Raw genomic sequence first — 57671 nt, forward strand, 5'->3', positions numbered from 1 at the left:
TTAATGAGGATGATATTCCTAAAAATATGACCTGGCTTCTGGATCACTTTCCTATCACTAAACCAAAAGGAAAAGACCTTTCCGAATTCGATGCATTTATACTTGTGGATGGTAACGCCCTTCACCGTTTTGGGAATGCAGCTGAGTCGACTCTCAAAACTGACAAACCTATATACATGATCGACCATCATCCTGATCCGGATGATATATTTGAGGAACCGATCTCGGTGGTTGGGGCCTCTTCCACTTGTGAATTGATCTATCATTTATTCGCTGAACATGATGCGGATCAGATCGATGAGCGATCAGCCAAAGCTATGTACCTTGGCATAGTAACGGATACCGGATCATTTCAATTTGACAGCGTAAAACCGGCCACCATGTATGCTGCAGCTGACCTGCTGGAACGCGGAAAATTCACCCCTAACATGATCGCAGAACGGATCTATTCCTCACGTCCACTTCGGCAATTGAAATTATTGAGTCGGGCCCTGGATACCATCACCTTACATGAGAATGGAAAGTTCGCCTCTATAACGATCACCCAGCAAATGTTTAATGAGACAGATACCACCAGCGAGGATACCGAAGGATTTGTTCAATATCCCCTGAGTGTGGAAGGTGTACAGGCCTGCGTACTTTTCCGGGAAGATGATGAAGGACGAGTAAAACTGAGCCTCAGATCTCAGAGTGATGATATTGATGTAAATAAATGGGCCAGAAATTTTAATGGTGGCGGGCACCAAAAAGCTGCCGGGGCTTATTATGAAGGTTCCCTGAATGATGCTATTGGTGACGTCATTGCTGTTGGTGCTGAACAATTGTAAGTACCACTGTATATTATGTGCACTGAATTACATTTTCCTGATCAATGTAAATACTGACAGATGGATAAAGAATATACCCTTTTGATCATTGATGATGACCCGGCCATGCATATCATGCTGAAAAGCTTGCTTGGCTCTGATTATAATATCATCAATGCAAATACAGCACAGGAAGGAATCAATAAGCTGGCAGAAGAAAAGATCCATTTTATTTTGACAGACATTCACATGCCGGGCATGAGCGGACTTGAATTTCTTGAGGCCCTGATGGCCGATGCAGAGCGGCAACGCATACCGGTCTTGATCATGACCAGCCTGCCTACTGTTGATAAGGAACAGAAAGCGCTTGGACTTGGCGCTGCTGATTTCATAGATAAATCACTCTTTAACTCAGATCGTGATGCATTGCTCAACCGTATCCGGGTTAAACTTGTGGCAAATGTGGATATCCCCGAATTACCTGAAAAACTTGAGCTTGATAAGAAAGAGATCGCTAAAAGCGTGCTATTTGAGGTTTCTTCAGGTGATTTTGTAACCACCTCACAAAAGCTTTGTAAGATCATCTTCAATAAACTGGAAGCTGATCATCTCTCTTTCTGGACCATCAATGAAGACAATGTTCAGATGCTACTCGCTAATGGCATTCAGCTTCCAAGGAAGTATGGGCCTAAGGATCTGAAAGAAGAACCGACTTTCAAGCTTGTTATGGAACAGAAGCGCCCCTATCTGGTCAATAATGTATTCAATTCGGATAAAGGTATTCTTCCTGAACTTTCCGAAGAAGAAGGATTACCGGCAGAAATGGGCATTCCTTTGTTTGCACTGACAGAAAAGGACCTTATTAAACATAAAATGAAGATCCCCCCTAAAACACCCCTGTTCGGTTATGTGGTTATAAAGCGCAAAAAAGTATTTACCTCACATGAATACAAGCTAACCAGTCTCATGATGATGCAACTTGGCACCACACTGTGGCGGCTATACAACGATCTTTAGGGTTTTATCACCTTTATGGCAATTCAAATAGGTTTTTCTCGTTTGTAATATCCTGATCTTATTCTTAAAAACTGATTTAACTGACATCCATGATCAAACATAGCATTTTCATTTTATGCCTTTTGGTTTTTAACTCTTGTTCAAATAGTGAACCTGCAGAAATTGATAAACCGGTTCCGGTTGAAACCAATGACCCAGTTGCTATTGAGCAACCTGCCAAAGTTCCGGCTGAATCTGATGAAGGCACACCCCAAATAGCAGTTGATGACTCGCGACGTAATGCCATTACCAATGCTGTCCAGAAAGCAGGCCCGGCAATTGTCAGTATCACAGTCACTGAGCTTCAGCGCGGGTATACCCGGGAATTCGACTCTTTCTTTTTCCGCTATTTTGATGTCCCTATTCAACGTGAAGTACAGAGTGTTGGGTCCGGTTTTATCATCAGTGAAGATGGGTTGATCGTCACCAACGAGCACGTAGCCAGCAAGAATTCAAAAACGATCATGGTGGCCCTTTCTGATGGCAACAGCTATGAGGCTGAATTACTGGGATCTGATGAACTAGCTGATCTCTCTTTGCTAAAGATCAAAGATGATAGCAGAACCTACCCCTATGTTAAATTCGCAGATTCGGATAACATCATGGTAGGCGAGTGGAGTATTGCCATGGGTAACCCATTCGGGCTTTTTGCCGACGGCCAGCCTTCTGTTACCGTGGGTGTAGTAAGTGCTAAAGAACGTGATTTCAGACCTGACCCTCAGGATCCTCGCGTATATGTTGAAATGATACAAACTGACGCTGCCATTAACCGCGGTAACTCAGGTGGCCCACTGATCAACAGTAACGGGGAAGTAATGGGAGTGAATACTTTTATTTTTACGGGTGGCACCAGCAGTGGTTTTGTAGGCCTTGGTTTTGCTATCCCAAGCAATCGTGTTCAAAAAATAATCTCTCAATTGAGAGAGTCCGGAAGCGTATCACTGGATTATGACCCGGGCATGAAGTTTGTTCCTGTTACACGACAGCTCATTATGCAGTATCCGGGGATTCCCAGGGTATTGGGATTATTTATCACCGAAGTGAATAAAAGCGGTCCGGCTTATGAAAGTGGGGTTATGCCCGGAGATGTGATCGTTCAGATCGGTGATGAACGGGTTACCAGTGAAATGCACGCCTGGGCCCTCATGCGAGAATATGAGGAAGGTGAACAAATGGAATTACACCTTATCCGCGATAACAAACAGTATAAAACTGAAATGACCCTAAGAAAAAGAGTACAGGGCCGATAACTTTGTACCGCCCTGTAATGGGGTTATAGCATTAATTATGGCTTATCCCACTTTTCGAAAAAGACTCCTCTTGTTCGACCATTGGAGGCTTCAAAGCCGGTGATATTACCGCTTTCATCCCGAACAAACTTTACCTCAGCAATGGGGAATCCCGAGCTGAATTTATCTTTGGTCGTTGCCTGCAGTGGCATCTTTTCCTCGATCAGGAAGGTTTTCATAGACAGGGTGCTGTCTTCCATTACTACATCGTAGATGGTATCAATTTCTTCACTGAAGTAACGTCCTTCATAGGATCTCAGCTCTTCAGGAGTAGGTTCAAATTTGATCTTTTTCGCAATATGATTTCCATTCTGATGAAGTGTCAAAGAATCAGCTGTTCCATCTTCGTTCCTGTGAAATGTAATGGATGCGTTTACCCCAACCAGGCTAAAGGTTGAGTCACTGGTGGCTGTGATATTGACCTCCGGCTGATTCGTGGCTTGAGTATATAATCTGTCCCCATCTCTTTCAAAGGTCAATACAAAGCCCGGCATAATACTTAATTCGTACCGGCCCGTCAGTAGCTCAAATTCTTCCGGATCGTATTCAAAGGCAGTCATCTCTCCCTCAGCTGCTTCTTCCCCTTCATTTTCTTCTTCTAAGTAGGTTGAAAAATAAATGTCTGCAACCTTATTAGCTATGTTACCGTCAAAACTTGAGAAATTGCTTTGTGTCACTACCGCTCCGTTGATCTCCGGAAAAATCATCAGCATAGAGCGGTGAGCGACATCGGCTCCCCCATGTTGAATACGCTGCAGGCCTTTATAATCTTCTACAAATAACCCCAGACCATAACCGGTTTCTGCTCCATTATTCAGTTTGAACGAGGTGGACATTTCTTTAACCATCTCTTTAGTGCCCACAGTCGGCTCCAACAGATTATCGATCCATTTTTTGAGGTCACCCATCGTTGAATGAATTCCACCTGCCCCGGCACCGCCACCCAGGTCGGTCACTTCCTGAAATCCACCGTCTTCTGAATAGGTATACCCCAGAGAGCGGTTCTCAACAATTTGATATGGATCTTTTCTCACCACGGTATGATCCATACCGATCGGTTCAAACACATTCTTTTTCATCCAGGTTGGAAAATCAATTTCTGTCACTCGTTCGATCACTTCCGTCATAAGCACGTAACCGGTGTTATTGTAATTGAACTCAGCGCCCGGTTCATTTTGCAGTTCAGGCTGATTTTGAACCAACTCTATGACCTTCTCCTGCGATAAATTCTGGCTCATGTTTTGCCCTGTCATGGCCATCAGGTTCAGAAATTCACGGTATCCACTGGTATGATTTACCAAATGCCGTAACGTCACTGCGTGCTCAAATTCAGGCAGTTCCGGAATGTATTCCCTTACATCATCATCCAGTGATAACTTTCCCTGTTTCTCCAGCAGCAGCAATCCGAAGGTTAAAAACTGCTTTGACGTTGACCCGATATTATGGACCGTTTCTTCACCCATTTTCTCATCATAGGCCAGGTTAGCCATACCATATGATCGTTGTAACAAAATCTCTCCATCCTGCAGCACCATCACTGCGGCACCCGGAACCTCACCGGAATACTCTGACATCATTTGGTCTACCTTTCCATCCGGAGTATCCGCAACCGGTTCAATCACGGGAACCAGAATTGAATAATCACCCTCACCTTCTTCAAATGGCGTGATATGAATCACATAAGATCCTTCTTTTTCTGTAGTAAACCGAAATGACTCTTTTCCTCGTGCCGGGCTGTCAAACTGCCCGATCAATTTTCCATCCGGACCCGTGATCTTTATGACCACATCCACAGTTTTCTGATCAGCGTGACCAAACACAAACATATCTTTATCTAACGCAAGCGTATAATTATGCTCACTGCCTTTTGTCAAAGTTCTATTCAGCTCTTCCCCCTGACTCAACAAAGTAGTATCCTGAGCCACTGCATGCATTGAAAGAATAAATACACCAATTAGTATCGATAAGCATCGTTTCATAACCCTATCCTATTATTATTAATAATGAAGCAAGCATTTGGCTTCCTCTGTTGCCTGCCCTAAGAAATTAATTACCCGGTTTTATTCGATCTCTATCAATTTATGTTTCACGATATGCCAATACTTTGATACAACAATTGTAATAACCACTTATCGAAAACCTAAATCTTTAGTACATTAAAGCTACTCACTCACAAACAATTTTTCACAACTTAAATATGCCGCAAGAAATCGACGACCTCTCCTACCCTAAAGATCAGATCAAAGTACTATTATTAGAAGGCATTCACCCCAAAGCTCTTGAAAACTTCAATCAGAATGGATTTCACAATGTTGAAACGCACGATGTTGCCTTTAGTGAAGAGGAGCTTCTTGAAAAGATCGAAGATGTACAGCTGATAGGCATACGCTCCAAGACTCATATCACCGAAAAGGTGATCAATAAAGCCTCAAAACTCAAAGCAATTGGATGCTTTTGCATAGGCACTAACCAGGTTGACCTCAAAGCTGCGACTCTCGACGGCATCACGGTATTTAATTCTCCGTATTCAAACACGCGATCGGTGGCAGAGCTTGTGATCGCTGAATCTATCATGTTGATGCGCCGGATCCCGCTCCGCGATAAAAAGGCTCACGAAGGTGTTTGGCTTAAGGATGCGAATGAAAGTTATGAGGTTCGCGGTAAAAAGATAGGTATCATTGGGTATGGGCATATTGGCTCTCAGGTCTCTGTATTGGCAGAGAATATGGGAATGGATGTATTCTACTACGACATTGAGCCCAAACTACCCATGGGTAACGCTACCCGGGTTGACTCCCTGAAAGAACTGCTTTCAATTTCCGATATTGTAACCTTACATGTTCCTGCCACTCCCGATACCTACATGATGATCGGTGAAAAGGAATTGGCTGAAATGAAGGAAAAAAGCATTCTTTTGAACCTGGCACGAGGATCCGTTGTTGATATCCATGCTCTGAAAGAAGCGATCGGATCCGGTCATATTGCAGGAGCAGGTATCGACGTTTATCCGGAGGAGCCGGAATCGAAAGGAGAAAAATTTACCTCTGAGCTGCAAAATTTACCAAACGTTATCCTGACACCTCATATTGGAGGATCAACCCTGGAAGCTCAATATAATATTGGTCTCGATGTCTCCACCAAACTCATCAAACTGATCGATAATGGTACCACGGTAGATTCACACACGGTTCCACCACTCAACCTGCCGGTTCAGAAAGATGCTCACCGTATTTTACATATCCATGAGAATAAACCGGGGGTGCTTTCTGAGATAAATAGCTGCCTCTCTGATATGGACATCAATATTCTAGGGCAGTACCTGAAGACCAATGAATATATCGGCTATGTGGTCCTGGATATCGATAAGGATTACAACGATGAAGTTCTCAACGAGCTTAATAATGTGAAGCATACTATTAAGACACGGATCTTGTATTGATATTTGTTCATTCTGCCCGTTTGGCTGTCTTAACAAGCTTCTTAAAGATATTGCGCTGGCGGGCTATCTGAATCAGATACTCGGGATGCCACTGCACCCCGATCACAAAAGGATACTCCGAATGCTCAATAGCCTGCCTGACTTCCGTATTCATTTCACGTGCCACGATCTCTAGTCCCTCACCCGGCTTATCGATCGCCTGATTGTGCAAGGCATTTACATTACAAACATCCGTTTTCAGGATCTCACAAAGTTTGCTGTCATCTTTGATCAATACTCGCTTTTTGGGAAAGATAGATGATACCTGTGATTTCTCTCCGTAAAAGCCCCGAATATCCTGGTGCAAGGTCCCATTGAAATGCACATTCATCAGCTGCATACCCCGGCAAATACCCAATACCGGAAGCTCTCTTTCAATAGCCTGACCAAGTAGCTTGAATTCCAGATCATCCCGCTTTGGGTCGATGGGAGAACGTTTGGTGTGTTGAAAATAACGAGCCAGCCAATATACCGGAAAGAATATGATAGAAAGTAACCATTCAAATATGGTTCTTTTATTGCGCACCAATACCGCTCTTTCTATACGCTGTTGCCCATATTTCATAGGTTCTACGTCAGCTCCACCGCCCAGAATGAGCCCATCCAGATCCTCTATCACCTTTGGTTTTTCCGGGGTGATCCGAAGGGGCTTTCCTCCGGCTAACCTGATCGATATGGCTGTAAATAACCAGGCTCCTGCCGCCCCTTCATCCGGCCCTGTAACTCCAATAACCGGTCTTTTACGCAACATTCTGCACCCACCTATCCATCAGCTTAACCCATTTCTTTTTCATACTGAAAACAGACTTATCATCCATGTTTAAAAATGCTCTGGAATATTGATCAAGAGCCTGTTCATCATCAGCCATCTTTTCCACCAATACCCATCTGTTCCACTCAGCCCCCAATGACCAGGACTCATCACCTAAAGAACAATTGGGAAGTCGGAAATGGAAGGTTGGTCGCGCAGAGGTAAGCTCTTCCTTCATCAAACCCGAAGTAAACTCTTTTTCCACAAACATGAATACAGGCAGCATGTCCAAAGGGCGATTTCTTGAATTTTTGAATGTAAAATAATCCCTTATCAACTCTTTGATCTCGGGCTGATAGTCCTCACGAAGAATAAACCGGATATAATCCATTTCATATTCATTGATATAAGGCGTTAATTTTCTTGAAATATTTACATCAGCATCTTTGCGGATCCAGGCATCCAGCATCACGTACGCCTTAAGGTGCCGCAGAAAACTGCCTGCACTTAACTCCGGCACCTCAGGATTCAAATGCAGGCCAAAAGCGTAGAAAAACGAATCTCCTGTTCCCTTTGCCTTCCAATCCCGCAATCGGTCTACCAGATCATTTAACCTGCTTAAGTTGGATAGTTTGATCGGTGGTGTAATGATCTCAAATGGTACTACAGTTGAAGCCATATCCCGCAGAGCTTCTTCAAGCTTATCCTTGTTTTTCAGTTTATCGACGTTCAGCCCCACCGTTTTCAGGACCTTCTCATATTTTTTATTTAAAAACAGACTGGCATCCAATTCCAGTGAAAACTCACCAAATTCAGTGTTATTAACTTTGTATTCATAGCCACTTATCTGCTCAACCTGTCCTCCGTATAACTCAGTGATCATCTCCGCGGCATCTTTCATTTCCACACCGGTGAATTCAAACTCGAATCCTACCGAGCGTTCTTCACCGTCTTGATTCAATCTTTTAGGAGGTATATTAAAATTCACATTCATATCCATTGATGTCCAACACCTTAAACAGATAGCCGGTCAGTTTCAATCCAAAAATTTTGGGTACCATTTACCTTAAATGTTCCGTGATATTCCTTATTTTAACTTTTCATCAGCAGAGCCGCACAATCAATAATACATGACCTACCTTTCCACTGAAAATCTTTCCAAGACTTTTGGGATCAAACCATTATTTGAAGATCTGACCTTCGGCATTTCTCAGGGTGATAAAACAGCACTCATCGCTCCAAACGGAACCGGAAAATCCACCTTATTGAAGATCCTGGCCGGAGAGATGGAACCTGATTCAGGAAAGGTCATGACCCAAAAGGGCATTCAGGTCGGTTACCTGGCACAGGAACCTGACCTTGATGAAAATATGACCATCAATGAGTTCATAGCCCATGGCGATTCTGATAAGATCAAAGTAGTACAAAGGTACGAAAAGGCTGTCCATGCTCAGGCTGAAAACTTCAATGCCCAAACACAAAAACAGTTCGAAAAAGCCTCTGCTGCCATGGATGCAGCTGAAGCATGGGATGTGGAACAGCAAATGGAGCAAATACTCAGTGCTTTGAACATCCACGACCTGGATCAATCGATCAGTTCACTGTCGGGTGGGGAGCGAAAGCGAGTGGCCCTGGCTTTTGTACTTCTGGATGAACCAGACCTGCTGATCCTCGATGAGCCCACCAACCACCTGGATGTGGAGATGATCGAGTGGCTGGAGCAGTATCTGGCCAAGAGTAAAATGACCTTATTGATGGTGACTCACGATCGGTATTTCCTGGACCGTGTTTGTAATCATATCCTGGAACTGGACTATGGCAAGCTCTATCATCACAAAGGAAATTACGAATATTATCTCGAGAAGAAGGCTGAACGGGAGGAGATCGAAGCAACCGAGATCGCCAAGGCCGGGAAGCTGATGAAAAAAGAATTGGAGTGGATGCGCCGCGGGCCAAAAGCCCGTACCACTAAATCCAAATCTCGCATCAAGGCCTTTTATGAGACGAAGGATAAGGCCAATTCAGCCCGTGAGGAAACAGAGATGCAGCTGGATGTGAATATGAGCCGCATGGGTGGGAAGGTATTGGAAGTGGAACATCTTTCAAAAGCCTTTGACGATACCGTGATCCTGGATGATTTCAGTTATCAGTTCCTGCAAGGCGAACGCATCGGTATCCTTGGAAAGAATGGAGTTGGTAAGAGTACTTTCCTGAAAATTCTGATGGGTGAGATGAAGCCCGATTCAGGCACCATTGATACCGGGGAGACCATCATATTTGGTCACTACCAGCAAAAGGGCCTTCCGATCGATGAGAGCAAACGGGTGATCGAGGTGATCAAGGAAGTAGCAGAGGTCATTGAACTGGCTAACGGAGATAAGATCACCGCCTCGCAGTTTCTGGAGCACTTCATGTTTCCCGGTAAGATGCAGTACACACCGGTCGAAAAACTCAGTGGCGGTGAAAAGCGCCGGCTCATGCTGATGATGGTGCTTATCAAAAACCCCAACTTCCTGATCCTTGATGAGCCGACTAATGATCTGGATCTGCTTACCCTGAACAAACTGGAAGACTTCCTTCAGAATTTCGGAGGCTGCCTCATTATTGTCTCTCACGATCGTTTTTTCATGGATAAACTGGTTGACCACTACTTTGTATTTGAGGGCCAAGGCGTGGTCAGGGATTTTCATGGTACTTATGATGAATACCGTGATGAGATCTTAAGTCGCATTTCCGATGATGATAAAAAAACAACTGACACCAAGGCTTCATCCTCTAAGGGTAAAGAACAAACAAAGGTATCAGATTCGGCCCAAAAACTTACTTACAACGAACGGCGTGAATTCAATAAACTTGAAAAAGAGATCGCCAAATTAGAGGAACAAAAAACAAAGCTCGAGAAAAAGATGGCAAACAGTAGCCTTGAATATGGCGAACTGAATGAATTGTCTAAAGAATTTGAAGCTCTTAAGGAAGAACTCGAGGAAAAAGAATTGATCTGGCTGGAAATGGCAGAGCGTGCCTAGTTCTGAGTTCTGAGTTCTGAGTTCTGAAACATAATCCTTCAGCAAACACTAAAACCTATTCAAATCCGTATCTTCCATACACTTTAAAAATTTTATATACACATCATGGATATTCAAAGTAATCGTGGACTTACCATTATCGGGGCCGCCATTTTTCTTGGCCTGGTTGCCTTCGGTTTTATTCTTGGCAATGCGGCCATCACCTTTAAGGAATATGAACGAACAGTAACCGTAAAAGGACTGGCAGAGGAAGAGCATCTCGCTGACATCGTGATCTGGCCCATTCAATTTACGGAAGCCAGTAATCAGCTGGAAGATATTTACGAACAGCTTGAAAGCAGCGGCGAAAAAGTCAGAAAATTTCTGACAGAACGCGGAGTAAGTGAGAATGAGATCTCGATCTCTACTCCCTTGGTCACTGATAAATCTGCACAGCGATGGGGCGGTCAGCAGGATGCACAATTTCGTTTTGTCGCGGATCAAACCGTCACTATTTACTCAGAAGATGTTGAAAAGATCCGTGAGGTTATGAGCCAGCTGGCCGACCTTGGCAAACAGGGTATTACTCTTTCAGGAGATGAATATCAGGTGCGGCCGGAGTACATCTTCAACAGCCTTAATGATATCAAACCACAAATGATCGAAGCGGCCACAAAAGAAGCACGAGCTGTGGCTGAAAAATTTGCAGAAGATTCAAATAGCCAGCTGGGCAAGATCAAAACTGCCTATCAAGGGCAGTTCAGTATTTCACCAAGAGATAACAACAATCCACATATCAAGAATGTGAGAGTGGTTTCTACGGTGGTCTATTATTTATCGGACTGATGTGATGTTAAAAGCTATTTCACTCAGAACATCACATTGTGAACTCAGGTAAATCACGTTATCTTAACCATAAATCAAGTCTTTAAAATTCAGTTTTTATGCCAACGGTAAAACTCCTGAAAATTGCACACGGTCGCAGTGGCGACAAAGGAAATGGTAGTAACGTCGGGATCATTGCTCGTCATCCTGAGATATATTCTTTTCTTGAAAAAAACCTAACCGCTGACCGTGTTAAGGAGCATATGAAACATGTATGCAAAGGTGAAGTTGAACGATATGAGATGCCGAACATCGGCGCTTTAAACTTCATTTTGAATGAAAGCCTTGGCGGTGGCGGAACCGTTTCGCTTAAACTGGATGCCCAGGGAAAAACTCATGCATCCCAGGTCCTGAGAATGGATGTGGATGTACCTGAAGAATTACTTAAGCTGGTTGAGAACTAATTTTCCTCACCTTCCCATTGCAACCAGTAGCTTTTATTTGAATTTTCAAATAGAATAAACAGTTCTGTTATTTTATAATAGTTCACTGATTTTAAACAACTTCAATAAAAGCTGTACCAACCTTGTTTTACAAGCTGCTTACGCTTAACTGGCGTATCTTTATTTCAAATCTGAACCGGTTTCAGCTCATGCTGACCATCGGTTATATCCTGTTTCTCGGGATCATGCTTGTGAACCTCATCGGTACTGCTATTGTCGTGGTTCTTATGGATAGTCGGCCCTGGATGCAGGTTGAACTTCCCTGGCTCACCCCTGATATCTACAAATTCATTCTGCTTGTGTTTGGGAATGCCTACTGGCTGATGCATTTTTCATTTACCAATATGAGGCTCCTCAATATTGAAGAAAACCGAAAACTACTGGGTTTTGGATTTCCCCTTAAACGATTGGCCAAATACCTGACCCTCATTGGGTTCTGCCATCCCGTGAACATCATCTATAATTTTACCTGGGTGATCTTTTTGATGATGCAGGTCGATTTTGCCTATCAGGTTCCGGTTGGACTGGCAGCCATAGCCCTCAATTATGTACTCATTTATTCGGTTAAACACCGGTTCATCCGTGTGGTTGAAAAGAGATTCATTGCTGTAGTTGTTGGTTTTCTATTCCTGGTGTTTGGTCTATTTCAGCTCGTATCCTTATTTGCATCCAATTCAAGCCGGATATTTGCCGAGTTCATTCCTCAGGTTGAAACCGTGAATCATTTTCTTTCGTGGTTGCCAGGTGGCATCCTCATTCAGACCGTTACGGTAGAATACGGGTGGCTGAATGCCGGTATTATCTTTCTATTTGCAACTCTCTTGGTTGGCTTAACGGTCATCGATCACTTCAATAAGACCAAAGAGGGATTACTGAATCCCGGGCTTAAAAAGGCTGAGGAGGAAAGCAGTAAATTATGGGTATTCCTTAGAAAAGTATTGGGCAGAAATGCCGGTAAATATTATTTCTATGTCATGAAGCATCCCTACAACCGGCTGCAGGTGCTTACGCTAACTGTTATTCCGCTCGTCTATGTTCCCCTGTTAATGAATGTTGAATTCGAGATAGCCAAGACCATTTTAATTCCAACCATACTTGCCGGCATTCCGGTGGCCCTCTTAGCCATGGGAATGGCCAATATGTATGGGTACGAGAACCGGGAATTCCTGCTTCACCTTCAGTTTCCCATTGATCTTGAAAAACAACTTAAAGAGCGTTTTCTCGGCGTTATCGTGCTGCCTTTATTGGTTTTTTACCTGATCACCATCTTTGAACTGCTTGTCATTCCCGAGATCGGTTCACCCCTTCAAATTTTTGTAGCCAATACCTTTTTCTTTTTAATGTTCATGCTGTTATTCGTTTGGAGCTCATACTTTCAGTATCAGCGTGCAACCTACTCCTCATTTAGTTACAAACACCCGATCATCCCGCAAAAAGTTACTTTTGCCATTTCCTTCCTGATCTTTTCAATGGGATACCTTGTGTTTGTTCCTTTGGAAGGACTGGAGTGGTATCGACTTACTATAATGAGTACCGTTATCGTGATCATGGTGATCTACCTATGGCGACATATGGAAGTTTTAGTTAACCTGTTTAAAAACCGAGTATTGATGAGATTATGGAACGAGCTATAGAGATCGAACATCTTGTAAAGCGATATGAGGACGAACCGGTCCTGAAAGACCTGAATTTAAAGGTCCCTAAAGGAACCATTTTCGGTCTTATCGGCCCAAATGGTGCCGGAAAAAGTACCTTGATCGGAGTCTTGACAGGCCTGCTGAGTTTTGAAGAAGGAACTGTCTCCATTCACGGGATGGAGCTGAATCCTAAAAATGAACTTAATATCAAAAAGATCATAGCTTCTGTCCTACAGCCTCCCTTACTGTTTGAACAATTCACAAGCCTGGAGTTCATCGATTACATTTGTGAGATCTACGAGATCGAAAAAGATGGATTGGTCGAGAAAGCCTATTCACTAATGGATTTTTTTGATATAAAGGATTTTGCTAAGATAAAAGTCAACAAACTCTCATCCGGCAGCCGCAAAAAGCTTGCTTTTGTAACCGCTATCCTGGTTGAACCGAAGCTCATGTTGCTCGATGAACCTTTTGAATCGGTTGATGTCATTTCTATTGAACGTATGAAAACCGTGATCCGCAGGCTGAAGGAAAAAGGCGTCACGATCATCATTACAAGCCACATACTGGAAGTCGTAGAAAACCTGTGTGACGATATTGCCATATTGCATCAGGGAAAGATCAAAGCTTATCTGGATTCAGTTAGCCGGAAAGAACTCCAAAAAGACTCCAGTCTTCATGAGATCTTCGAAAAATATGTAGAGGTTGAACAAAAAGATCAGATCGTTGACTGGTTATAGTATTACACATCTCCTGCAATTATTGTATAATACTTTGGTACAATACTTTAATTAATGTGGGGAGAATTATGAAACTTCTTATTCAATCAACATTATTGGCCTTGCTTTGCACTTCTTTTGCGCTGGCCCAAAACCGACCTGATCCTAATGTTCCACAAGGGGAAAATCTTCAGGTGCCCGAAGGCTGGGAAATTCGCTTAGATCGTAATATGGAAGATGTCACCATTGGGTCAGATCCGGATTCATCTGATATTTATTTCGTAAATATGACTCCCGGTTGGCATATAACTTCCGGTCCCGCGGGAATTTACTACCACCCTTCCAATACCGCTTCAGATGAATATGAAGTCACAGCTGTGCTTCATCTTTTTGACCCGGGTGAAAGGAACAGAGAAGCCTTTGGCATCTTTGTGGGCGGAGAGAACCTTGATAACGACCAACAGAGTTATCTCTATTTTCTGATCCGGAACACCGGAGAATTTCTGATCAAAAAGAGGATGGGAAGTGAAACTGAAGTCATCAGGAATTGGACACCCAATGATTCCATTAATATTTATACCGACGACCTGGAAGATTCATCAGCTCAGAATACCCTGAGTGTGTCAGTTTCAGGTTCAGATATCATGTTTCACATCAATGGCTCAGAAGTAGCTTCTGTACCGGGTGATAACTACTCATCTGACGGGCTTTATGGGCTTAGAGTCAATCACAGTATTAACCTGCATATTTCAGATCTGGCTTACTCATCACTTGATTAACTGATCTATGACCTCATTCCGAGAAAGTTTCGAGATCCAACTACAAAAACTCCTTGAATCATTTCCTCAGATCATTGGTGCCATCGTTGCGATCACCCTCTTTTATTTTCTTGGGAAAATGGTTAGTAATGGCATTTATAAGATCCTTGGTAAGCGTAAAACCATAGCAACCAAGCAAACCCGTTTAGTACGTCGCATAGTACGATGGGTTTTCAATCTCATGGGGTTTTTTATCGCATTGAACATCCTTGGTTTAACTCAGGTAGCTATGAGTTTTTTAGCTGCCGGGGGAGTGGTGGCTGTTGTCCTCGGCTTTGCTTTCAGAGAGATCGGAGAAAACCTGCTGGCCGGCCTTTTCTTATCCTTTAGCCGGTCATTTTCGGTGGGAGACCTCATTGAAAGTAATGGGATCAGAGGTGTTGTGAAACGTATTGAGATACGGGATGTTCATATCCGGTCGGCCGATGGCTGTGATATCTATATCCCCAGCGCTACCATCTATAAAAACCCACTTCATAACTTCACCCGCGATGGACTTCGACGGGCTGACTTCACCATAGGAATAGATTATGGTGATGACCTAAAAGATGCCATCCGTGTACTTCATGAGAGTATTGGTGACAGTGACTATATACTGAACAGTCCGGCACCGGCTATTCAGATCTCAAACTTTACCACTTCGTATGTAGAATTACAGATATTATTCTGGGTGAACCTGTTTGAAACTGATCTTGACTTATTTGAGATCAGATCCATGACCATGGATGCCTGCCATAGCATACTTGCAAAAAATAATTTCACTTTCAGCTCAAATGTAACTACTGCAGTTGATATGCTGCCGGTTCAGGTTAAACTAAATACAGATCGTGATCAAAATTCTGGATCCAGCAACTGAGCGATCTCTTCTAGCAGGGTTCTCTGCTCTTTAGTGATGGATCCGCGAGTATTTGAATCGATATCGATCTGAGCCACAAAAGCATCCCCTTTCATGATCGGGACCACGATCTCTGACTGAACATCCACACTACATGCAATGTAGTTTTCCTCCTCATGTACATTTTGTGAAACAAATGTTTCGTGTGATATAGCCACTTGCCCGCATATTCCCCTCCCAAACGGGATACGGGTATGATCTGTGGTTTCCCCCACAAATGGGCCAAGATGCAGCTCTTCCTTGCCTTCAGGGTCCGCAAAATAAAACCCGACCCAATCGAAAGTTTCTATTTCGCTCGCTAATAATTCGCAAATAGCCAACAATTTATTATCGCGGTCATCGCTACGACTGAGGATCTTTTTTATCTCTGTTATGATATGTTCTTTAATTTTTTCTGTAAGCTTCATTCCTGTCTGGCAATTTTCAATAATCAAATGCGGTATTTTCTGATATCACGGTGTAAATAATATGAAGCCAAAGTTAAGCTTTACGCAATGCAAAAACATCTTCTTTAAATTCAAAAAAAGCTCCTTATCTTTGGGACCTGATGGAAGAACTTTTTAACGACATAATACCCTTTTCAACTCTATTTATGAGTGCACTAGGCCTTTTTGCAGCCAGTTTCTCCTCTCTTTTTTCTGTGGTGAATCCTTTTGCTGCCATGCCTGTCTATATTTCTCTTATGGAAGGTCATACGGATGCTGAAAAAGCTCGTACCGCCAGAAAAGCGAGCACATATATGTTCTTTGTATTGATCATCTTTCTGTTGATCGGGACCTATATACTGAGTTTTTTCGGGATCAGCTTACCGGGTATTCAAATTGCCGGTGGCCTTGTGATCGTACGCTCAGGATTTTCTATGCTGAGTCCACAAAATGGAGGGAAAAAACTCACTAAAAAAGATCAGGAAGCTGCTATGGAAAAGGAAGATGTTTCCTTTAGTCCACTTGCCATGCCTCTACTTTCCGGCCCCGGCAGTATTGCAGTCGTGATCGGTTTTGGCTCCGAAGCCCAGGGTGTGACCGATTATTTTGTAAGTGGATTGGCTGTTTTTTTCACCGCTCTTTTAGCTTATCTCATACTGAGGATCTCCCCTAAACTAGTGAAATACATAGGAAGCTCAGGCATGTCTGTTATTACACGCATGATGGGATTCATTGTACTGGCCATTGGTGTGCAATTCGTGATCAACGGCATTTCTAAATTTTATGGTATTGGGTAATGGATCTTCAAAAGCTTGTGAATTACGACAAGTGGGCTAACAAAAAGATCCTTCAGGTTATTCATGATATTGAAGAACCATCTCTTCTTGAGGAAATTGAAACCCTTTTCGCTCACCTGTTAACGGCCCAGGTGGTGTGGATGAACAGAATTGAAGATCAGTCCCTGCCGGACCGGATCTGGCCACAGCTAACTTTTTCTGAAATGAGATCCCTGGTGGAGGATAATCCTGCTAAACTTCAAAAAATGATCTCCAGAAAAAATGAGGCCATTGTTTATAAAAACTCTAAAGGTACAGTCTTTAATAATACCGTAGAAGAGATCCTGGTTCATCTCACCATTCACGGGCAACATCATCGGGCACAAATTGCAAACCTGTTACGCCAAAACGGTATCGAACCTCCGGCAACCGATTTCATCTTTTTTCTTCGAACATTAGACAATTAAGCTTCCGATAGTTAGTTTCTACGCTTAATCGAAATAAAACGGACATCATTCTGCAACTCCTCGAAGAATATTTAGCTGCCTTTTCATCCTTCATGTGGGGGTATCCACTCGTCATATTATTGGTTGGTGGCGGACTCTGGTTTTTGATCTACTCCGGCTTCACCCCTTTCAAGTTTTTCTTCCACGCCATCGATCTGGTACGTGGAAAGTATGACAATCCTGATGATCCCGGTGACATCAACCACTTCGAGGCTCTTTCAACAGCCCTGGCTTCCACGGTTGGAATGGGAAATATAAGTGGAGTGGCAGTGGCGATCGTTATGGGTGGACCCGGTGCCCTTTTCTGGATGTGGATGAGTGCCATTGTCGGGATGGCAACAAAATATTTTACTTGTACCCTTTCCATCATGTACAGGGGTGAAGACAGTTCAGGTAAGATACAAGGCGGTCCCATGTATGTGATCCGTGAAGGCCTGAACAAAAAATGGATGCCACTGGCGTATTTATTTGCCCTGGCCGGATTATTTGGGCCGTTACCTATCTTCCAAACGAACCAGCTGGTTCAAATTTTAAGAGATTTTATTTACATCCCAAATGGCTGGGTTGAAGCCGATGCGGCCTTTTCAGGAAATCTGATCACCGGTATCGCATTGGTCGGACTCGTTTCTCTTGTGATATTTGGCGGTATAACCAAGATCGGGAAGGTAGCTTCCAAATTGGTCCCATCTATGGTTGTGATCTATTTCGTTTCTGTTGTATTTATTCTCGTGGTTCACATTACCGAAGTACCCCATTACCTGGGGTTGATCGTTACGGATGCCTTTACCGGTAAAGCCGTGATGGGCGGAGCGGTAGGTCAGCTGATCATCATCGGAATTCAGCGTGCAGCTTTCTCAAACGAAGCAGGAATCGGTACGGAGTCACTGGCTCACGGTGCTTCCAAAACCAAAGAACCGGTCAGGGAAGGATTAGTTGCCATGATGGAGCCTGCCATTGATACGCTGATCGTTTGCACGATGACCGCCCTTGCCATTCTGGTGACCGGAGTGTGGCAAACCACCGAGGCCAACGGTGTTACACTTACCTTGAATGCCTTCAATGAAGCCTTACCCACGTTTGGAACCTACCTGTTGATGATCTCCGTATTCACCTTCAGCGTCAGTTCGATGCTGTCCTATTCCTACTATGGCTCCAAATGCCTTGGCTTCCTGCTTGGGGCAGACAAGCAACACCTCTATAATTATTTCTACGTTTTCTCAATCATCTTTGGAGCCGTTGCCTCGTTAGATGCCGTTATCAACCTGATCGATGGGATGTTTGCACTAATGGCTGTTCCCACCATGGTCTCGGCTCTGTTACTGTCTCCAAAAGTGAGAGCTGCTACCAAGGATTATTTCACGAGATTAAGAGCAGGGGAGTTCAAGGAGTATAAGAATTAATGTTCATAAGATGATCAATCCACTCTCCGTGCGCGAACGCCGAAGTCCACATTATCCTCTATCCACTCTACAAAACGATCCTGTTCCTTCATTGACAGATCAGGCTCATAAAGTGTAGAGTCATTCCACATGGTCATGACCTCGGCATCCTGTGTCCACACCTTAACTCTGCGCCGGGGCACTTTAGTTTGCCAGTTTCGGCCGGTAGTGGCGTCTGTATAGAGTATCCTGATAGTAATATTTCTTGAAAGTCGCTCAAGTGGAGAAAGGTCGATACTTCGATAGTCTGTCTCTCCATCTTTGATCACATCGGGAATTCCATCACTTAGCATAACAACAGAAACAGGGCGCAGCATCAAATTTTTATTACGAATGGTCAGTGCGATCTGCTCAAAAAATGCATTGAAATCCGTAAATGGATTTTGAACATCCTTAGGAAATATCTCCCGAAGTTGTTCTTCGATCTCAGGTACACTTCTGTTCTCAAATGTATGAATGGGGTAAAAGGTTTTAGGCTCATTTTCATTTGCCCCTCCAATTGAACTGACAAATAAAACATTAGGCACTTCCATCTCTCCAATTCCATTTAAGTGGGCATAGATATAGTGTGAAAGAAACTCGATAGAGTTATCATAGTGCCCACTGTTTATAAAGGAACCGCTGACATCAACCCCGATGAACATAGACAGCCTGGGATTTGGCTCATCTGAAGTGGTACAACCTGAAAGAAACAATACTGCTATCAGGAAACAGGATCTCATATAATTAATCATAATCTTATCCTTCATTAAATTAATTAGCTGTTGCTTTTCCTTTCACAGGTTTCACCTTCTCAGGTTTATCTGTTCGCATAAAGTTACCGGCCCTTTTAAGGCTTTCCATATCCGTAAGGGGTAACTCAAACATGTGCTTGTTAGCTACCAATAGCGTACAAAAGTTGATAGCCGAGGCTACCAGCTGTAAAGGAGGCAGCATAAATGCCTCTATCAACTCATCTCCTTTTTCCTGTACCCAGTCAATATTATCTTTGATGGCCGTCATGTACTCATCAGTATCAAAGATCTGCTTCGATAGTTTTTTTGAAACCGCAGTCTCTTTTTCTTTATTAGACTGAATACCCTTTCCCTGTATGATCGACATAATGGTCGGGGTACCATACGAGGCAAAAAGGAACCACGATAAACTCCGAATACCAAACCAGACAAAAGCAGAAATGGCAAGGATACCACCGATACCGATCTGGAAATCTTCGGCATACATTGCAAACCAGGGAACCAGCGCATCTACAAACTCACGATAGAGGAATAAAACCTCTACCAATAGAACAATGATCTCAATAGCTGTTATACCAATTATCTGTGATACATTTTTCTCTTTAAAAGCATCTACGAAAGTCGATAGAACGGCATAACTACCTAATACTATAAAAAACAGGAATGTGAATAGAGCCACTCTCATCAAGCCTACATCTATAGTCTCACCCGTTATATTAGAAAGGGTATCTAACACAAGCGGAGTTGTCACATAAGTGAAAATGGTGGCTTCAATAAGCACCCAGAAAATGGTCAGAAATACCGCAATAAGTGGTACTGAGGACCCTGTTACTTTTTTACCTGCTGAGCCGATCAAGCGGAAAGGCATCAAAAGAACGGTTTGAAGGATAGCCATTACTCCAAGAACCAACATCTTTAGCATTCCCAGCAGATATACGATCAGATAAAAGCAAAAATTTGCGATACCTGCCCAGTAATAGGCCACTGATCTGCCCAGGTCCCACCATGTACTGAAAAGCGACAGGATATATTCTTTCCGGTCGTGCCTGAATATTACCGATAAGATGGTTGGTATGGTTACCCAGCAAGCCAGGATAAAACCGAATACCGGTAAAAGTAAGAATACCCTCTTCAGCGACATAGCCCACACCGGATCACCGGCTGCCCAGGCAAATGCCAAAAATTCCTCCTGAAAGAAGGTCGGAAACAGCAATATTGAAAAGACAATATTGGCTATAGTACTTGTATCATTGTTCATAATTCTAGGATTTAGTTAAACAATTTCTGCACCTAAATCCCCGCAAGCCTTGCGTATCTGCACCTATAAGAAGTTCCGGCAGAGCCATTTGTTACATTATCTAATCTTTGTAAACCTGCTTTTCAGAACGCCATTTATTCTCATACCTGAAGCAATCAGGTATTGTTCCGACATGGTTTCTATGAATATGACCTAACCCTTTAACATAGATTTGCTTACACAACTACTTTAGTATTTTCCTTAACGCTTCATCTTTCGCATATTCCTTTATTCATTTTCATTCAGAATTCAACATTCATAACCCCATTTCTATGAAGCGAACGTTACTTTTCTTGATGATGGCTTTTATCTCTGTACAAGCCACAGCCCAGATACCTACCATTTCAGAAAAAACTGAAGGTCTTACCAAAACAGAAGGGTTCTTCGATTATTATTACGATGAATCCAAAGATCAGCTCTGGCTCGAGATCGATAAACTGGATACGGAATTCATCTATGTAAACTCACTTACAGCCGGCATCGGGTCGAATGATATCGGGCTTGATCGTGGTCAGCTCGGGGATACACGCATCGTATATTTTGAAAGACGCGGACCAAAGATCATGATGGTTCAACCCAATTACGGATATCGGGCGGAAACCGATAATGCCCTTGAGAAAAAATCAGTTCAGGAAGCCTTTGCTAAATCTATCCTGGGTGGATTTGAGATCGCTGCTGAAGAAAATGGAAAAGTACTGATCGACCTCACCCCGTTTCTCATGCAAGACGCGCATGGGGTCACAACTTCGCTGAGCCGATCAAATCAAGGATCCTACAGCCTTGATAAGAACCGGTCGGCTTTGTATCCGGAAGGAACCATGAATTTTCCGAAGAATTCAGAATTTGAAGTCACCCTGACCTTTGCCGGTAATAATCCCGGTGGCTGGGTTCGCTCAGTGGTTCCCACCCCTGAGGCTATCACGGTACGTCAGCATCATTCCTTTGTGGAACTCCCGGATGACGGTTACGAAAAAAGAGAATACGACCCTCGCGCCGGTTATTTCGGCATCACCTACCAGGATTATGGCACTCCTATAGACGAACCGCTTGTAAAACGTTTCATTTCCAGACACAGACTGGAAAAAAAGAATCCCAGTGCTGCTGTAAGTGAGCCTGTAGAACCTATCGTCTATTATCTGGATAATGGAACTCCGGAACCCGTCAGAAGCGCGTTATTGGATGGTGCCCGCTGGTGGAATCAGGCATTTGAAGCAGCCGGCTATAAAGATGCCTTCATCGTCAAGGTACTCCCTGAAGATGCTCACCCCCTGGATGTTCGCTACAATGTGATACAGTGGATCCATCGTTCTACCCGGGGGTGGTCATACGGTTCTTCCGTTAGAGACCCAAGAACCGGCGAGATCATCAAAGGGCATGTCTCTCTCGGTTCACTCCGTGTTCGTCAGGATTTCCTGATCGCAGAGGGATTGCTGGCCCCTTATGCTGATGAATCTGAAGAAAATACCGTGATGCAGGAGATGGCATTGGCCCGTATCCGACAGCTTTCAGCCCATGAAGTGGGACATACCATCGGGATCGCCCACAATTTTGCCGCAAGTGTTATCAATGATGCTTCAGTCATGGATTACCCACATCCACAACCCAGGATCGTTAATGGAGAGATCGACCTCTCTAACCCATATGATGTTGGAATTGGCGAATGGGATAAGATGGCCGTGGCTTATGGCTATCAGGACTTTCCGGATGGAACCGATGAAAAAGCTGCTCTTAACGAAATTCTGAATGAAGCCTACGATTCTGGCTTAAAATACATCTCTGATCAGGATGCACGCCCGCAGAGCGGAGCTCATCCCTATGCTCATTTATGGGAATTTGGAAATGACCCGGTTGAGCAATTACCAACTATCATGAAGATCCGCAAAACAGCCCTTGAGAATTTTGGTGAAGCAAATCTTGAAAGCGGGCGACCATTGGCAGAGCTTCAGGATGTACTCGTTCCTATTTATTTATTCCATCGCTATCAGGTGGAAGCTACCGTTAAGTTGATCGGCGGGCTGGATTACACTTATAAGGTAAAGGGCGATGATCAGGCCTATCCTGAGATCGTCGATAAAAACACGCAAGAAGAAGCACTCAGCGCAATGTTGGCCACTATATCTCCTGAAGCACTGGCATTACCGGAAGATCTTTTGGAGATCATTCCTCCGCGTCCTGCCGGACTTGGTTATTCCCGTGAATTATTTAACGGTAACACGGGGCCTGCTTTAGATGCCCTTGGTATAGCAGAAACAGCCGCTGATCTTCCTGTCAGCCTGATCCTGAATGCTGATCGTGCCAATCGTTTGGTGGAATATTCCGCCAGAACCGGTAATCTCAGCCTGGAAGATGTCCTCAATGGGCTCATCAGCGTGAGCTGGGATCAAAAATCACCTGAAGGGTATTTAGGTTCTGTTCACCGTGTTGTAAAGCATGTGGTGCTTAAAAATATCATCCGTCTTGCTGCATCAGGCAATGCCAACCCGGTAACAAAGGCTATCACTCATAATAAGCTAACCGATCTTCAGACTATGCTTTCCGGTAAACAAGATGCAGATAGCCAGTATGGAGCCCATTTGATCGCACAGTACCTCACAAACCCAGAAGAATTTGAGGTTGAGGATGCTCCGTCCCCACCACCCGGCTCTCCGATCGGCAGTGGCGGTATGTACTATTGTGAGTTTTAAAAAATATGGTGTTACAGCGCGAAGGTGTTACGGTGTTATGGTGCTGCCAAAGCATACCATAACACCGTAACACCAAAACACCATCGCACTAACCATTGACTATGCGAATCATCCCACCCGAAAATCTGCTTGAAGCCTATGCACAGGGGATCTTCCCAATGGCTGAAAGTAAGGATGCTGAGAATGTAGATTGGTACACCACCCGTAAACGTGGAATTATCCCTATCGGTGAATTTCACACTTCAGATAATCTTGCCCGAATTATTAGACAAGAACGATTTAAGGTACGGGTAAATCATAATTTCAGGGAAGTGGTAAAACAGTGCGCCAATCGTGACTCCACATGGATCAACGACCTGATCATCAATTCCTATGATGTTCTGAACCAGCATGGTAATGCCTGCAGTGTAGAGACCTATCGGGAAGGTAACTTAGTGGGCGGATTGTATGGGGTTAAACTCAAAGCAGCTTTTTTCGGGGAAAGCATGTTCAAAAAAGAGAAGTGGGCCGATAAAGTGGCTTTATACTACTGCCATGAAATTTTACAGAAGAATGGATTCTTACTGTGGGATACTCAGTTTTACACTGAGCACCTCGCTCAATTTGGCTGTATCGAAATTGAAGCTCATGAATATGACCAAATGCTGGATGAGGCCTTGAAAAAAGATTGTGAGTTTAAATTATAATCGTTCAATTTAAATCACGATCACCACTCCGAAACTAGCGCAAGCATCCCGCTTGTGCGATGTTGAATTAGGCAATAAAACTATTATGTCAAGTATTCATCCAAGCGAGACGCTTGAACGAGGAGCAGCCGGACACTTGTACCATGAACAAAAATAGTGCGAGGGTGTTACGGTGTTATAGTTTGATTCAGAAAACTATAACACCGTAACACCAAATCACCATCACCCTTAAAAAAACCACCCCGGAGTGTGAATCCTAAAACTCACCTCCGAAGCAGCCATTTGGATAGGATACTCATTACACTGATATTAAAATGAATGGTTACATTACAATTGTAAAACTATTTTCATCTATGAATCTCAGGTACAAACCAAACAGGCATCTTGACCGACTTCAAAAGATCCTGAACTTTGATGTCAGTGACAGCTTTCCAGGACCCTCTTTTCTGTTTCTGGATACTGTGTCCCGAGCCGGTATTTTTGCGGCAATACTATCCACCCCTGTCATATTGTGGGATCTGTATAAGTTAAAGCGCTATGGATGGCTGATCTCTTTTGTTCTGTTTATAGTTTTACCGACCTTTGCATTCTACACCATGTTTGATCTCATCGGATGGCTGAATGTACTGGTCCTGTTTCCCCTGCTGTTTTTGGGAGTGTACTATTACATCCTTCGACTCACCATCCCTAACTGGCGGGAACCGATCTTTACCACCACCCCGGGCTTAGATTACGAGCAAGACCAGGAGTAGGTATTTTCCAACAGTATAATTGACCTGATGTTGCCCGGCTTTTTGTGCCGACGCAGAGCGTCTGCACGAGGCGATGATAGATTATACCACTTGCCTATACCACAACCTCTTTTCGCACTGACGCAGAGCATTAGTACAAGGCAATTTTTTGACACAGGTTTTCAATTCAGACTTATCTCCGTCTTCAGGAGCATGTCCCATAGGGACATTATGTTTGTAAAAAAGAGAACCTAAAGACCGTGTGCCGTAGGTACACTATAAAGTCTTTGAGGCCTAAGCATATCGTACCTCCGGCACGATCATCATAGCTGGAAGGTCCCTTTTTACAATTATACCGTCCCTAACGGGACGAACGTTAGTCGTCAGATAAACTCAAGGGTTTGATATGACCATCTTAACCTTTTTCCCGAATCAAATTCCATCTTTCGGCTCAGTTCAAATAGAAAAAGTAATTTGGATCAGCGGGAGCCGGGTGATGGAATGAACTGACCTAATGGAAAGAAGTGACCATCCAGTTACTGATCCCGCTGGGTTACAATCCCATTTTCATCTGAGATAATGATCTCAACCCTTCTGTTTTGCTGACGTCCCGCTTCATTCATATTCGTTGCCACAGGGTATTGTTCACCATAACCAATAGTTTGTATTCGCTGAGACGATATCCCTCTTCTTGTCAGAGCCATTTTCAATGCATCGGCTCGCCGCTGAGATAGTGATCTGTTGTATTCTTCAGAACCGACACTGTCTGTAAAGCCCTCGATCTGTATCGTCCGTTCGGGGTACTCACTCAGAAAATTTGATAGTTCCTCAACCACATTAGAAGCACCGGGTTTAAGGTTCGCACTGTCAAAGTCGAAGAGAACATCTCTCAGCGTTAATACCATCCCTCTTTCGCTTTGTTTGGCTTCCATCTCACTCAACCTATTTGCCAGGTCTTTGGCCTCGTTTCTTGCCTTTTCCACTTCCTCGAGGGCTTTCTTTGCTCGCTGTTCTGCCGCCACGGCTTCTGCTCTTCTTGCTTCAATCAAAACTCTTTGGCGTTCTGCTTCAGCACGACTCACTTCATCCTGAGCTGCATTTAGTTTAGCCGTCTCCCGTGCAATTTTGGTTTTTTGCTGGGCAATGTATGCGTAGTGTTCCACATATTTCTTATCCCCTTTCTCTCTCCATATCTGCTGACTCTGTTCCAGGGCTTCTTCAGCTTCCTTCAAAGCCACCGGGGCTTTCATTACTATCAGGGAATCACTTTCAGCTTGTCGGTAAGATTCTTCTGCCTGAATAAGTAGCGGATTGTTTTGAGGTGGGCCGCCACAACCTATTAAGATCACAGTAAGTGCTACAATTGCCCCGTAGAATAGGTTATGTGAATAATCCATGATCAATTTTGCTCCCTGTTAATGTTTTTCCGTATCTCTTCCTGAAGTACCCTTATGCTTTCCCTCAGCTGATCTACTGCCTGCTGTGATTTTGAGGACAGTGTCTTTATCTGAGCAAGTTCCGCATCTACCATGGCTTTCTCAGCTACTAATTCCGCTTCCTCGTATTTTTCCTGACTGACCATTTCCCTGGCTTTTTCCAGCTTTTTACGGGCTTCGCGAAGTTCAAGTGGGGCGTAATTCTCTGCACCCACCTGTTCTGCCTGCTTTATGGAGGTTTCAAGTTGTGTGAGCTGCTGCGTGGGCGGTTTGGTACTTGCACAGGCCCCCATCATCAGGAAAAGGACTGCCGGTAGAATCCAGTGTTTCATCATTATCGTATGTTTGATATGAGAGTTATTTATCTCTAATCCAACTTTACTGAGTTTGTTCCCGGGTGGTTTGGCAAGCATCTCTTGTTCGTGCCGACGCAGAGCGTCTGCACGAGGCGATGATAGATTATACCACTTGCCTATACCACAACCTCTTGTTCGCACTGACGCAGAGCATTAGTACAAGGCAATTTGTTGACACAGGTTTTTCAACTCAGACTTATCTCCGTCTTCAGGAGCATGTCCCAAAGGGACATTATATTTGTAAAAAAGAAAACCTAAAGACCCTGTGCCGTAGGTACACTATGAAGTGTTTGAGGCCTAAGCATATCGTACCTACGGCACGAACTTTACAGCTGGAAGGTCCTTTTTTACAAATATACCGTCCCTGGCGGGACGAAAATTAGTCATTAGATACATTCAAGGGTTTGATATGACCATCCTGACCTTTTTTCCGAATCAAATTCCATCATTCGGTTCAATCTGAACAGGGGGAAGTTTCCATTTTTGAGAGAACCGGGTGATGGAATGCGTTATGGGCTCGGATGGGTAATCATCAATCACACAGCTTCTCTTCGTGCCGACGCAGAGCGTCGGCACGAGAGCGAAAGGCTCCGAAGTTGAATCAACCACCATCCATCACCCCGTTTCTCATCGATACTACAACAGACCTCCATTTCAGAGAAACGGAATGATGGATTTGATGCTGATTGGCCCAAACGTTGTGATCCCGAATCCTCGGGAGGACGTTCGCAGATTGATTAAAACATTCCCAGCCCATCCGCAAAATCAGCGTCATCCGTGTTCCATTCGGATGTCACCACCAACTTTGATTCCCACTCAAAAACATTTATCCACATTGTTGTTGATAACGCGAAAAAGAACTCGTATTTTTACAGGCTCTGTAATTGGCGGAGAAAATCGATTTGATACAATACCATGTTTGAAGATCTGTCCTCAAAATTAGATAAAGCATTTCAATCCCTGAAAGGGGAAGCTCGCATCACGGATGTGAATATAGCGGAGACTGTCCGTGAAATTCGCCGTGCCCTGCTTGATGCTGACGTTAATTATGAGGTTGCCCGCCAGTTTACGGAAGATATAAAAGAGCAGGTGCTTGGTTCTGATGTACTCACCAGTGTTAATCCCGGCCAACAGTTCACGAAGATCGTGCACGACAAGCTGGTTGAAACATTTGGTGGCGAAAAGGCCGATATCGCACTGGCTCCAACCCCACCTACTGTAATTCTTATAGCCGGACTTCAGGGTTCGGGTAAAACGACCTTTACCGGTAAGTTAGCCCGACACTTAAAGCAGGAGCATAAAAGGAATCCTCTTCTTGCTGCCGCCGATGTTTATCGCCCTGCCGCTGTTGACCAGCTAAAGACACTCGCTTCTCAAATTGATGTTCCGGTGTACTCCATCGAACAGAAAGATGCCGTTCGCGTTGCCAAAGAGGCTGTTTCCATGGCCAAAAGTCTGGCACTCGACACGGTTATTATTGATACCGCGGGTCGTTTACATGTAGATGAGGATATGATGAACGAGGTTGCGGAGATCAAGAAGGCCGTAAATCCTCATGAGATCCTGTTTGTGGTCGATTCCATGACCGGACAGGATGCTGTTAACACAGCCAAAGAATTCAACGAACGTATTGATTTCGACGGTGTGGTTCTTACCAAACTGGATGGTGATACCCGTGGTGGTGCTGCCCTCTCCATTAAGTCCGTTGTAAACAAGCCTATCAAATTTGTGAGTACCGGTGAAAAACTGGATGCTCTCTCTCCTTTTTACCCTGACCGTATGGCTCAGCGTATTCTGGGCATGGGTGATGTGGTTTCGTTTGTTGAAAAAGCTCAAAAAGAATTTGACGAGAAAGAAGCTGAAAAACTTCAAAAGAAAATACGATCGGATAAATTCGATCTGAATGACTTTCTCGAGCAAATTCAGAAGATCAAGAAAATGGGAGATTTCTCTGATCTCGTTAATATGATACCCGGCGCCAGCAAAGCATTGGATGATGCAGAGATCGATGACGATGCGTTCAAACCGATTGAAGCTATAATCTTATCAATGACGCCGGAGGAGCGCCAGGAACCAGAGCTATTGAATGGAAGTCGAAGACGACGAATAGCAAAAGGATCTGGCACCACAGTTCGTGAGATAAATCAACTCATGAAGCAGTTCGATCAAATGAAAAGTATGATGAAGACCATGTCAAAAATGGGTAAAGCCGGACGTGCTCTTCAAGGACTGAAAAATCTGCCTATCGGCCGATAAGAACTTATAACTCAAACACACATAGTGGAGAACAGCATTGTTAAGAATCAGATTACAACGCAAAGGACGTAAGAAACGCCCAATCTGGCATATCGTAGTTGCAGAGCGACATGAAGCACGAGATGGCCGTATTGTTGAGCGTGTGGGACGTTATGACAACGTTACCGAGAAAAAAGAAGTGGTACTCAACGAAGACCGCATTTTGTATTGGTTAGACACCGGTGCACAACCTACCGACACCATCAGAAAAATTCTTCGCAGAGAAGGAATTCTGTACAAGCGCCACCTCATGAACTGGGGCAAGAGCGAAGAAGAAATTGAAGCGGCCATGGCTGAGTGGAGAGAATACCGCGATTCCAAAAGGGAAGATGCCGCAAGCCGTAAAGAAGACCATAAGGCCGTTCTTGCTGCTGAAGAGAAAGAATACAAAAAACAGATCCAGGAAAAATCCAAGCAGGCTGCCGCTGAAGTAAAAGCTGAGAAAGCTGCCGGTGAATTGGAGAAAGAAGAAGGACCTAAGTCTGACGCTGACAAAATTGAAGAAGCTCTAGAAAAGGCTGAATCAAAAGATGCTGAAGAGTCTGTAGAAGAAACAGCAGAAGTTGAAGAGAAAGCGGCTGAAGAAACACAGGACGAATCTGCCGAAACGCCTGTAGCTGAAGCGGAAACCGCTGAAGAAGAAACTACCGAAGAAGATGAGGAACCTGAAGCAGCTGATGCCAAGGAAGCAGCTGAAGCCGTTGAAGAGAACGTAGCTGAAGCTGACGAAGAGCCTGCTGTTGAAGAAGCAGAAGCTGAGGAAGAAACCAAGGATGAAGCTCCTAAAGAAGAGGAAGCAGACGAGAAGGAAGAGGAAAAAGAAGAAGAAACTTCCGGACAGGTTTCAACCGACATGACTGCCAAAGAGGCCATCGATCATATCAATGATACCGATCTGGAAGACCTCAAAGGATTTGTACCCGACGATGAAGACCGTGTAACGGTTCAGCGTGCCTGGGAAAGTAAACAAGAAGGATAATTAAACGATCCGGCGCCTATGAATCGGGACGCCATTACACCGGATTTTATTCAGGTGGGGCATGTTGAACGCTCCCATGGGCTCGAAGGCAACCTCAGGGTTTTCTTTGATGTCGATGATCCTGCCAAAGTAGAAGACCTGACCTTGGTGTACTTGCGTAACGATCGGGGCGATTTTATCCCTGCCCGCATTACAGATTTGCGGGTTGAAGGGAAGAGAAATCAGTTTTCGTTCTTTGTACAATTTGACCATATCGCTGATCGCACAGCGGCTGAAGCCTTGAAAGGTAAGGGTATATTTCTGGAAGCAGAAAATGCAGATATCCTATCAGATGACAGCAACCAAACGGATGAAACCCTCGTCGACCATGAAGTATTCGATGACAGCGATGAATCCCTTGGTCTGGTGATCGATGTAATGGAGAATCCGGCTCACCCCATATTGGTGGTAGCAACTACCTCGGGCAGCCGGCTCATACCTTATATCGAACATTTTGTGCGAGACACCCGCGATGGAAGTATCTACTGCCAGAACCTGGATGAACTGGAAGGCGTCTGATATGATGAGAATTGATATCATATCCGCTGTTCCCGCCCTGCTTGATAGCCCACTCGATCACAGTATTGTGAAACGTGCTATTGATAAAGAACTGGTAGAAATTCATGTGCACGATCTTCGAGATCATACTGAAGACAAACACAAAAAAATAGATGACTACCCATACGGCGGTGAGCCCGGGATGGTGCTGACACCGCAGCCAATTTTCAGCTGCATTGAAAAGCTCTGTTCCGAACGTGACTATGATGAGATCATATTTACAGCACCTGATGGCGATGTTTTTGAGCAGGGAGATGCCAATATGCTTTCCCTGAAACAGAACATCATGATTTTGTGCGGGCATTACAAAGGTGTTGATCAGCGTGTGAGAGATGAATTGATCACCAGAGAGTTTTCTATTGGTGATTATGTGCTTTCGGGAGGTGAGATCCCGGCCCTGGCCATCACTGATGCTGTGGTCCGACTTCTTCCCGGTGTGTTGGGAGATGCGGGAAGCGCATTGAATGATTCATTTCAGGAAGGATTGCTGGAAGCGCCGGTCTATACCCGGCCTTCTGAATTCAAAGGGTTAAAAGTACCCGATGTACTGCTTTCCGGCGACCACCAAAAAGTGGCTGAATGGAAACATGAGCAATCCCTCAAAAGAACAAAAGAACGAAGAGAAGATCTGTACAATAAATTTAAGAAAGAACATTAATAACTGAACCTCCGAAGGTTGGAGGTTAAAAATCAGAGATCATGGATAAGCTAAAACTTGTAGAGCAAAGCCTTATAAACGAGGAAGTTCCTCATTTTACTGCAGGCGATACGGTAAATGTACACTATCGTGTTCGTGAGGGTGAGAAAGAACGTATTCAGCAGTATGAAGGCGTTGTACTATCCGAGCGTGGAAGCGGGCCTAACAAAACGTTCACTGTGCGAAAAATAAGCAGTAACGTTGGGGTTGAGCGTGTTTTCCCATTGAATTCTCCTTTCATTGCCAAGATCGAAGTTAAGAAGAAAGGTAAGGTCAGACGTTCAAAATTATTCTACCTGAGAGATCTGCGCGGTAAAGCAGCTCGTATCAAGGATAAAGAAGTACAGAAGTAATCATACTGATTACCTGTTCTGGTCTATTATTACAAGCGGTCTCTTGTATGACCGGCAGAATTGTGTCGGTTAGCGAGATCGCTTATTTCTCTTTCAGGTTAAATCACCTGATTTACATCGATCTAAATCAGAAAACATAATTTTCTCATGAACATCATTTTATTCGGTCCTCCGGGTGCTGGTAAAGGAACGCAGGCCAAGAAATTGCAGAATGAATTCAATATTCCTCAATTATCAACCGGTGATATTTTCCGTTCAGCCATTAAAAATGAAACTCCCCTCGGTGTTGAAGTAAAGTCCATTTTGGACAATGGTGAACTGGTACCGGATGAAACGGTTGTGGGCCTGGTGGCTGATGAACTTTCAAAAGAGAAATATGACGACGGTTACATTCTGGACGGGTTCCCAAGAACCGTTACTCAGGCTAAAGCTTTTGATGCATTTCTTGAAGAAAACAATGATTCGCTTGATGCATTCATCTCGTTGACCGTACCTGAAGAAGAACTCATTAAAAGAATTCTTTCCAGGGGTGAAGGGCGATCTGATGATACCGAAGAAAAGGTTAAGACTCGTTTGAACGTATATAGAAAAGAAACCAAACCGGTCCTGGAATATTATCAGAAACAGGATAAAGTGCAGGAGATCGACGGACTTGGAACGATAGAAGAGATTTTTAATCGTATCAAAGATGCCTTGAACTAAAAATCTAGTTGTTTAGAAAATTTTAAAAGCCCCGCTCATGATCAATGAGCGGGGCTTTTTGTTTTTGAACGAATACCTGCATATTTAATGTATATTGTTGATGAAGAGGCATCTTAACCAACAATATCTATTTTATGACTACGCACACTGGAAACCGGCTCATAAACATTGGAACCTTACTAGCCATACTTGGAGCATTGACGGTCATTCTCTCAGGTTATGGTTATCAATGGGGGTGGTGGTCGTTTGGATTTGGGTTCAGCATCATACCCTGGGGTACCGGAGCTGCCGTTATTGGTGGATTCATAGCCGCAATCGGTTTTTTCAGGATTCCGGACCGCACTAAAAACCAAACCATTATTGGGGCGCTTGGTATCGGTTTGGCTATCATCGCATTGGTTAATATTGGGTATTGGTATCTGGAAGTTCAAAAAGGCTATCCACCCATTCATGATATAACCACAGACACCGTGAACCCTCCAACTTTTGATCAGATCGTTCCATTACGGGCTAATGCACCTAACCCTCATGAGTATATTTTTGAAGACGGCCCGGCTGAAACCCAAAAATCATTTTACCCTGATATTGCTCCTATCAAAACTACACTGAGTTATGATGAAGCATATAACAAAGCATTAGAAACTGCCAAAGATATGCCCTGGACCCTTGTGAATGAAAGCAAGGAGAATGGTAAGATCGAGGCTTATGAAAAATTAGCCTGGTATGGTTTTATTGATGATGTGGTGATCAGGGTTGACACTACTGAAACGAGCAGCAGAATTGACATCCGTTCCAAATCAAGGATCGGCCGGGGTGACCTTGGTGTTAATGCCAAACGCATCAGAGCCTACGTAGAAGAGTTCAACAATTAGGAAGTAGCGTAAAGACTCAAATGTTACCTTCAATGCAAATGATCAATAACTGCATCTGCCATCAGGTTGGCTGATTCAGGTTTGTTCCTGAACCACAACTCCGGCTCAATAAGCTCCAGTTCAGACACTGCCAGGTTTCCATCGTTATCTTTCATGATATCCACTCTTGCATAGGCCGGTTTTTCGGGGCAGGCCTGAACAGCTTGCAACCCTAATTCAACCTGCTCTTTCGTTGCTTCATAGGCATGAACAGTTCCGCCAAAATCATCCTGAACCCTAAAATCTCCAGGCTTGGCCTTCTTTAGAACGGCATGACTATATACCCCTCCAAACACCATCAATGAAACCTCTCCTTCATCAGGAATAGAATATTGGAACGGCTGGAGCATAAAATCTTCCTGTTCCATGAGGGGCTTGAGGTGTTGTTCAACTTCATCCAGGTTCCTGGAAGTGATCTGAAACGTATGCCTTGCCGCCCCACCTATAGCCGGCTTAACCACCGTATGATCCCAACCCGTCAAATTATGAAGTTCGCTCAGTGTCAATAAAGACTGCCGCGGTATGAACCGGGTAGGTATGATGGGAACTCCTTTCTTGCCCAGATCACCCAAATAGTGCTTGTCGATATTCCAATTCAGGATATCAATAGAATTGATGAATTGTGTCTTCACAGATACATGCTGAACCCATCTGTAAAACTCCACAAACCGATCAAAATAGTCCCAGTTAGTGCGAAACAGTATAGCAGATGCCTCACTCCAGTCAAATTCAGGATCTGACCAGGATTTCCTATCCACACTCAATCCCTTTTTTTCCAGGGCCGCCTTGACCAATCCATCCTCAGTCAAAATATTTTGAGTGTATTGATCAGGATCTTCAGGGGCAACGTATCTGGAGTCAGTCAGTATGATCACATCATATTTGGCCATAGCTCGTCTTTTTTACCAACATCAATGAAAAAACCAAGAACGTTAATTGAATTCTAATTTACAATACTACTAGTCCTATTATTTTTGGATTTAATTACGTTTATTTGTCCAAAACGGGTTTTTCATTAAATAATAATTCCATGAGAGCACTCCTAATTCTTTCCCTCTTCTTCTTTCCCTTGTCGGCATTACAGGCTCAGGTCATTGACACTTCAGAGCTGGATAAGCTGCAAAAAGGTGAATACACATTAGCTGAAGGCCAATTGCAGGTTCTATTTGATGACACCACCACCCAGAACTATATCGAAAAAGAGTTTTTGAAGTCGGGACTAGAGATCAAGAGCTTAGATTTTAATAATGTGATCCTGACCCTTGGAAGTCACCCTGAAAAGAACCAGTTACGGTCTCTTCAAGGTGAAGCTTCAGTAAAGGCTGTGATCAATGAGTCTTCTTACCTGTTAACTGATAATGATGAGCGAAAACCCTTTGACGATCTGGGTTTTCAGAATATTGATCCAGAAGATATCAGTGAATTTCAATTCAAAGATGCTTATCAATTTGTATTTGTGATCCTTGATGACAATGCAAACATGAAGAGTGCAAAGAAGATCATCGCTGATTACCCGGAATTAAAGCTCACTGTGCTGTCAGAAGGCAGAAGGTCAGCGGTTGTACTTACTTCCCCTAATAATGAAGAAGAGGTCATCTCATTACTCGAAAATAAACCATTTGTGCAAAGTGTAGCTTATATGGGGGTTATCGAGTAGGATCAGAACAGACCCAGCTGTGTATCCTGTTTATCTGCCGGACGAGCCCGTAATGGAGGTAATTCCACTAACTCAGAAAGCAATTCGTGAAAGTAACGGCACAAATCAGCCTGCGATACCCGGTCCGGTGAGTGAATGAACACATAGGGATGTAATCCTTCCCCGATCCACTCTGCCACAATGATGGCCCATTCTTTCAAATAAGGTTCGTTATTCAATTTGTCATTCGACCCCACATAACGCAGTACCGGTCGCGTACCGGTGGTACTGAAACGAACCGGCACCTTGGGTTTCTTCTTTTGGGCCTCCACAATAGACGAATCTGTCGCCTTCATGGAATGAAGTTTTCGGGTATCAAAGATGACACGATCCACATCATAACTTTTCAGAAGAGAGATCAGGTTCCGCTCATTCTTACCGTGATCAAAGAAATCCTTATGCCTCATTTCAACCGAATAGCTGAATGCTTTTGGCAATACAGAGAAGACATCCTCAAGGCGGTATAACTCACTCGGTGAAAAGCTTTCCGGAAACTGGATCATGAACGGACCCAACTTTTCCCTGATCGGCTCAAACAACCTTACAAAATCGAGTACCTCCCCTTTAACATTATACATTCTTTTCTCGTGTGTAATGTATTTTGGGAATTTAAAACAGAACTTGAAGTTTCTGGGAGTTTGCTCGCCCCACTTTTTAATTACTTTTTCATCCGGAATGTTATAAAAAGTCGAATTACCCTCTACTGCATTAAATACGGAGGCATATTGTGATAAAAATTGTGCCGGTTTGGCATCCTCGGAGTAAAAGTTTCCTTTCCACTCCGGTAAGCTCCAGACCGAACAGCCCAAGTGATATGGCATTACATGCTTACTCATAAAGGTAATTAACAAAAATATTTATCATCATGGTATGTAAACTTTTAGGAGGTAAATAAAATTTCATTATACTCTGCCAACTTTTTGATCCTCAAAAACATTAACTGCATTTGATCACATGCCTTTTGAAACCCTAGATTACCTTGTTGTTGCCGGATACGTTCTTTTAATGATTGGCGTAGCCTGGGCTGCGAAAGTACGCGGACAGGAATCATTGGATGACTTTTTTGCCGGAGGCAAAAACCTGCCCTGGTGGTTGGTCGGTGTATCTATGGTGGCCACCACTTTTGCTGCCGACACACCCCTTGCTATTACAGGCATTGTAGCCAGGCAGGGAATTGCCGGTAACTGGTTTTGGTGGAACTGGATGATATCAGGGATCGTCACTGTCTTTATATATGCCAAATTATGGAAAAGAGCAGATGTCCTGACCGATGTCGAATTTATTGAACTTCGGTATGGCGGTAAACCGGCCAGTTTTTTAAGGGGATTCCGAGCCCTATATTTTGCATTCCCCTTTAACTGTATCATCATGGGTTGGGTTACTGTAGGTATGGCCAAGATCCTAACGGTTGTTACGGGAGCTGATCAGTGGATCGTGATCGTTATTCTATATGGGCTTATCGGATTGTATATTGCTATTTCCGGTCTATGGGGAGTGATCGTAACTGATTTTGTTCAGTTCATCCTGGCCATGATCGGAACCATTGCGCTTGCATATTTTGCGGTTGATCATGTAGGCGGATTGAGTGAACTAAAAACTCAGTTGAGCGAAACTTTAAACTATGATGTACTCAGTTTCAATCCCTTCACAAATCCTGAAATTGCCCTAACAACAGCATTGATCTGGATCGGGATGAACTGGTGGGCCGCCTGGTATCCCGGTGCCGAACCCGGAGGTGGTGGATATATCGCACAACGTATGTTCTCTGCCAAAGATGAAAAGAACGCCGTTGGTGGCACACTTCTTTTCAACATCCTGATGTATGCCGTACGCCCCTGGCCCTGGATCCTTGTAGCTTTAGTTGCAATGGTAGTATTTCCAAACCTCGAGGATCCTGAAACCGGTTATCCTCTGATGATGCTCGAGGTTCTCCCTGTTGGGTGGATGGGACTTCTAATGGTAGCTTTTTTATCTGCATTTGTCTCAACGATCTCCACACAACTTAATTGGGGCACATCATATGTGGTCAACGATTTCTATAAGCGCTTCATCAAAACACCGGAAGAGTTTGACTCAAAGGATAAAGCCCAAAAACATTATGTACTGATCTCACGCGTTGCCACACTTTTAATGGCAGCCCTGGGTGTGGGTGTATCCTACTTTTTCGATTCCGTATCAGGGGGGTGGGAATTCATTCTATCGCTAAGTGCCGGTATTGGCGGGGTATTGTTATTAAGATGGTTCTGGTGGCGCATCAATGCCTGGAGTGAAATTACGGCTATGGTCGCTGCCATGATCGGAGCCGTCTATTCCAATCAGATGGGATACGATTTTGCAGGTGGAATGATCTTTACCACAGCCTTTTCAACCATCATCTGGTTGATCGCCACTTTTATTACCAAACCCGAATCGGATGAAACTTTGAAGAAGTTTTATGCCAGGGTTACACCTATGGGTAAATGGAAGAGATTTTCAGGAGGCAAGGAATCACCTGATGAACTACTGCCCTCTCTTATAAATATTGTGATGTCGATCGGTTCGATCTTTGGCTTTTTATTTGGATTGGGACAGATCTTCTTTGGAAATTTCCTCCTCGGTATCGCTTGTATCTTAGCCGGTTGTATCCTGGTTTGGGCCGTGGTCAGAAAGATCTAGAAAAGCTTTGAATTAAGCATTGTTTCAATTCTATAGATTGTTCCAATAATGAAGGTTAAGTGTTTTCAGAGGAAATGCTTTTTGTATATTTGGAGTAATAGTTTTCAGCTTTAACAGATGCTCAATGCATTTGATCTCAGATGAGTAAAATTAATTCATTTTTTATACGGATCGGCTTCGCAGGGATCTTACTCCTCATGATGATGATGCCCTCATCTGTACTCTCACAAAGTACTCCGCCAGATTCTATCTGGACATTCAAACAGATCCGGACAGACCTTAATAACGACCAAATTCCAGACTTTCTCGGGGAAGATGTTACCGTTACCGGTATTGCAAACATCAATAGCGGAATACTCCATGAAAAATTCCTACAGGCGTTCATTCAAAACGACAGTTCCGGGATGTCCATTTTTGCAGAAGAGATAGATACTCCCTTTCAGGTGGGTGACAGTCTTTTCATAAATGGATATATAGACCAGTATAATGGATTGATCGAGGTTCAGGTCAATTCCTATCAGGTCATTCCTACCTCATCTGCACCACCCGGGCCTAAAGCGTTAAACACTGTTATCAAGCACCCGGCCGGATATCTTGGAATGATGGCACAGGGAACCGGACAAGTGATCGAAAAAGGAACAACCTTTAATGGTAAATATATTATCATCTCCCCTGAACAGACCAGCGATAGTATTATGGTCTATGTCTCAAACTTTCATGTGCTTTACGAAGACTTCAATTTCGAGATATTGAGAGTAGGTGATGTAGTGAAGGTAAGAGGTATCATTACCGAGTATAATCCTGAATTTCCGGACTTAAGAACCTATAAACTATTTCTCAGAACACCTGCTGATCTTGAATATGAGAACTTGCCCCGATTTTACTGGTATGTGATCCTATCCATACTTGCCTTAAGTATATTATTAATTATTGGTTGGGTTATTGTGTTAAGGCAGCGGGTCAATGCAAAAACACACCAGATCCAGAAATCCCTCAAAGAAAAAGAGACCCTGCTTCGTGAAATACACCATAGGGTAAAAAACAGTCTTGCCATTGTATCGGGGCTGATAGAATTACAGCTTGGAAGTACAGAAAGTGAAGAGGCAAAAAACGTACTTCAGGACAGTCAAAACCGGATCAATTCTATAGGTTTGATCCATGAAAAGCTATACCAAACCGAATCCCTTGCTGATGTTGATCTTGGCAACTATATAAAGGACCTGGTTGAATCGATAAACAGTACCTTCTCGGAATATCAGGGGGATGTCATTATCAAATTTGACCTGGATACCATAAAAGCTGAGCCGGACAAGGTAATTCCCTGCGGGCTATTGATTAGTGAACTTGTGGTGAATGCCTTTAAGCACGCATACAAAAATGGAAAGCAGGGCCGGCTTGAAATCACACTGAAAAAACTTAATGGAAGTATTCTTCTGAAAGTCTCAGATAATGGGCCCGGCCTGCCTGATGATTTCGACATTAAAAAAGGAGATAGTCTTGGAACCATGCTCATCAGCTCCTTTTCAGATCAGCTAGATGCAAAAATGGATATCAATACTGAGGAAGGCAAGGGAACGACCTTCACCTTTGAGTTCCCTGACAGTTAAGCGGTAAATTAATTCCTATTTGTACATCTCGGCTATGTTCAGCAACCTGCCCAGGTCTTCCACCCGCTCCATCTCTTTCTTCCGCTCATAACTGTGTATGAGGTTTCGCAGGCAGCGTAAAACAATATCAAGGTTTGTGGCCATTTGAAAATGCTCCGGTCTCGGCTCAACATTATTCTTCTTTAGAAAGAAATAACACTGGTCGTAGGTGACGATCGCACCATTATCATAAGGATCTATGAGCAGCTCTTCTTTATCACCCACATAGTTAAGCATAAAATGAATGGGCATATTGATCCCAAAGAAAGGCAATTGCAGTCTTCGTGCCATGAACATTACGATCAAGCTCAATGATATAGGCAATCCTTTTCGGCGGTCGATCACCTGATCAAGAAAACAGTTTTGCGGAGCGTGATAATCTTCTGCATCCCCATGAAAATTCAGGTCCTCAAATATAAAATTAAGGAGCCGCTTCATCTTGCGTTTCTCATCCAATTTATATTTGACCTGGGGCTCGACCATCTGCACAAAATGATCCAGCTTTTTCTGATACTCACTGATCCGAAGTGTTGGGTTCCCAAAACGAGCTATGGTCAGAATTGCCACTTCAAGAGATTTCCGGGTTTTAAGCCCTCCTTCAAGCACCTCTATGAAATCAGATTCCAGTGTACTGAAGGTCAGTTTATGGATCACCTCATTTACTTTATCCCTGGCATCGGCCCCTTTTACCGTCGATTTATACTGATCTAGTAACGGGACAGCCTGCTCACCCAGCTCTTGAAGCCTGTTTTGCACGCTTTCCTGCACAAAAGGATCAGGATCATCCATTAAAAATAAAAGCGACTCTATCTCTGATTTTGAGGTCATAGTAAATAAATTCCAATTGGCACTGAAGATATTAATTCAATGATCCAATTACTTCTTATAAATGCTCTTGTTATCCTTTATATTTGAGGGTTCTGTTAACCTACATAGTCAACCATTATATGGACATTAATGTTTCTTCTGAGATCGGTCACCTGCAGGGAGTGATCGTTCATACACCCGGACACGAAGTATCTTTGGTAAATCCCGAATTAAAGGATGAACTTTTATTTGATGATATCATCTTTGAGGAAGATGCGCGCGGTGAACATCTCGACATGCTTGACATCTTTAAAGCCGCCATGCCAAAAAATGGACAGGTCATCGAGATCGTAGATCTATTCAATGATGTTTTTAAAGTGGAAGACGCCCGCTCGTATTTCATTGAACACTTGATAAAGGAATTTCCGGAAGAAAACCTTCATGTCATTGAACAAGAGCTTCACCAGCTTTCTCCGGAAGACCTGCTGAAGTTTGTAATTCAGGGTTACCTGGAAGAATCCAAAGGTTTCACCCTGAATCCTTCACCGAACCTTTTGTTCACCAGAGACCTGGCAGCTGTTGTGGGTAACGGCATCCTGATCTCAAGAGCCGCAAAAAAGGCCCGGCTCAGGGAATCACTCATGATGGAAACACTGGTTGAATATCATCCAATGTTTGAGTCGGTGAAAGATAATGCTATCCGTATTTCAGGCCATCAATCCATTGAAGGCGGTGACGTACTGGTCGTATCTGATAAATTAGTACTTATTGGGATGAGTGAGCGAACTTCATTTAGTGGCCTTATGAAAGGAACCGAGGGATTACTTCAACAGGGAGTAGAAACTGTTTTGGCTGTTGATATCCCTAAACAGCGTTCATCCATGCATCTTGACACAATTTTCACGTTTGCCGATGAAACCGAGTGCATTGCTTTCCCTCCAGCCATCCTGGAACAACAAGACAATGTGGTAGCCCTGTTCAAAGATGGTGATTCCATAAAGTCAGAAACAAGGCATTCGTTGAAAGGTGCCCTTGAAGAAGCCACCGGAAATGAATTTAACTTCATTAAATGTGGTGGTGAGAACCGAACCAATCAATTTCGTGAACAATGGACCGATGGCGCGAATGTTTTTGCTTTAGCCCCGGGAATAATTGTTGGTTATGAACGTAATACCAACACTTTCAATACACTTGTTGATCATGGTTATGATCTGATGACACAGTTCGAGTTTGTAGAGGAATTTGCCGATAAGGATTTCGAACCCGGCAAAGATCAAAAGATCGCCATCAGCTTTCAGGGCCATGAATTATGCCGCGGCCGCGGTGGCGCCAGATGTATGACCATGCCGATTTCAAGAAAGAGTTTAACCCAGTAAATTCATCAGAGACTTTTGAGCGAATACCCGTATCAGGAAGAGATCAACACAGACTACGAGGTTGTAACAACCAAAGAAGTACCCAAGAACAAACCGGACACCAAGACCATATTAAAACATCTTGGCCTGTTTTTGCTGACGGTCTTTTTTGTAACGATGACCGGTGCTAATTTTGTGGGACTCGATCCTGTCTTATTCCCGACTGCACTTCCAAATTCAACTGACATGCTCAGGGGGCTTCTATTTGCAGGCCTGTTACTTGGGTTCCTGACAGTCCATGAATTTGGCCATTATTTTGCTGCTGTATATCATAAGGTCAAAGTTACACTCCCTTACTATATTCCCATCCCCCTGGGTATCGGTACGCTCGGGGCTGTGATCCGGATAAAAGAGCGCATCAGGAAGATGCATAAGTTATTTGATATTGGAGCCTCCGGCCCTGTTGCCGGATTCATTGTTGCCATTGTTGTTTTATTGATCGGCTTTTCAACCCTTCCTGAACCTGATTATGTTATGAATTTTGCCGGACATGAAGAGCTGAAGGAGTACGTAGCTCAAAATGGTACTTATCCCGATCATATCACTGACCGAACCGAACAAGGTGTACTGACCATTGGCAACACACTCCTCTATACAGCGCTTTCATCTATGTTCGATAATGTGCCTCCAATGTGGGAAATGTATCATTTCCCGTTTCTTTTTGCGGGGTGGCTTGGTTTGTTTTTTACCGCACTCAATCTGATGCCTGTCGGGCAGCTAGATGGCGGTCATATACTCTATTCCCTGATCGGGTACAGAAGGCACCGGGTGGTAGCCCGGCTATTTTTCACCATTGTGACCGCACTGGCCGGTGCTGAGGTTATGCCGCTGTTAGGCTCCTATATCACCCAATATCTTGACCTGCCATTTATAGAATGGATTGCCTGGGGATCGGTATTATATATTCTCATGAATAAAGCTTTCCGCACAGACCGTGGCTGGACCTACAGTATGATGGCACTATCATTGACCGGATCCTGGTTTTACAGTTATCTGGTCGGAGGTATTGAACCCGCTCAGGCATCCCTTATTTGGCTTGTATGGAGCTTTTTTATTGCATTTGCAGTTGGCGTAGAACATCCGCCCGTTGACTTTGAAGAAAAATTATCCCCAACCAGACGCGTGATAGGATGGCTAAGTATGCTTATCTTCATACTCTGTATCAGCCCGAACCCTATTTACATGAACTAATTTTTATTATGAAAAAAGTACTTTTAGCTATTACCATTGCAGGATTACTAACAGCATGTTCTCAATCTAACGAAAAATCTCAAATGTCCCTTGAGCAACAGGTTGATCAATTGGTTACTGAAGCTAAGTTTGGTGAAGCCATGGACCTGCTGGATGAGTCGTCATCTGAAGAAGCACTTAAACTTCGGGAAGATGTACATTTACGTCATGGTATTTATCTCATCTACAATGCAGATCCTGCACAAATGAGGGAAAATGCCAACAATGCTCTCCGTGAGTTTGTGGCCGTACTGGAACTCAATCCCGAAAATGAGAAAGCAAGAGCTGAGATCGAACAGATCTTAGGGATCTACCGAAGCTTCCCTGACCGGCAGCCGGCCGAGGATGTATCAGAAAAGTTAAAAGAGTTTGGATTCCAGGTTTAAAGGAAACGAAATTGACCACTGAGGGCCTATTGAATCTTAATGCGCCCTTTATGGACCTAGAATAAAACAAGAGAGTTAATCAGTGTAATACCAACAATTTTGCTCCCATGAGCGATAAAGAAAAGAAAACAACGCCTACTATAAAGAACCGAAAGGCTCGTCACGATTTTAATGTCGAAGAGACCTATGAGGCCGGTATTGTATTAAAAGGAACCGAGGTTAAATCTCTCCGCCAGGGTAAGGCCAGCTTTACGGATTCCTTTGCCTATCTGCAAAATGGAGAGATATGGCTGAGGGAGTTATACATCAAACCTTATGAGCATGGGTCATACTACAATCACGATCCGAGAAGACCTCGAAAGCTGTTGCTTCATAAGAAAGAGATCCGGGAATTAGATAAAGCCATTCAGCAGAAAGGATATACCATTGTCCCCCTTAAATTGTACTTCAAACATGGCAATGCTAAGGTATTGATCGGTGTAGCCAAGGGTAAGAAACAATTCGACAAAAGAGATTCCATTAAGGAAAAAGACGTCAAGCGACAGATCGAGCGCAACGTTAAAGGAAATTACAAGATCAATATGTAATTGCGGTTCGCCTACTTTTTCATACATTAGGGTAAATAACCGGATCATTTATCCATGGATGCGCAATTAGACATCGTCTGGAAGCTACTTTCTGCTTTGGGAGTAGGACTGCTTATCGGAATAGAACGGGGATGGTATGGCCGCAAAGAAGATGAAGGTGACCGTATTGCCGGAATACGCACCTTTAGTCTTGTTGGGCTTCTAGGCGGTATATGGGCTACGCTTATTCCATACACCGGTGAATGGATCCTTGGGGTCGTATTCCTTGGATTTACAGCCCTGGTGGTGGCATCTTACATTTTTGAGATCAAGGTCAAGAAAAATGAGGACATTGGGATCACTACAGAGGTTGCTCTGTTGATCACCTTTTCTCTGGGGGCCTGGGCAGCCCTTGGGTATCAAGCTGAAGCTTTAGGAAGTGCCGTGGCCGTCATTTCCTTACTCAGCCTCAAACCTGTTTTGCATCGCTGGCTGCAGAAGATCGAAATGGAAGTCATCTATGCCGGTATCAAACTGTTAGTGATCTCCGTGATCTTATTGCCGGTGTTGCCGAATCAGGGTTATGGTCCCTGGGACACGCTGAACCCCTACTGGATCTGGTGGATGGTGGTATTGATCTCCGGACTTTCCTTCATCGGCTATATTTTGGTAAAGTATGCCGGACAGGATAAGGGCACCTTACTCACTTCAATCATTGGCGGACTCGCTTCTTCTACCGCCGTCACCATCAGTCTTTCCCAGTTTGCCAAGCAGCTGAAAAAGGGACGGACCTACATTTTTGTAGCCGGCGTGTTGGTCGCCTCTTCCATCATGCTGGTAAGGGTATTTATTGAAGTTTCTGTGGTGAACCGATCCCTCCTTGACCCGCTTTGGATCCCACTTTCCACCATGTTGGTACTAACGGTTTTATGTGTGATCTGGCTATGGATCAAAGCAGAGAACGATGCCCATGAAGAAAATCCATCGCTTGAGCTAGGCAATCCGCTGCAGCTTCCCACGGCTCTGAAATTTGGGGCATTGCTGGCGGTGATCCTGGTAACCGCCACCGCTCTGCAGGAATGGTTTGGTGACCAGGGGATTTATCTGTTGGCGCTGCTGTCCGGCCTTATGGATGTGGATGCTATCACTCTTTCACTCTCCAAGATGGCTAAAACCGATATTTCCGCTTCTGTTGCTACCATGGGTATTGTGATCTCCGTGATCTCAAACACGATCGTGAAAGCCGGATTGTTCGTCTTTTGGGCAGGATGGAAGAAAAGCATAGACCTGCTTTGGATGATAGGGATTATTTCGGCAGGTGGGGTTTTGAGTGTGTGGTTATTTGTATGAAAATTGTTTTTCCCGGGTCCATTTTCGCAGCCAGTAATACCGATCAGGATAACCTATTCCACTAACCACGTTCCCAATTCTTAAACTGTCAATATCAAAGCATATCAGCCTGCTTTGAAAAAATCAGAAAATTTGCATCCTAAAAATATTTTGGCCGTAGGTATCGAGCGTTAATTTCAAATACCTCTAATCCCAGATATTTACCATGCCATTCACATTGCCGCTTGTTCTGATTATCCTCTTCTTTTCCTGGTTCTTTATTTATCTCCTTGAAAAAAGAAATGTTCTCTCAACCTGGATAACACCGGCAAAGCTGCGGTTCAAAGAGTTCGCGATCGGGTTCACGTTGATGGGCACACTTTGCCTGCTTTCTCAGGTTTTCTTCACTCTTATTAATGATACCGGCTGGTCCGTTTCAAGCGATATCAACCTCACGAGATTTCTATCTGCTACGCTGGCTGATGTGAATGGGGTGCTCATCGAAGAATTGGTGGCTCGCGGTGTGTTACTATACGCTTTGATCAAGTTCACTTCGGAGCGGACCGGGGTACTTGTTTCTTCTGCAGCATTTGGGATCTATCACTGGTTCAGCTACGGCGTATTGGGTAATCTTTTAGGAATGGCGCTCGTGTTTATCACCACCGGGTTGATGGGATATGTTTTTGCTAAAGCTTATGTGAAGACTCAGTCCATCATCTTACCTGTTGGTTTACATCTGGGGTGGAATTGGGTAAACGGTAGTATCTTTTCAAATGGTCTTAGTGGAACAGTACTTTTAGTCCCTGATCAAACTGTTGCTATGGAAGGAATCTTTGCCATGATCTCTTTTCTTTGGTATTTGGTCGTTCCCATTTTTGTGCTCTTTTTTATCAATTCCCATCTCTTTGATCGGTTAACGGTAAGGTCGTCAGCTATCCCAGCAAATTGAGAATTATGTTCCTTTAAAAACAAAACCCTGCTCCTTTTGGGAACAGGGTCTTGATATAATTTCAAGCAGGAAAGCCTATAAGCCGGATTCTGTCGAGGATGATCATTTGTCTGTCGCGTTCCACCCGATGGCGTCACGACAAGCGGCATATACCATCTGCATGAACTTTCTCCCCGCGAGGTTTACCGTGCCCCCGACCTCACGATACGGGGCGGTGAGCTCTTACCTCACCTTTTCACCCTTACTCCGCACATAATAAATTATGTGCAGAGCGGTCTGTTTTCTGTTGCACTGTCTGTCATCATGCCATTCCTGACATGAAGCCTCCCCTTCGCCGGCTTAACCGGATCGGGGAGCACGGTGCTTGTTGGAGTCCGGACTTTCCTCCCAGCACATACTTAATGGTTTGAACTAAAGATCAACCACATATCCTGAAATAAACGTTGAGATCCTTCGCGGTAAACCTTGTTCTCAAAAACAGGCTTGGTTGCGCTCAGGATGACAACATTGATGGGTGAAAGTGGTTGCCGTATCGAACCATCAAGTATGTACCGAGCGATCACCCGGCTTTCCTGCTTTGTTAAAATACGGTTTTTCTTTGGTTATTACATCAGCCAGAAATGTGGCCTCAACTATACCAAATAGCCCCCATAACACCATTGATAATATACCTGAATCAGTTATTGGAAATATACTCGGGTTTGTCATATCGAACGGTGTGAATGAGTCCCCTTTGGACGAGTGAACGATGTTGAGAAATCTAAGTATACTGAAGAGGCTACTTTCAGCCCCTTACAATCCCGTAGATTTCTCAACTCCGTTTGCTTGCTTACGCTTCGCAAATCTACGTTCGAAATGACATACATCGGAGTTCCAAATACTCACTGAAAATTCAGGGGTTTGAATCATTATATGGCCTCAACAAAAAAAGGGAAGACGATGCTTCCCTTTTCAAAAATTAATTATATACGAACTTGCTATCAGATAGACAGCTCTTCTTTGGCTTTGTCGAAGAATGACTGATCCACCACTATACGCCCACTGTTTTCATCAATGATGATCTTATTCTTGCGACGCACTTCAACCTGTGTTTGTGGGGGCAGAGCCATGCCCAGAGCCGCTCCGCGATCCATAGCCACAACGGCCATTCCGTTGTTCAATCCGTCACGAAGTCGTGTATAACTGCGCATATAGCGGTCGTCGATCTCTTCTTCAACTTCCTTACGTTTTTTGAGCAACTTATCTTCTTCTTCCTGTGTGGATTTCACCACATCTTCCAGGCTGCTGCTTTTTTCATCATGCATCGATTTTGCAGCATCCAGTTCTTTTTCAGCCACTTCAAGCTCAGGTTCTATCTCTTCCTGTCTTTTTTCGATCTCTTTGATACGAGATTCAGCATTTTCTATCACTTGCTTCTGAGCTTCGATCTCTTTGGTGAGAGCGTCGTATTCGCGATTGTTGCGAACACTCAACTGCTGATCCTCATACTTCTCGATCTTCTCCTTGGAACTTTGAAGATCCAGTTTCAGATTATCCAGCTCTACCTGTAAATTTTGTTTTTCTTCCGTCAGGCTGTTGAGCCGTGCCTCTTTTCGGGCAATATCAGTTTCCAGATCGAGTACTTCTTCAGGCAGATCACCTCTTAACTGTTTGAGCTCATCAATTCGGCTGTCAATGTATTGCAGGTTCGCTAATTTTTGTAATACTTCATTCATGGAGTGAGGGTCAACTTGGTTGAATAGTTTTAGGTTCAGGATCCGACACATAGATCTGCATCGGATTTGTTACAGTGCGAGTGACCGTTACTTCCACATTTTCAAATGCTTCGGTCAACTCATTTTTCAGGGCTTCAGCAATAGGGAATTCACTTTCATAATGGCCTACATCAACGAGCAGGAAGTCATCCTTCTCGGTGAAATAGTCATGATATTTTATATCAGCAGTCACAAAAGCCTGTGCCCCTGCTTGGATGGCTTTATTTTTCAGAAAGACACCGGCGCCACCGCAAACCGCTACCTTTTTAATACGATCCACATCACCTGAGAACCTGATGGCTTTCACATTCAGGGCTTTTGAAACCAGGTGGAGAAATTCATTTTTACCAATACCTTTTTCCGGATACTCACCGATCACACCCATGCCGAAATTTTGCGTAGTTGATGCCAGGTCAATTACCTGAAAACTACCTTCTTTCAGCATTCCTTCATTTTTGAGGGCCTTCTTAAGCACCGATACATTGTGCTGATCGATGATCGCTTCAAAACATTTCAAACCGTCTTTTCGGTTGTTCACATCAAAATAATGCGCTTCTTCCGCTGAGTGGTAATTGAGCAGTTTCAGAACCGCGTCGCTGTCAGCATGTGAGGTTATCAGTCGGATCTTGCGGCTTATGGAATAGTTCTTGTCAAGGAATCGGAGATCATCAAGCCCCAGAATATTGGCAAGCACAAATGAAACTCCATCCAGGGCCGCATCCAGATTGGTGTGAGCCACCAACAGGCCAATGTCGTTCTTGATCAGTTTGTATATGATACGTCCCTGTTCATCGGTGGGATTGATACTTCCGATCTTACTGAAGATCAAAGGGTGATGCGCTACGATAAGCTCACAACCTTTTTCAATGGCCTCTGCCACAACAGCATCGGTAACGTCAAGGCAGGTTAGAATTGATCTTACGGGAGCGTCGGGGTCTCCTACCAGTAATCCGACGTTATCATAATCCATTTTTACCTGGGGTGGAGCCCACTGATCGAGGAAAGTAGATATTTGTCGGATTTGGGTTGACATGCTATCTATCCCCTTGTTTTATTGAATCCGACCTTCTCGTCGAAGAAAAATGTTGAATTATGACTTTGAGCTTTATCAATCTCAATAAATAACCATTAATTACAATGTCTTTAGAGCTTCCAAAAATAAGGCTTATTGATGAATGATAAAAGCTTATCTTGCAGTTAATTACTTAGAATCCTTAAAAAAGTACTATTTTTGATATGAGTAATGAAGAAATTTCACAAAATCTCATTTCTATTCGAGACCAGATAGATGAAACCTGCAGGTCTGCGGGCCGTGACCCCAAAGAAATTACCCTGGTGGCTGTTAGCAAAACCAAGCCTGACGAGGATATCCTGGAAGCTGTTACTGCAGGCCAGCTTCATTTCGGTGAGAATCGCATGAAGGAGCTGGAAGATAAAATGGCCAGTATTTCAAATCCGGATATCGTGTGGCATTTTATTGGAAACCTGCAAACCAATAAGATCAAATACATAGCCGACCGGGTCAATTGGATCCATTCCGTTGAAAAAGCCAAATATCTAAAAGAGATCAATAAAAGGGCAAAACAAGCCAACCGGGTGATCAATGCTCTGATACAGGTCAACATCAGTGATGAAAAACAAAAAGGCGGCTGCAAGCCTGAAGACCTGGCCGGTATCCTGGAATCGGCTCAAGATCATAAGTTCGTAAAAGTGAAAGGATTGATGGGCATGGCCACATTTGTGGATGATCCCGAGGAGATACGAGGTGAGTTCAAGCTCCTTAAAAAGCTCTTTGATTCACATCAGGAATATAACAAAGGCAGTGTGCAGCTGGAGCATATTTCCATGGGCATGACCAATGATTTCGAGGTTGCTATTGAAGAAGGGGCAACCATGCTCAGAATTGGGAGTGCCATTTTTGGCGAACGCAACTATGACTGAAGTTTATACGTAGATAATGGCGTCTGAACAAAAACTAATATCGAACTAAAATTTAGGGCTTATGCTATTTGGAATACCTTGGTATGCACTTATCCCCATGATCGCGATCGTAGGAGGTCTCATTTACGCTTTTAAAGAAAAAGAACTGGAGATGGAATCAAAAAGGATGACCAACGTAAGGGAGCTTAATGAACTCCGTAAAGTGGTACATAACTTAAAATCCCGGATCGAGACTTTGGAATCAGACCTCAAGAAACAAAGCAAAAATTCATCCCATCAAACCTCCAATCCTTTAGGAGATATTGAAATAGATGATGAAGTTGAGGATCAAAATCACGATAATTCAGCACATAACCGAGGTAAAACAACAACACGTAATTAAGGGGTTCTTATGACACCTGAAGAATTTATGATAGCCGCCATTGCCATCGTAGGAGGCCTTGGGTTTGCAGGCTTTTTGTTTTGGAATATATTCAGTCTGATCAAACAGTGGATCCATCGTAAAAGCGGCAACTCACAATTAGACCCGCAGTTTTTCAGAGCTTTGGGCGAATTCAAAAAGAATACCGAACGCAAGATCTCTACTCTCGAAGCTAAGATCAATGAACTTGAGGAAGAACGGTATCGTGTGGAAGACGGGGAACATGAAAGCATGGGAGATATTGAAATAGAAGAAGAAGAGGTTCGTTCTACATCCAAAGAAGACAGAGACAACAACAGCAATTTGCGTAACATGTTAAATGAATAAATGTTACTTTAAATTAGCTTAAGGACGACTAAAATCACTGATTTATGAAACTTACTCCGCTTGAAATTAAACAACAGACCTTTGAAAAAAATCTCAGGGGATATGACACCGCTGACGTTCAGGCCTTTCTGACTCTTGTATCCAATGAATTTGAACACCTGCTGAACAAGAATAAAGAACTGGAACAGGAGATCGATAAGCTTCAGGATCGGGTGAAGCATTACGAGCGCGTTGAGGATGCTCTCCATGAGACCCTTCAGACCGCCAAAGAATCGGTTGAACAAAAAATGACCGGTGCCCGCCAGGAAGCAAAAAGCACCATCGAAAAAGCGGAAATGGAGGCCAATGCCATCATACAGGAAGCCAACCACAACCGGCAGCAAATACGACAGAGTATTTTACGCTTGCTGGACCGCCGTGAAGAGATCATAAATGGTATTTCAGCCTATCTCGATAATGCTAAAAAGTCTGTAGAACAGTTTGGCAATGATGAAATGGATGTCTTCAAACTGCCTAAAGAAGTAAACCTGGAAGAAGCCATTGAAAATACGGGTAATGGTGGTGGAGCGCGTTTCATGCTTGATGAAAACGCAGATGACGATATGGATGAAGAAACAGAAGAGGAAACCAAATCCAGAAAAGAAGACGAGGATCACGCTTTCCCACCCGGAAGTGATCGACTGGATGACATCCTGGATGAAATAGATTAAGGCAATTACCCCGATCCTGCTCACCATATTACCTCACTCTTATGAATTACGACACTGTTGAAGAATTCCGCGCTAAAAGAGATGAAGCGGTCAATTACATCAAAGGGCAGACCGATTTTCAGCCGGAATACCTTGTTATTCTAGGAACCGGTTTAGGTCAGCTTGCTGATGAGATCGAGACCGTTCATTCCATTGATTATGAAGATATTCCTCACTTTCCAATCTCGACGGTAGAAACACACGACGGGAAACTTATCTTTGGGAAATTAGGCGGTAAAGATGTTGTTGCCATGCACGGACGTTTTCATTATTACGAAGGCTATACCATGCAGCAGATCGCATTTCCCGTGAGAGTGGCAAAAGCCATAGGGGCTCAATCGCTGATCGTAAGCAATGCCTGCGGCGGATTGAATCCCAATTTCAAGCGTGGTGATATCATGCTGATCACGGATCACATCAACTTTTTGGGAGATAATCCCCTGATCGGACCTAATGATGATGAATTGGGTCCCCGCTTTCCGGATATGAGCGAACCCTATACCGAAAGACTATTGGAGCTTGCTGAAAATGTCGCTCTCCAGAACTCCATAAAAATGCATCAGGGCGTCTATCTTGCTGCGACCGGACCAATGCTTGAGACCAAGGCCGAATACCGCTACATGCGCCGCCTGGGGGCTGACGTGGTTGGAATGAGTACCGTTCCTGAAGTGATATCAGCCGTTCATATGGGAATGGATGTACTCGGTATTTCCGTGATCACGGACGAGTGTTTTCCTGATGCCCTTGAGCCCGTCGAGATCGAAGATGTATTGGCAGCAGCTGCCATGGCTGAACCAAAAATGACCCAGGTTATCATTGAAGTCCTCTCCAGACTTTGATGAACGTTTGTTCTCAATTTCGAACTGGAAATATGCCTGAATTAAGTAAACAAGCTCACACAATGTAAAAGGTCATCACTCAGAGGCAACGATGGACCTTAGGTATTTATACTTCCTTGCCCCGATCACGACCTCCTCTGTCTCCTCCCTGGCAAGGAGGAGGACGCCTGATCATATACTGATTGCCATTGCATGGCCTGAGTTCTTGATCTCACCTAAACATTAGAATTTCAAATTGATGGGTTTATTTACAAATCAGACAGATTAATTATCCACAAAAAGCGTTATTTTTCCACAAAGTATTGCATAACTATTCATAATTCTTTTCTTATAATAAACAGTAACTAATTGCCTGCTTATATGCCTCAGCATTTTGACGGTTTCGATGATGAACAATGGGATGAATTCAAGTGGGAAGCACACCTCAACGAAGTCGAGAGAAAGAGCGAACAGTTGCGGAAATTCATAGCCTCTGACCCTAAAGGCAACGTTCCGAGATGGATCACCCTCCTTAAGGAAAGTCAGGATGAGGATGATGCGTTTGAAGCTTATGTGGAAGAAGAGTTACTGATGGATGAAGCTTATTTTCCGGAAGATGAGGACGATTGGGATGAAGAAGACGAGGATGACTGGGATGACGAGGATTTCCTATTTGGTAATTCCGGTGATCACTTCATGGATATGGGTCCCGATAATGACGAGGATTACGATGATTTTGAAGATGGGGAAGAATGGAAAAGCCTGAGTGATGAGTACATGTACTCAGACTATTCGGATATTGATGATCTTGGAATATTCGTCGATGCCAAGGATCTGGCAGTTGATGTCCTGAAATGGGCTGAGACCATTCATCCAAAGTATCAAACCAAAGAATTTCAGGATTTTGTGGATGAAACACTCAAGATCGGTGCTAAGATCGCCGGCGGACATTCTTTCGGTTTTGAACCTGAATACATCGGGGCCAATATAGCTTATTCCAAAAAAGCCCTTAAATGTGCCAATCACGGTTTGGAACTGATGCCACTGTTCAAGAAAAAGAAACTGCTAAAAGCCCATCAATACCTGGATCTGCATGCCCGCCTGTTTGAGCTGAGAAATGATATTGGCGTATACATTCAGGAGTTGAGGGATCAATTCAGACTGGGGCTGGACTAGAGCCGTTGAATATCGAATATCCAATATTGAATACTGAATTTCGAAGTGTATTAAAACCAATTTTAAACAACCAAACTCACACACAAACAAGTCGTCATCCTGAGGCAACGAAGGACCTTGCCTATTCATAACTCCTTGCCCTAATCATGACTTCCTTGCGACTCGTTATGAAGGTCCTCCTTCGTAACGCCTTTTGTGAAGCTCCGGCTTCACATTTTTTTGAATGAACGATTCACCGATTTGCGATGGACCGATAGACCGATTTATATTCTCGTTCCATTCGCTACAACGCAGAGCGATCGTAGCGAGTCTTAAAAAAAGTATACAGCCCCCACTCAACACTAAAAACTAATCACTTAAAACTACCAACTACTCCCAGATACCAACCTCTTTATTTCCTTCGGAATCAGTAGCAGCGCGGAACATGGAGCCGGTGTTCGTTTTCATGGAGAAGTTGCCATATTTGTCCACAGCAATGAAGCCGGCATCACCGGGTTCAAGTACTTCATCCACCAGGTAATTCATAGATTCCTGCAAGGTGGCACCTTTTAGTCTGTAATACATAGCCAGGGTGTGAGCCGACACATTCAGCATGATCTTTTCGCCCCAACCGGTCGCTGAAACCGCTACTTCATCGTTGGCGTAGGTACCGGAACCAATGATCGGCACATCTCCAACACGACCATATTTTTTATTGGTCATTCCACCGGTGGAAGTCGCTGCTGCCAGATTTCCATTCACATCTTTGGCAACGGCTCCAACAGTTCCATATTTCCATGCCTTTTGCTCATCAGTTAATGGCAACAGACCGGATTGCCCCTCTTCCTCTTCAAGTGCTCTCTGTAGCGACTGATAGCGTCTTTCGGTATAAAAATATGAAGGGTCCACACGTTCTACGTCTGTCTCATCTGCAAATGTTTCGGCTCCATCTGCTGAAAAGAATACGTGCTTTGAATCTGTCATGACCTTACGGGCCAGGGAGATCGGGTTTTTCACGGTAGTTACTCCGGTGATAGCGCCGGCATTCAGGGTAGATCCGTCCATAATTGCCGCATCCAGCTCGTTGCGACCTTCAGATGTGAATACGGCACCTTTTCCGGCATTATAGAGTTCATTATCCTCGAGGTAATTCACGGTCTTCTCAATAGCATCCAGTGCTGAACCGCCATTGGCAAGTATCTCTGAACCAATTGACAGAGCTTCTTCCAGTGATTCCATATATGCTTGTTTACGGTCTTCAGGCATATCTTTGGAGACATATCCTGCCCCACCATGCAAGGCAATTGCCCATTCTTTTGCCTCCTGAGGTTCTGGTGTTGATTCCTCTGCCGGCTGACAAGCAGAAATAAGTATCAAGAGTGAGAATACGGAAACGATAGAGAGATATTTTTTCATAACGATCATTGAGTTTTGTTTTGCAGATTATACTGCACTCCAGGCGATAATTAAAGAAATGATTTGTGCTTTTACTGATTTTAGCAGCCAAACCCCTTTTATGGAACCTTTATTATGGTTCATTCATCGAATAAATCATGCCTTTCATCGAATATTTTTTCTTCCATTTAATATCTGCTGTTTCTTTATTGCGAACTCATAACAAATTACCGGATTATGACAACCTATATTAAACTTATACTTTCAACCTTGATGATCACCCTATTTTTAAGCGGGTGCTTTTTAAAATCCCTTCACCCTCTTGTCAATGAAGAAGACGCAGTGGCCGTTAATGGTATTACCGGAGTTTGGGAAAAAGAGGATCAACGGTGGACCTTCATCAAGGACGGAGAATATGAAGACCTGAGGATGACAGGGATCCAGGGTAATGCTGAATTTTCTATAACCATGACCGATGAAGAAACGGATCCCACTAAGGCCGGTCCTCATTCTTATATGATCGTTTACGAAGACTTAAGTGAAAGTGATATCGACTCCAGTTATTTCTTTGGGTCTTTTGCACAACTGGGCGGCGATCTATATCTGGATCTCTATCCTGTAGACTTTGGTTCACTCAACTTTGAAACCAGTCATTACCTGCCTGTTCACACCTTTTCAAAGATCATTTTAAGGAACGACAGCCTGATCATGAACCTTTTTAAAGACTCATGGATCGAAGAACAGATCACAGACAACCGGGTTCGGATCAAACATGAAAAGACCGAGGATTCTATATTGATCACAGCGGGCACTGAAGAGTTGCAGAAATTTATCATCAAATACGGTAATATGTCAGAAGCTTATCGTGACCCTATCAACCTCCAACGTGTTCAACCTTGAAAATGCTAAGAAACATAGTCAGGTCCCGAACCTTTCAATGGGCAGTATTCTGGAGTCTGTCTTTCTGGCTGACGCTGCAGATCTTTTCCCAAACCGAATCGGTCAGAATGCTCGACCTGATCTATGTTGGTTTATTTCATGTCCCCATGGTCTTTGCTGTTCACGTACACGATCAACTTCTATTCAAAAAGTACTTATTGAATAAAAAGTATTTGGGATATGGTGTAACCTTCTTCTTCCTTCTAGCGACCACTTTTTTCATATACCAGTTCAGCTTCAATGATCTATCCACCTGGCTCTTTCCTGATTATTATTTTGTAGCCCTATATGATCCGGTAGAGGTCATCGGTTTCAGCGTCATTTACATCTTTGCGTTTCAAATGATCGACATCACCAAAAGCTGGTTTTCACAGCAGCAGGACATTGCCCGATTGGCCCAACTGGAAGAGGAAAATAAAGAGGCTGAATTAAAAGCATTGCGGTCACAGGTCAACCCCCATTTTTTATTCAACTCACTCAATGCGATCTACAGCGAATCCCTAAAAAAGACGGATAAGGCCCCAAGGATGATCCTTCAATTATCCGATCTGTTGCGGTATGTGCTGGATCAGATCGGTTCAGACCGTGTAGATCTAAAAGATGAACTTGATTACCTAAGTAATTACGTTGAGATGCAACTCATGCGATTGAATGACCCTTCCAAGATCAAATATACTGTCAAAGGAAACCCGGGTGAGTTAACGATCGCTCCTTTATTGCTGATCAATTTCGTAGAAAATTGTTTTAAACATGCCGATCTTCAAAGTGAGGAAGGATATATCGATATTCATCTGAGTATAGAGGGCCATACGCTTGAATTTTCGGCCGAAAATACCATTCCTGTAAAAACCTATACATCATCAGAACTCAGAGCCGGCACCGGGATCGAAAACTCAAAAAAACGACTCGAATTGGCCTATCCAAATAAGTTTGGGCTCGAATTATCCTCAGATGATCATACCTTCAAAACCAACTTATATATGGAGCTCACATGATCAAATGCCTGATCATAGATGATGAACCCGCTGCAAGACACATTCTTCAAACCTATATCAAGGATTGCCCTGATACCGAAATAGCCGGAACCTGTCAGGATGCCTTAGAGGCCAGAAGCTGGCTGGATGCATATTCTGCTGATCTTCTATTTGTTGATATCAACATGCCCAAGCTGTCGGGACTTAGTTTTATAAAGACACTCAAGGATCCTCCTCAGGTCATATTATCTACGGCCTATTCCGAACATGCTATTGATGCTTTTGATCTTGGTGTCACTGATTACCTGCTTAAGCCCTTTTCATTTGAACGGTTCCTGAAAGCGGTTGATAAAGTAAAACAGAACGGCGAAAAACCGGATGTTAATAGTCCTGCGATCACCATTAAAGCAGATGGGAAATTATTTCGGATATTACATGATGATATCTTTTATGCCGAAAGTCAGGGAGATTATATCACCCTTCACTCTACCGATAAACATATAACGTTTCATCACACTCTTAAGGAACTGCTGAAAATATTACCCGGCGGTCAGTTTTGCAGAGTGCATCGATCATATGTCGTCTCCTTGTCAAAGATCGAGTTCCTTGAGGGAAACCAATTAAAGATCAGAAATACTTTGATCCCCATCGGAAAATCATATAAAGAAGAGTTCCTCCAAAAGTATACGGCATAAAAAAGGCATCTCTGTAATACCAAAGATGCCTTTCGGAGATCAAATAAACAATGATGTCAGGTCTTTTCGCTTTGATTCCCCTGATCTATTTTGAGATCCGGGTTAAACAGCTGTCATAGTGGTAATGATAGGATTCCCATTTTCACGGGAATGACCTATTCGAATTGCAGTGTTGAATTCTAACTGACAATCTTTTGCCCGGTTTACTCAGCTTCCACTACCTGCACGTTCATAAGCAGTTTAACTTCATCACCTACTACAACGCTTCCGGCTTCCGTTACGGCATTCCATTTAAGATCGAAATCCTTACGGTTCAGCGAACCATTGATCTCAAATCCGGCCTTTGTCTGCCCGTATGGATCTTCAACCGTTCCACCATGAGTCACATCAAGTGTGATCTCTTTGGTCACGTTACGAATGGTCATGTTGCCGGTCAAT

57 protein-coding genes and 1 other RNA gene (2 of these 58 only partly in view) are annotated in these 57671 nt (G+C 43.7%); 42 read left to right on the forward strand and 16 right to left on the reverse strand.

Annotated elements, in window-relative coordinates:
* The 3 genes from AC13FX_RS03000 to AC13FX_RS03010 form a co-directional block, all read left to right on the forward strand.
* Nucleotides 1-827 carry the 3' portion of a DHH family phosphoesterase gene (locus tag AC13FX_RS03000; protein ID WP_482878966.1) on the forward strand. 142 nt of this gene lie to the left of the window's left edge, so the window shows 827 of its 969 coding nt (coding positions 143-969); the start codon falls outside the window, past its left edge; its stop codon occupies nt 825-827.
* A gap of 60 nt (nt 828-887) precedes the next feature.
* Nucleotides 888-1823, forward strand: a complete 936-nt coding sequence (locus AC13FX_RS03005) for a response regulator (RefSeq protein WP_482878967.1) — start codon at nt 888-890, stop codon at nt 1821-1823.
* 89 nt (nt 1824-1912) lie between these two features.
* Complete coding sequence (locus AC13FX_RS03010; RefSeq protein WP_482878968.1) at nt 1913-3112, forward strand: S1C family serine protease; 1200 nt, start codon at nt 1913-1915, stop codon at nt 3110-3112.
* A 35-nt stretch (nt 3113-3147) separates the two neighbouring features.
* Here AC13FX_RS03010 and AC13FX_RS03015 read toward each other — a convergent pair whose 3' ends face one another.
* Nucleotides 3148-5130: a serine hydrolase gene (locus AC13FX_RS03015; protein WP_482878969.1), complete on the reverse strand. Its 1983-nt coding sequence runs from the start codon at nt 5128-5130 to the stop codon at nt 3148-3150.
* A 218-nt stretch (nt 5131-5348) separates the two neighbouring features.
* Here AC13FX_RS03015 and serA point away from each other — a divergent pair, with 218 nt between their 5' ends.
* A complete protein-coding gene (serA, locus tag AC13FX_RS03020) occupies nt 5349-6590 on the forward strand; it encodes a phosphoglycerate dehydrogenase (RefSeq protein WP_482878971.1) in 1242 nt (413 codons plus the stop codon).
* A 7-nt stretch (nt 6591-6597) separates the two neighbouring features.
* Here serA and AC13FX_RS03025 read toward each other — a convergent pair whose 3' ends face one another.
* Complete coding sequence (locus AC13FX_RS03025) at nt 6598-7380, reverse strand: gamma-glutamyl-gamma-aminobutyrate hydrolase family protein (protein WP_482878972.1); 783 nt, start codon at nt 7378-7380, stop codon at nt 6598-6600.
* On the reverse strand, nt 7370-8374 hold the full coding sequence (locus AC13FX_RS03030; protein ID WP_482878973.1) for an amidoligase family protein: 1005 nt from the start codon (nt 8372-8374) through the stop codon (nt 7370-7372). The genes AC13FX_RS03025 and AC13FX_RS03030 overlap by 11 nt, the downstream gene beginning before the upstream one ends.
* Before the next feature lie 136 nt (nt 8375-8510).
* On the opposite strand from AC13FX_RS03030, the gene AC13FX_RS03035 reads away from it, so the two are divergent.
* The 7 genes from AC13FX_RS03035 (at nt 8511) to AC13FX_RS03065 (ending at nt 15743) form a co-directional block, all read left to right on the forward strand.
* Nucleotides 8511-10406 carry an ABC-F family ATP-binding cassette domain-containing protein gene (locus AC13FX_RS03035; RefSeq protein WP_482878974.1) on the forward strand — a complete coding sequence of 632 codons (1896 nt, stop codon included), beginning with the start codon at nt 8511-8513 and terminating at the stop codon, nt 10404-10406.
* A gap of 105 nt (nt 10407-10511) precedes the next feature.
* Nucleotides 10512-11231: an SIMPL domain-containing protein gene (locus tag AC13FX_RS03040; protein WP_482878975.1), complete on the forward strand. Its 720-nt coding sequence runs from the start codon at nt 10512-10514 to the stop codon at nt 11229-11231.
* A 98-nt stretch (nt 11232-11329) separates the two neighbouring features.
* Nucleotides 11330-11674, forward strand: coding sequence for an AtuA-related protein (locus AC13FX_RS03045; RefSeq protein ID WP_482878976.1), 345 nt, complete (start codon nt 11330-11332; stop codon nt 11672-11674).
* Between the two features lie 122 nt (nt 11675-11796).
* Entirely contained in the window at nt 11797-13347 is a 1551-nt protein-coding gene (locus AC13FX_RS03050) for a hypothetical protein (protein WP_482878977.1), read from the forward strand.
* Nucleotides 13332-14090: an ABC transporter ATP-binding protein gene (locus AC13FX_RS03055; protein WP_482878978.1), complete on the forward strand. Its 759-nt coding sequence runs from the start codon at nt 13332-13334 to the stop codon at nt 14088-14090. Before AC13FX_RS03050 ends, AC13FX_RS03055 begins: the two co-directional genes overlap by 16 nt.
* Before the next feature lie 68 nt (nt 14091-14158).
* Nucleotides 14159-14848, forward strand: a complete 690-nt coding sequence (locus AC13FX_RS03060) for a hypothetical protein (RefSeq protein WP_482878979.1) — start codon at nt 14159-14161, stop codon at nt 14846-14848.
* Between the two features lie 7 nt (nt 14849-14855).
* Nucleotides 14856-15743, forward strand: a complete 888-nt coding sequence (locus AC13FX_RS03065) for a mechanosensitive ion channel family protein (RefSeq protein ID WP_482878980.1) — start codon at nt 14856-14858, stop codon at nt 15741-15743.
* Here the strand turns inward: AC13FX_RS03065 and AC13FX_RS03070 are convergent.
* Complete coding sequence (locus AC13FX_RS03070) at nt 15719-16189, reverse strand: GAF domain-containing protein (RefSeq protein WP_482878981.1); 471 nt, start codon at nt 16187-16189, stop codon at nt 15719-15721. The genes AC13FX_RS03065 and AC13FX_RS03070 overlap by 25 nt on opposite strands.
* 185 nt (nt 16190-16374) lie before the next feature.
* On the opposite strand from AC13FX_RS03070, the gene AC13FX_RS03075 reads away from it, so the two are divergent.
* The 3 genes from AC13FX_RS03075 to AC13FX_RS03085 all read left to right on the forward strand — a co-directional run bounded on the left by AC13FX_RS03075 (nt 16375) and on the right by AC13FX_RS03085 (nt 18889).
* On the forward strand, nt 16375-17004 hold the full coding sequence (locus AC13FX_RS03075) for a MarC family NAAT transporter (RefSeq protein WP_482878983.1): 630 nt from the start codon (nt 16375-16377) through the stop codon (nt 17002-17004).
* Entirely contained in the window at nt 17004-17450 is a 447-nt protein-coding gene (locus AC13FX_RS03080) for a DinB family protein (protein ID WP_482878984.1), read from the forward strand. Before AC13FX_RS03075 ends, AC13FX_RS03080 begins: the two co-directional genes overlap by 1 nt.
* 92 nt (nt 17451-17542) lie before the next feature.
* The gene (locus tag AC13FX_RS03085; protein WP_482878986.1) at nt 17543-18889 is read left to right on the forward strand and encodes an alanine/glycine:cation symporter family protein; all 1347 of its coding nucleotides are present in this window, start codon (nt 17543-17545) and stop codon (nt 18887-18889) included.
* Nucleotides 18890-18903: 14 nt separating this feature from the next.
* Here AC13FX_RS03085 and AC13FX_RS03090 read toward each other — a convergent pair whose 3' ends face one another.
* Both AC13FX_RS03090 and AC13FX_RS03095 read right to left on the reverse strand, forming a co-directional pair.
* A complete protein-coding gene (locus AC13FX_RS03090; protein WP_482878987.1) occupies nt 18904-19650 on the reverse strand; it encodes a hypothetical protein in 747 nt (248 codons plus the stop codon).
* 31 nt (nt 19651-19681) lie between these two features.
* Nucleotides 19682-20920, reverse strand: a complete 1239-nt coding sequence (locus tag AC13FX_RS03095) for a hypothetical protein (protein WP_482878988.1) — start codon at nt 20918-20920, stop codon at nt 19682-19684.
* A 311-nt stretch (nt 20921-21231) separates the two neighbouring features.
* Here AC13FX_RS03095 and AC13FX_RS03100 point away from each other — a divergent pair, with 311 nt between their 5' ends.
* From AC13FX_RS03100 to AC13FX_RS03110, 3 genes are all read left to right on the forward strand, one after another.
* Nucleotides 21232-23643 (forward strand): zinc-dependent metalloprotease, encoded by a 2412-nt coding sequence (locus AC13FX_RS03100; RefSeq protein WP_482878989.1) that lies wholly within the window; start codon nt 21232-21234, stop codon nt 23641-23643.
* Between the two features lie 101 nt (nt 23644-23744).
* Nucleotides 23745-24329, forward strand: coding sequence for a leucyl/phenylalanyl-tRNA--protein transferase (aat, locus tag AC13FX_RS03105; protein ID WP_482878990.1), 585 nt, complete (start codon nt 23745-23747; stop codon nt 24327-24329).
* A gap of 353 nt (nt 24330-24682) precedes the next feature.
* On the forward strand, nt 24683-25081 hold the full coding sequence (locus tag AC13FX_RS03110) for a hypothetical protein (RefSeq protein WP_482878991.1): 399 nt from the start codon (nt 24683-24685) through the stop codon (nt 25079-25081).
* Between the two features lie 515 nt (nt 25082-25596).
* On the opposite strand, the gene AC13FX_RS03115 is transcribed toward AC13FX_RS03110, so the two are convergent.
* Both AC13FX_RS03115 and AC13FX_RS03120 read right to left on the reverse strand, forming a co-directional pair.
* Nucleotides 25597-26457 (reverse strand): OmpA family protein, encoded by an 861-nt coding sequence (locus tag AC13FX_RS03115; protein WP_482878992.1) that lies wholly within the window; start codon nt 26455-26457, stop codon nt 25597-25599.
* Between the two features lie 2 nt (nt 26458-26459).
* Nucleotides 26460-26993, reverse strand: a complete 534-nt coding sequence (locus AC13FX_RS03120) for a DUF4398 domain-containing protein (RefSeq protein WP_482878994.1) — start codon at nt 26991-26993, stop codon at nt 26460-26462.
* Between the two features lie 774 nt (nt 26994-27767).
* On the opposite strand from AC13FX_RS03120, the gene ffh reads away from it, so the two are divergent.
* From ffh to AC13FX_RS03155, 7 genes are all read left to right on the forward strand, one after another.
* Nucleotides 27768-29108 carry a signal recognition particle protein gene (gene ffh, locus AC13FX_RS03125; RefSeq protein WP_482878995.1) on the forward strand — a complete coding sequence of 447 codons (1341 nt, stop codon included), beginning with the start codon at nt 27768-27770 and terminating at the stop codon, nt 29106-29108.
* 37 nt (nt 29109-29145) lie between these two features.
* Entirely contained in the window at nt 29146-30126 is a 981-nt protein-coding gene (gene rpsP / locus AC13FX_RS03130; RefSeq protein ID WP_482878996.1) for a 30S ribosomal protein S16, read from the forward strand.
* Between the two features lie 18 nt (nt 30127-30144).
* Nucleotides 30145-30684: a ribosome maturation factor RimM gene (gene rimM, locus AC13FX_RS03135; protein ID WP_482878998.1), complete on the forward strand. Its 540-nt coding sequence runs from the start codon at nt 30145-30147 to the stop codon at nt 30682-30684.
* A 4-nt stretch (nt 30685-30688) separates the two neighbouring features.
* A complete protein-coding gene (trmD, locus tag AC13FX_RS03140) occupies nt 30689-31381 on the forward strand; it encodes a tRNA (guanosine(37)-N1)-methyltransferase TrmD (protein ID WP_482879034.1) in 693 nt (230 codons plus the stop codon).
* 41 nt (nt 31382-31422) lie between these two features.
* Nucleotides 31423-31773: a 50S ribosomal protein L19 gene (gene rplS, locus AC13FX_RS03145; protein ID WP_482878999.1), complete on the forward strand. Its 351-nt coding sequence runs from the start codon at nt 31423-31425 to the stop codon at nt 31771-31773.
* 147 nt (nt 31774-31920) lie between these two features.
* On the forward strand, nt 31921-32475 hold the full coding sequence (locus AC13FX_RS03150) for an adenylate kinase (protein WP_482879000.1): 555 nt from the start codon (nt 31921-31923) through the stop codon (nt 32473-32475).
* 134 nt (nt 32476-32609) lie between these two features.
* Nucleotides 32610-33347 carry a DUF1499 domain-containing protein gene (locus AC13FX_RS03155; protein WP_482879001.1) on the forward strand — a complete coding sequence of 246 codons (738 nt, stop codon included), beginning with the start codon at nt 32610-32612 and terminating at the stop codon, nt 33345-33347.
* A gap of 29 nt (nt 33348-33376) precedes the next feature.
* Here the strand turns inward: AC13FX_RS03155 and AC13FX_RS03160 are convergent, their stop codons facing one another.
* Nucleotides 33377-34276: an ATP-grasp domain-containing protein gene (locus AC13FX_RS03160; RefSeq protein ID WP_482879002.1), complete on the reverse strand. Its 900-nt coding sequence runs from the start codon at nt 34274-34276 to the stop codon at nt 33377-33379.
* 140 nt (nt 34277-34416) lie between these two features.
* Here AC13FX_RS03160 and AC13FX_RS03165 point away from each other — a divergent pair, with 140 nt between their 5' ends.
* Nucleotides 34417-35043 (forward strand): hypothetical protein, encoded by a 627-nt coding sequence (locus tag AC13FX_RS03165; RefSeq protein ID WP_482879003.1) that lies wholly within the window; start codon nt 34417-34419, stop codon nt 35041-35043.
* A gap of 2 nt (nt 35044-35045) precedes the next feature.
* Here AC13FX_RS03165 and AC13FX_RS03170 read toward each other — a convergent pair whose 3' ends face one another.
* On the reverse strand, nt 35046-35918 hold the full coding sequence (locus AC13FX_RS03170) for a DUF72 domain-containing protein (RefSeq protein WP_482879004.1): 873 nt from the start codon (nt 35916-35918) through the stop codon (nt 35046-35048).
* Nucleotides 35919-36036: 118 nt separating this feature from the next.
* Here AC13FX_RS03170 and AC13FX_RS03175 point away from each other — a divergent pair, with 118 nt between their 5' ends.
* The gene (locus AC13FX_RS03175) at nt 36037-37737 is read left to right on the forward strand and encodes a sodium:solute symporter family protein (protein WP_482879005.1); all 1701 of its coding nucleotides are present in this window, start codon (nt 36037-36039) and stop codon (nt 37735-37737) included.
* A 140-nt stretch (nt 37738-37877) separates the two neighbouring features.
* A complete protein-coding gene (locus AC13FX_RS03180) occupies nt 37878-39344 on the forward strand; it encodes a sensor histidine kinase (RefSeq protein ID WP_482879006.1) in 1467 nt (488 codons plus the stop codon).
* 15 nt (nt 39345-39359) lie between these two features.
* On the opposite strand, the gene AC13FX_RS03185 is transcribed toward AC13FX_RS03180, so the two are convergent.
* Complete coding sequence (locus AC13FX_RS03185; protein WP_482879007.1) at nt 39360-40211, reverse strand: transglutaminase family protein; 852 nt, start codon at nt 40209-40211, stop codon at nt 39360-39362.
* A 119-nt stretch (nt 40212-40330) separates the two neighbouring features.
* Between AC13FX_RS03185 and AC13FX_RS03190 the strand changes: the two genes are divergently transcribed.
* The 6 genes from AC13FX_RS03190 to AC13FX_RS03215 all read left to right on the forward strand — a co-directional run bounded on the left by AC13FX_RS03190 (nt 40331) and on the right by AC13FX_RS03215 (nt 46065).
* A complete protein-coding gene (locus AC13FX_RS03190; RefSeq protein ID WP_482879008.1) occupies nt 40331-41566 on the forward strand; it encodes an arginine deiminase in 1236 nt (411 codons plus the stop codon).
* A 15-nt stretch (nt 41567-41581) separates the two neighbouring features.
* A complete protein-coding gene (locus AC13FX_RS03195; protein WP_482879009.1) occupies nt 41582-42796 on the forward strand; it encodes a site-2 protease family protein in 1215 nt (404 codons plus the stop codon).
* Between the two features lie 8 nt (nt 42797-42804).
* A complete protein-coding gene (locus tag AC13FX_RS03200; RefSeq protein ID WP_482879011.1) occupies nt 42805-43221 on the forward strand; it encodes a hypothetical protein in 417 nt (138 codons plus the stop codon).
* Nucleotides 43222-43328: 107 nt separating this feature from the next.
* The gene (gene smpB / locus AC13FX_RS03205) at nt 43329-43808 is read left to right on the forward strand and encodes an SsrA-binding protein SmpB (RefSeq protein WP_482879012.1); all 480 of its coding nucleotides are present in this window, start codon (nt 43329-43331) and stop codon (nt 43806-43808) included.
* A gap of 54 nt (nt 43809-43862) precedes the next feature.
* Nucleotides 43863-45137: an MgtC/SapB family protein gene (locus AC13FX_RS03210; protein ID WP_482879014.1), complete on the forward strand. Its 1275-nt coding sequence runs from the start codon at nt 43863-43865 to the stop codon at nt 45135-45137.
* Between the two features lie 205 nt (nt 45138-45342).
* Nucleotides 45343-46065 (forward strand): CPBP family intramembrane glutamic endopeptidase, encoded by a 723-nt coding sequence (locus AC13FX_RS03215; RefSeq protein ID WP_482879015.1) that lies wholly within the window; start codon nt 45343-45345, stop codon nt 46063-46065.
* A gap of 62 nt (nt 46066-46127) precedes the next feature.
* On the opposite strand, the gene rnpB is transcribed toward AC13FX_RS03215, so the two are convergent.
* The 3 genes from rnpB to AC13FX_RS03230 all read right to left on the reverse strand — a co-directional run bounded on the left by rnpB (nt 46128) and on the right by AC13FX_RS03230 (nt 48852).
* An RNA gene (gene rnpB / locus AC13FX_RS03220) (RNase P RNA component class A) lies at nt 46128-46499 on the reverse strand.
* 546 nt (nt 46500-47045) lie between these two features.
* Complete coding sequence (locus AC13FX_RS03225; RefSeq protein WP_482879017.1) at nt 47046-47780, reverse strand: zinc ribbon domain-containing protein; 735 nt, start codon at nt 47778-47780, stop codon at nt 47046-47048.
* Between the two features lie 10 nt (nt 47781-47790).
* Nucleotides 47791-48852, reverse strand: coding sequence for a Nif3-like dinuclear metal center hexameric protein (locus AC13FX_RS03230; RefSeq protein WP_482879018.1), 1062 nt, complete (start codon nt 48850-48852; stop codon nt 47791-47793).
* 203 nt (nt 48853-49055) lie between these two features.
* Here AC13FX_RS03230 and AC13FX_RS03235 point away from each other — a divergent pair, with 203 nt between their 5' ends.
* The 6 genes from AC13FX_RS03235 to AC13FX_RS03260 all read left to right on the forward strand — a co-directional run bounded on the left by AC13FX_RS03235 (nt 49056) and on the right by AC13FX_RS03260 (nt 53251).
* Nucleotides 49056-49760, forward strand: coding sequence for a YggS family pyridoxal phosphate-dependent enzyme (locus tag AC13FX_RS03235; protein ID WP_482879019.1), 705 nt, complete (start codon nt 49056-49058; stop codon nt 49758-49760).
* Nucleotides 49761-49821: 61 nt separating this feature from the next.
* A complete protein-coding gene (locus AC13FX_RS03240; RefSeq protein ID WP_482879020.1) occupies nt 49822-50142 on the forward strand; it encodes a hypothetical protein in 321 nt (106 codons plus the stop codon).
* 9 nt (nt 50143-50151) lie between these two features.
* On the forward strand, nt 50152-50508 hold the full coding sequence (locus AC13FX_RS03245) for a hypothetical protein (protein WP_482879021.1): 357 nt from the start codon (nt 50152-50154) through the stop codon (nt 50506-50508).
* Nucleotides 50509-50552: 44 nt separating this feature from the next.
* Nucleotides 50553-51218 (forward strand): DivIVA domain-containing protein, encoded by a 666-nt coding sequence (locus AC13FX_RS03250; RefSeq protein ID WP_482879022.1) that lies wholly within the window; start codon nt 50553-50555, stop codon nt 51216-51218.
* 41 nt (nt 51219-51259) lie between these two features.
* Nucleotides 51260-52096 carry a purine-nucleoside phosphorylase gene (locus AC13FX_RS03255; RefSeq protein WP_482879024.1) on the forward strand — a complete coding sequence of 279 codons (837 nt, stop codon included), beginning with the start codon at nt 51260-51262 and terminating at the stop codon, nt 52094-52096.
* Nucleotides 52097-52456: 360 nt separating this feature from the next.
* Nucleotides 52457-53251 (forward strand): hypothetical protein, encoded by a 795-nt coding sequence (locus tag AC13FX_RS03260; protein ID WP_482879025.1) that lies wholly within the window; start codon nt 52457-52459, stop codon nt 53249-53251.
* Between the two features lie 369 nt (nt 53252-53620).
* Here the strand turns inward: AC13FX_RS03260 and AC13FX_RS03265 are convergent, their stop codons facing one another.
* Nucleotides 53621-54646 carry an isoaspartyl peptidase/L-asparaginase family protein gene (locus tag AC13FX_RS03265; RefSeq protein ID WP_482879026.1) on the reverse strand — a complete coding sequence of 342 codons (1026 nt, stop codon included), beginning with the start codon at nt 54644-54646 and terminating at the stop codon, nt 53621-53623.
* Between the two features lie 216 nt (nt 54647-54862).
* On the opposite strand from AC13FX_RS03265, the gene AC13FX_RS03270 reads away from it, so the two are divergent.
* From AC13FX_RS03270 to AC13FX_RS03280, 3 genes are read left to right on the forward strand one after another with little or no spacing between them, the layout of a single operon-like run.
* Nucleotides 54863-55525, forward strand: a complete 663-nt coding sequence (locus tag AC13FX_RS03270) for a hypothetical protein (RefSeq protein WP_482879027.1) — start codon at nt 54863-54865, stop codon at nt 55523-55525.
* A 2-nt stretch (nt 55526-55527) separates the two neighbouring features.
* A complete protein-coding gene (locus AC13FX_RS03275; RefSeq protein ID WP_482879028.1) occupies nt 55528-56559 on the forward strand; it encodes a sensor histidine kinase in 1032 nt (343 codons plus the stop codon).
* The gene (locus tag AC13FX_RS03280; RefSeq protein ID WP_482879029.1) at nt 56556-57233 is read left to right on the forward strand and encodes a LytR/AlgR family response regulator transcription factor; all 678 of its coding nucleotides are present in this window, start codon (nt 56556-56558) and stop codon (nt 57231-57233) included. Before AC13FX_RS03275 ends, AC13FX_RS03280 begins: the two co-directional genes overlap by 4 nt.
* Nucleotides 57234-57436: 203 nt before the next feature.
* Here AC13FX_RS03280 and AC13FX_RS03285 read toward each other — a convergent pair whose 3' ends face one another.
* Nucleotides 57437-57671: the final stretch of a YceI family protein gene (locus AC13FX_RS03285; protein ID WP_482879030.1), read on the reverse strand. 293 nt of this gene lie beyond the right edge of the window; the window shows 235 of its 528 coding nt (coding positions 294-528); the start codon falls outside the window, past its right edge — the gene reads right to left on this strand; the stop codon is at nt 57437-57439.

The organism is Gracilimonas sp. B-17, from assembly GCF_056857935.1.

Coding starts and splice junctions, on each gene's coding strand:
- AC13FX_RS03280 (WP_482879029.1), top strand. CDS start 56,556: ATGATCAAATGCCTGATCATAGATGATGAACCCGCTGCAAGACACATT.
- AC13FX_RS03010 (WP_482878968.1), top strand. CDS start 1,913: ATGATCAAACATAGCATTTTCATTTTATGCCTTTTGGTTTTTAACTCT.
- AC13FX_RS03155 (WP_482879001.1), top strand. CDS start 32,610: ATGACTACGCACACTGGAAACCGGCTCATAAACATTGGAACCTTACTA.
- AC13FX_RS03160 (WP_482879002.1), bottom strand. CDS start 34,276: ATGGCCAAATATGATGTGATCATACTGACTGACTCCAGATACGTTGCC.
- AC13FX_RS03200 (WP_482879011.1), top strand. CDS start 42,805: ATGAAAAAAGTACTTTTAGCTATTACCATTGCAGGATTACTAACAGCA.
- trmD (WP_482879034.1), top strand. CDS start 30,689: ATGAGAATTGATATCATATCCGCTGTTCCCGCCCTGCTTGATAGCCCA.
- AC13FX_RS03260 (WP_482879025.1), top strand. CDS start 52,457: ATGCCTCAGCATTTTGACGGTTTCGATGATGAACAATGGGATGAATTC.
- AC13FX_RS03240 (WP_482879020.1), top strand. CDS start 49,822: ATGCTATTTGGAATACCTTGGTATGCACTTATCCCCATGATCGCGATC.
- AC13FX_RS03110 (WP_482878991.1), top strand. CDS start 24,683: ATGAATCTCAGGTACAAACCAAACAGGCATCTTGACCGACTTCAAAAG.
- AC13FX_RS03150 (WP_482879000.1), top strand. CDS start 31,921: ATGAACATCATTTTATTCGGTCCTCCGGGTGCTGGTAAAGGAACGCAG.
- rplS (WP_482878999.1), top strand. CDS start 31,423: ATGGATAAGCTAAAACTTGTAGAGCAAAGCCTTATAAACGAGGAAGTT.
- serA (WP_482878971.1), top strand. CDS start 5,349: ATGCCGCAAGAAATCGACGACCTCTCCTACCCTAAAGATCAGATCAAA.
- AC13FX_RS03255 (WP_482879024.1), top strand. CDS start 51,260: ATGAATTACGACACTGTTGAAGAATTCCGCGCTAAAAGAGATGAAGCG.
- AC13FX_RS03045 (WP_482878976.1), top strand. CDS start 11,330: ATGCCAACGGTAAAACTCCTGAAAATTGCACACGGTCGCAGTGGCGAC.
- AC13FX_RS03270 (WP_482879027.1), top strand. CDS start 54,863: ATGACAACCTATATTAAACTTATACTTTCAACCTTGATGATCACCCTA.
- ffh (WP_482878995.1), top strand. CDS start 27,768: ATGTTTGAAGATCTGTCCTCAAAATTAGATAAAGCATTTCAATCCCTG.
- AC13FX_RS03265 (WP_482879026.1), bottom strand. CDS start 54,646: ATGAAAAAATATCTCTCTATCGTTTCCGTATTCTCACTCTTGATACTT.
- AC13FX_RS03170 (WP_482879004.1), bottom strand. CDS start 35,918: ATGAGTAAGCATGTAATGCCATATCACTTGGGCTGTTCGGTCTGGAGC.
- AC13FX_RS03100 (WP_482878989.1), top strand. CDS start 21,232: ATGAAGCGAACGTTACTTTTCTTGATGATGGCTTTTATCTCTGTACAA.
- aat (WP_482878990.1), top strand. CDS start 23,745: ATGCGAATCATCCCACCCGAAAATCTGCTTGAAGCCTATGCACAGGGG.
- rimM (WP_482878998.1), top strand. CDS start 30,145: ATGAATCGGGACGCCATTACACCGGATTTTATTCAGGTGGGGCATGTT.
- AC13FX_RS03215 (WP_482879015.1), top strand. CDS start 45,343: ATGCCATTCACATTGCCGCTTGTTCTGATTATCCTCTTCTTTTCCTGG.
- AC13FX_RS03245 (WP_482879021.1), top strand. CDS start 50,152: ATGACACCTGAAGAATTTATGATAGCCGCCATTGCCATCGTAGGAGGC.
- AC13FX_RS03080 (WP_482878984.1), top strand. CDS start 17,004: ATGGATCTTCAAAAGCTTGTGAATTACGACAAGTGGGCTAACAAAAAG.
- AC13FX_RS03165 (WP_482879003.1), top strand. CDS start 34,417: ATGAGAGCACTCCTAATTCTTTCCCTCTTCTTCTTTCCCTTGTCGGCA.
- AC13FX_RS03180 (WP_482879006.1), top strand. CDS start 37,878: ATGAGTAAAATTAATTCATTTTTTATACGGATCGGCTTCGCAGGGATC.
- AC13FX_RS03090 (WP_482878987.1), bottom strand. CDS start 19,650: ATGAGATCCTGTTTCCTGATAGCAGTATTGTTTCTTTCAGGTTGTACC.
- AC13FX_RS03250 (WP_482879022.1), top strand. CDS start 50,553: ATGAAACTTACTCCGCTTGAAATTAAACAACAGACCTTTGAAAAAAAT.
- AC13FX_RS03025 (WP_482878972.1), bottom strand. CDS start 7,380: ATGTTGCGTAAAAGACCGGTTATTGGAGTTACAGGGCCGGATGAAGGG.
- AC13FX_RS03095 (WP_482878988.1), bottom strand. CDS start 20,920: ATGAACAATGATACAAGTACTATAGCCAATATTGTCTTTTCAATATTG.
- AC13FX_RS03035 (WP_482878974.1), top strand. CDS start 8,511: ATGACCTACCTTTCCACTGAAAATCTTTCCAAGACTTTTGGGATCAAA.
- AC13FX_RS03085 (WP_482878986.1), top strand. CDS start 17,543: ATGTGGGGGTATCCACTCGTCATATTATTGGTTGGTGGCGGACTCTGG.
- smpB (WP_482879012.1), top strand. CDS start 43,329: ATGAGCGATAAAGAAAAGAAAACAACGCCTACTATAAAGAACCGAAAG.
- AC13FX_RS03235 (WP_482879019.1), top strand. CDS start 49,056: ATGAGTAATGAAGAAATTTCACAAAATCTCATTTCTATTCGAGACCAG.
- AC13FX_RS03060 (WP_482878979.1), top strand. CDS start 14,159: ATGAAACTTCTTATTCAATCAACATTATTGGCCTTGCTTTGCACTTCT.
- AC13FX_RS03210 (WP_482879014.1), top strand. CDS start 43,863: ATGGATGCGCAATTAGACATCGTCTGGAAGCTACTTTCTGCTTTGGGA.
- AC13FX_RS03005 (WP_482878967.1), top strand. CDS start 888: ATGGATAAAGAATATACCCTTTTGATCATTGATGATGACCCGGCCATG.
- AC13FX_RS03225 (WP_482879017.1), bottom strand. CDS start 47,780: ATGAATGAAGTATTACAAAAATTAGCGAACCTGCAATACATTGACAGC.
- AC13FX_RS03190 (WP_482879008.1), top strand. CDS start 40,331: ATGGACATTAATGTTTCTTCTGAGATCGGTCACCTGCAGGGAGTGATC.
- AC13FX_RS03275 (WP_482879028.1), top strand. CDS start 55,528: ATGCTAAGAAACATAGTCAGGTCCCGAACCTTTCAATGGGCAGTATTC.
- AC13FX_RS03115 (WP_482878992.1), bottom strand. CDS start 26,457: ATGGATTATTCACATAACCTATTCTACGGGGCAATTGTAGCACTTACT.
- AC13FX_RS03230 (WP_482879018.1), bottom strand. CDS start 48,852: ATGTCAACCCAAATCCGACAAATATCTACTTTCCTCGATCAGTGGGCT.
- AC13FX_RS03030 (WP_482878973.1), bottom strand. CDS start 8,374: ATGAATGTGAATTTTAATATACCTCCTAAAAGATTGAATCAAGACGGT.
- AC13FX_RS03185 (WP_482879007.1), bottom strand. CDS start 40,211: ATGACCTCAAAATCAGAGATAGAGTCGCTTTTATTTTTAATGGATGAT.
- AC13FX_RS03065 (WP_482878980.1), top strand. CDS start 14,856: ATGACCTCATTCCGAGAAAGTTTCGAGATCCAACTACAAAAACTCCTT.
- AC13FX_RS03040 (WP_482878975.1), top strand. CDS start 10,512: ATGGATATTCAAAGTAATCGTGGACTTACCATTATCGGGGCCGCCATT.
- AC13FX_RS03015 (WP_482878969.1), bottom strand. CDS start 5,130: ATGAAACGATGCTTATCGATACTAATTGGTGTATTTATTCTTTCAATG.
- AC13FX_RS03175 (WP_482879005.1), top strand. CDS start 36,037: ATGCCTTTTGAAACCCTAGATTACCTTGTTGTTGCCGGATACGTTCTT.
- AC13FX_RS03070 (WP_482878981.1), bottom strand. CDS start 16,189: ATGAAGCTTACAGAAAAAATTAAAGAACATATCATAACAGAGATAAAA.
- AC13FX_RS03055 (WP_482878978.1), top strand. CDS start 13,332: ATGGAACGAGCTATAGAGATCGAACATCTTGTAAAGCGATATGAGGAC.
- AC13FX_RS03075 (WP_482878983.1), top strand. CDS start 16,375: ATGAGTGCACTAGGCCTTTTTGCAGCCAGTTTCTCCTCTCTTTTTTCT.